Source organism: Salinivirga sp. (genome assembly GCF_055145285.1).
The window spans coordinates 57,672-115,342 of record NZ_JBSRDC010000027.1 but is presented as its reverse complement, the minus strand read 5'-3'; the positions used below and the strand labels follow the sequence as shown (position 1 = coordinate 115,342).

48 protein-coding genes and 1 tRNA gene (2 of these 49 cut by a window edge) are annotated in these 57,671 nt (G+C 38.7%); 31 read left to right on the top strand and 18 right to left on the bottom strand.

All coding sequences use genetic code 11. The annotated features are described in order from the left end of the window. The 3 genes from ACTB0Y_RS05980 to ACTB0Y_RS05970 form a co-directional block, all read right to left on the bottom strand. Positions 1 to 57, bottom strand: partial view of a protein-disulfide reductase DsbD family protein gene (locus ACTB0Y_RS05980; RefSeq protein ID WP_463205899.1) — the 5' end (the start) only. Its footprint begins 1,953 nt before the window's first position; the window shows 57 of its 2,010 coding nt (coding positions 1-57); it begins with the start codon at positions 55 to 57; the stop codon falls past the left edge of the window. 72 nt (positions 58 to 129) lie between these two features. Next, a complete protein-coding gene (locus tag ACTB0Y_RS05975) occupies positions 130 to 1,680 on the bottom strand; it encodes an Rne/Rng family ribonuclease (protein WP_463205898.1) in 1,551 nt (516 codons plus the stop codon). Between the two features lie 197 nt (positions 1,681 to 1,877). Next, positions 1,878 to 2,168, bottom strand: coding sequence for an HU family DNA-binding protein (locus tag ACTB0Y_RS05970; RefSeq protein WP_057954201.1), 291 nt, complete (start codon positions 2,166 to 2,168; stop codon positions 1,878 to 1,880). 309 nt (positions 2,169 to 2,477) lie between these two features. Between ACTB0Y_RS05970 and mutY the strand changes: the two genes are divergently transcribed. The 6 genes from mutY to ACTB0Y_RS05940 all read left to right on the top strand — a co-directional run bounded on the left by mutY (position 2,478) and on the right by ACTB0Y_RS05940 (position 7,309). Further along, positions 2,478 to 3,533 carry an A/G-specific adenine glycosylase gene (gene mutY, locus ACTB0Y_RS05965; protein ID WP_463205897.1) on the top strand — a complete coding sequence of 352 codons (1,056 nt, stop codon included), beginning with the start codon at positions 2,478 to 2,480 and terminating at the stop codon, positions 3,531 to 3,533. A 38-nt stretch (positions 3,534 to 3,571) separates the two neighbouring features. Next, a complete protein-coding gene (locus ACTB0Y_RS05960; protein WP_463205896.1) occupies positions 3,572 to 4,009 on the top strand; it encodes a single-stranded DNA-binding protein in 438 nt (145 codons plus the stop codon). 104 nt (positions 4,010 to 4,113) lie between these two features. After that, positions 4,114 to 5,379: a gliding motility-associated protein GldE gene (gene gldE, locus ACTB0Y_RS05955; RefSeq protein ID WP_463205895.1), complete on the top strand. Its 1,266-nt coding sequence runs from the start codon at positions 4,114 to 4,116 to the stop codon at positions 5,377 to 5,379. Continuing rightward, the gene (gldD, locus tag ACTB0Y_RS05950) at positions 5,357 to 5,938 is read left to right on the top strand and encodes a gliding motility lipoprotein GldD (RefSeq protein WP_463205894.1); all 582 of its coding nucleotides are present in this window, start codon (positions 5,357 to 5,359) and stop codon (positions 5,936 to 5,938) included. Before gldE ends, gldD begins: the two co-directional genes overlap by 23 nt. Then, positions 5,938 to 6,591, top strand: a complete 654-nt coding sequence (locus tag ACTB0Y_RS05945) for a 4'-phosphopantetheinyl transferase family protein (protein WP_463205893.1) — start codon at positions 5,938 to 5,940, stop codon at positions 6,589 to 6,591. The genes gldD and ACTB0Y_RS05945 overlap by 1 nt, the downstream gene beginning before the upstream one ends. Then, complete coding sequence (locus ACTB0Y_RS05940) at positions 6,578 to 7,309, top strand: phosphoglycerol geranylgeranyltransferase (RefSeq protein WP_463205892.1); 732 nt, start codon at positions 6,578 to 6,580, stop codon at positions 7,307 to 7,309. Before ACTB0Y_RS05945 ends, ACTB0Y_RS05940 begins: the two co-directional genes overlap by 14 nt. A gap of 103 nt (positions 7,310 to 7,412) precedes the next feature. Here ACTB0Y_RS05940 and ACTB0Y_RS05935 read toward each other — a convergent pair whose 3' ends face one another. Together ACTB0Y_RS05935 and ychF are read right to left on the bottom strand one after the other, a co-directional pair. Then, positions 7,413 to 9,026, bottom strand: coding sequence for an alkaline phosphatase family protein (locus ACTB0Y_RS05935; protein ID WP_463205891.1), 1,614 nt, complete (start codon positions 9,024 to 9,026; stop codon positions 7,413 to 7,415). Between the two features lie 9 nt (positions 9,027 to 9,035). Continuing rightward, on the bottom strand, positions 9,036 to 10,136 hold the full coding sequence (ychF, locus tag ACTB0Y_RS05930) for a redox-regulated ATPase YchF (RefSeq protein WP_463205890.1): 1,101 nt from the start codon (positions 10,134 to 10,136) through the stop codon (positions 9,036 to 9,038). A 594-nt stretch (positions 10,137 to 10,730) separates the two neighbouring features. On the opposite strand from ychF, the gene ACTB0Y_RS05925 reads away from it, so the two are divergent. The 6 genes from ACTB0Y_RS05925 (at position 10,731) to ACTB0Y_RS05900 (ending at position 17,002) form a co-directional block, all read left to right on the top strand. Continuing rightward, the gene (locus tag ACTB0Y_RS05925; protein WP_463205889.1) at positions 10,731 to 11,303 is read left to right on the top strand and encodes a DUF998 domain-containing protein; all 573 of its coding nucleotides are present in this window, start codon (positions 10,731 to 10,733) and stop codon (positions 11,301 to 11,303) included. A gap of 250 nt (positions 11,304 to 11,553) precedes the next feature. Beyond that, positions 11,554 to 11,817: a potassium channel family protein gene (locus tag ACTB0Y_RS05920; protein WP_463205909.1), complete on the top strand. Its 264-nt coding sequence runs from the start codon at positions 11,554 to 11,556 to the stop codon at positions 11,815 to 11,817. Positions 11,818 to 11,926: 109 nt separating this feature from the next. After that, entirely contained in the window at positions 11,927 to 12,688 is a 762-nt protein-coding gene (locus tag ACTB0Y_RS05915; RefSeq protein ID WP_463205888.1) for an enoyl-CoA hydratase/isomerase family protein, read from the top strand. 3 nt (positions 12,689 to 12,691) lie between these two features. After that, complete coding sequence (locus tag ACTB0Y_RS05910; RefSeq protein ID WP_463205887.1) at positions 12,692 to 14,554, top strand: SDR family NAD(P)-dependent oxidoreductase; 1,863 nt, start codon at positions 12,692 to 12,694, stop codon at positions 14,552 to 14,554. Positions 14,555 to 14,558: 4 nt separating this feature from the next. After that, positions 14,559 to 16,415, top strand: coding sequence for a 3-oxoacyl-ACP synthase III family protein (locus tag ACTB0Y_RS05905; protein WP_463205886.1), 1,857 nt, complete (start codon positions 14,559 to 14,561; stop codon positions 16,413 to 16,415). Positions 16,416 to 16,435: 20 nt separating this feature from the next. Then, positions 16,436 to 17,002: a hypothetical protein gene (locus tag ACTB0Y_RS05900; RefSeq protein WP_463205885.1), complete on the top strand. Its 567-nt coding sequence runs from the start codon at positions 16,436 to 16,438 to the stop codon at positions 17,000 to 17,002. Here ACTB0Y_RS05900 and ACTB0Y_RS05895 read toward each other — a convergent pair. Continuing rightward, positions 16,999 to 17,643 (bottom strand): metal-dependent transcriptional regulator, encoded by a 645-nt coding sequence (locus ACTB0Y_RS05895; protein WP_463205884.1) that lies wholly within the window; start codon positions 17,641 to 17,643, stop codon positions 16,999 to 17,001. The two genes, ACTB0Y_RS05900 and ACTB0Y_RS05895, sit on opposite strands and share 4 nt — an antisense overlap. 3 nt (positions 17,644 to 17,646) lie before the next feature. After that, on the bottom strand, positions 17,647 to 20,430 hold the full coding sequence (locus ACTB0Y_RS05890; protein WP_463205883.1) for a transporter substrate-binding domain-containing protein: 2,784 nt from the start codon (positions 20,428 to 20,430) through the stop codon (positions 17,647 to 17,649). A 247-nt stretch (positions 20,431 to 20,677) separates the two neighbouring features. On the opposite strand from ACTB0Y_RS05890, the gene ACTB0Y_RS05885 reads away from it, so the two are divergent. From ACTB0Y_RS05885 to ACTB0Y_RS05875, 3 genes are all read left to right on the top strand, one after another. Further along, on the top strand, positions 20,678 to 22,258 hold the full coding sequence (locus tag ACTB0Y_RS05885) for a T9SS type A sorting domain-containing protein (protein ID WP_463205882.1): 1,581 nt from the start codon (positions 20,678 to 20,680) through the stop codon (positions 22,256 to 22,258). 81 nt (positions 22,259 to 22,339) lie between these two features. Further along, positions 22,340 to 22,897, top strand: coding sequence for a 1-acyl-sn-glycerol-3-phosphate acyltransferase (locus ACTB0Y_RS05880; protein WP_463205881.1), 558 nt, complete (start codon positions 22,340 to 22,342; stop codon positions 22,895 to 22,897). Between the two features lie 5 nt (positions 22,898 to 22,902). Continuing rightward, entirely contained in the window at positions 22,903 to 23,682 is a 780-nt protein-coding gene (locus ACTB0Y_RS05875; protein ID WP_463205880.1) for an amidohydrolase, read from the top strand. Here the strand turns inward: ACTB0Y_RS05875 and ACTB0Y_RS05870 are convergent. Beyond that, positions 23,672 to 25,033 carry a 4Fe-4S dicluster domain-containing protein gene (locus ACTB0Y_RS05870; RefSeq protein WP_463205879.1) on the bottom strand — a complete coding sequence of 454 codons (1,362 nt, stop codon included), beginning with the start codon at positions 25,031 to 25,033 and terminating at the stop codon, positions 23,672 to 23,674. The genes ACTB0Y_RS05875 and ACTB0Y_RS05870 overlap by 11 nt on opposite strands. Positions 25,034 to 25,210: 177 nt before the next feature. Between ACTB0Y_RS05870 and ACTB0Y_RS05865 the strand changes: the two genes are divergently transcribed. After that, complete coding sequence (locus ACTB0Y_RS05865) at positions 25,211 to 25,975, top strand: DUF6962 family protein (RefSeq protein ID WP_463205878.1); 765 nt, start codon at positions 25,211 to 25,213, stop codon at positions 25,973 to 25,975. Between the two features lies 1 nt (position 25,976). On the opposite strand, the gene ACTB0Y_RS05860 is transcribed toward ACTB0Y_RS05865, so the two are convergent. From ACTB0Y_RS05860 to ACTB0Y_RS05835, 6 genes are all read right to left on the bottom strand, one after another. After that, on the bottom strand, positions 25,977 to 26,540 hold the full coding sequence (locus tag ACTB0Y_RS05860; protein ID WP_463205877.1) for a hypothetical protein: 564 nt from the start codon (positions 26,538 to 26,540) through the stop codon (positions 25,977 to 25,979). Positions 26,541 to 26,799: 259 nt separating this feature from the next. Continuing rightward, complete coding sequence (locus tag ACTB0Y_RS05855; protein ID WP_463205876.1) at positions 26,800 to 27,972, bottom strand: SpoIID/LytB domain-containing protein; 1,173 nt, start codon at positions 27,970 to 27,972, stop codon at positions 26,800 to 26,802. Further along, the gene (gene lpxB / locus ACTB0Y_RS05850; protein ID WP_463205875.1) at positions 27,969 to 29,108 is read right to left on the bottom strand and encodes a lipid-A-disaccharide synthase; all 1,140 of its coding nucleotides are present in this window, start codon (positions 29,106 to 29,108) and stop codon (positions 27,969 to 27,971) included. Before lpxB ends, ACTB0Y_RS05855 begins: the two co-directional genes overlap by 4 nt. 26 nt (positions 29,109 to 29,134) lie before the next feature. Next, positions 29,135 to 29,437 (bottom strand): hypothetical protein, encoded by a 303-nt coding sequence (locus ACTB0Y_RS05845; protein WP_463205874.1) that lies wholly within the window; start codon positions 29,435 to 29,437, stop codon positions 29,135 to 29,137. Continuing rightward, positions 29,421 to 30,215: a 5'/3'-nucleotidase SurE gene (gene surE / locus ACTB0Y_RS05840; RefSeq protein ID WP_463205873.1), complete on the bottom strand. Its 795-nt coding sequence runs from the start codon at positions 30,213 to 30,215 to the stop codon at positions 29,421 to 29,423. Before surE ends, ACTB0Y_RS05845 begins: the two co-directional genes overlap by 17 nt. A 371-nt stretch (positions 30,216 to 30,586) precedes the next feature. Beyond that, positions 30,587 to 33,406, bottom strand: a complete 2,820-nt coding sequence (locus ACTB0Y_RS05835) for a PD-(D/E)XK nuclease family protein (RefSeq protein ID WP_463205872.1) — start codon at positions 33,404 to 33,406, stop codon at positions 30,587 to 30,589. A gap of 405 nt (positions 33,407 to 33,811) precedes the next feature. Between ACTB0Y_RS05835 and ACTB0Y_RS05830 the strand changes: the two genes are divergently transcribed. The 3 genes from ACTB0Y_RS05830 (at position 33,812) to odhB (ending at position 38,535) form a co-directional block, all read left to right on the top strand. Next, a complete protein-coding gene (locus ACTB0Y_RS05830) occupies positions 33,812 to 34,318 on the top strand; it encodes an RNA polymerase sigma factor (protein WP_463205871.1) in 507 nt (168 codons plus the stop codon). 120 nt (positions 34,319 to 34,438) lie between these two features. Further along, on the top strand, positions 34,439 to 37,255 hold the full coding sequence (locus ACTB0Y_RS05825; RefSeq protein WP_463205870.1) for a 2-oxoglutarate dehydrogenase E1 component: 2,817 nt from the start codon (positions 34,439 to 34,441) through the stop codon (positions 37,253 to 37,255). Then, positions 37,252 to 38,535 (top strand): 2-oxoglutarate dehydrogenase complex dihydrolipoyllysine-residue succinyltransferase, encoded by a 1,284-nt coding sequence (gene odhB, locus ACTB0Y_RS05820; protein WP_463205869.1) that lies wholly within the window; start codon positions 37,252 to 37,254, stop codon positions 38,533 to 38,535. Before ACTB0Y_RS05825 ends, odhB begins: the two co-directional genes overlap by 4 nt. 162 nt (positions 38,536 to 38,697) lie before the next feature. Here odhB and ACTB0Y_RS05815 read toward each other — a convergent pair whose 3' ends face one another. Further along, the gene (locus ACTB0Y_RS05815; protein WP_463205868.1) at positions 38,698 to 41,331 is read right to left on the bottom strand and encodes a PAS domain S-box protein; all 2,634 of its coding nucleotides are present in this window, start codon (positions 41,329 to 41,331) and stop codon (positions 38,698 to 38,700) included. Positions 41,332 to 41,562: 231 nt separating this feature from the next. Here ACTB0Y_RS05815 and ACTB0Y_RS05810 point away from each other — a divergent pair, with 231 nt between their 5' ends. From ACTB0Y_RS05810 to ACTB0Y_RS05795, 4 genes are all read left to right on the top strand, one after another. After that, positions 41,563 to 42,006, top strand: a complete 444-nt coding sequence (locus tag ACTB0Y_RS05810; protein ID WP_463205867.1) for a GNAT family N-acetyltransferase — start codon at positions 41,563 to 41,565, stop codon at positions 42,004 to 42,006. A gap of 93 nt (positions 42,007 to 42,099) precedes the next feature. Next, positions 42,100 to 43,203 (top strand): alanine racemase, encoded by a 1,104-nt coding sequence (locus ACTB0Y_RS05805; RefSeq protein ID WP_463205866.1) that lies wholly within the window; start codon positions 42,100 to 42,102, stop codon positions 43,201 to 43,203. A gap of 275 nt (positions 43,204 to 43,478) precedes the next feature. Beyond that, entirely contained in the window at positions 43,479 to 44,483 is a 1,005-nt protein-coding gene (locus tag ACTB0Y_RS05800; protein ID WP_463205865.1) for a transglutaminase domain-containing protein, read from the top strand. Positions 44,484 to 44,501: 18 nt separating this feature from the next. Then, positions 44,502 to 45,581 carry a hypothetical protein gene (locus tag ACTB0Y_RS05795; protein WP_463205864.1) on the top strand — a complete coding sequence of 360 codons (1,080 nt, stop codon included), beginning with the start codon at positions 44,502 to 44,504 and terminating at the stop codon, positions 45,579 to 45,581. A gap of 185 nt (positions 45,582 to 45,766) precedes the next feature. Here the strand turns inward: ACTB0Y_RS05795 and ACTB0Y_RS05790 are convergent, their stop codons facing one another. Together ACTB0Y_RS05790 and ACTB0Y_RS05785 are read right to left on the bottom strand one after the other, a co-directional pair. Beyond that, the gene (locus tag ACTB0Y_RS05790) at positions 45,767 to 47,104 is read right to left on the bottom strand and encodes a hypothetical protein (protein ID WP_463205863.1); all 1,338 of its coding nucleotides are present in this window, start codon (positions 47,102 to 47,104) and stop codon (positions 45,767 to 45,769) included. A gap of 11 nt (positions 47,105 to 47,115) precedes the next feature. After that, positions 47,116 to 47,613 (bottom strand): T9SS type A sorting domain-containing protein, encoded by a 498-nt coding sequence (locus ACTB0Y_RS05785; RefSeq protein WP_463205862.1) that lies wholly within the window; start codon positions 47,611 to 47,613, stop codon positions 47,116 to 47,118. Positions 47,614 to 47,800: 187 nt separating this feature from the next. Between ACTB0Y_RS05785 and ACTB0Y_RS05780 the strand changes: the two genes are divergently transcribed. Next, positions 47,801 to 48,394: a hypothetical protein gene (locus ACTB0Y_RS05780; protein WP_463205861.1), complete on the top strand. Its 594-nt coding sequence runs from the start codon at positions 47,801 to 47,803 to the stop codon at positions 48,392 to 48,394. Beyond that, complete coding sequence (locus ACTB0Y_RS05775) at positions 48,381 to 49,067, top strand: DUF2490 domain-containing protein (RefSeq protein WP_463205860.1); 687 nt, start codon at positions 48,381 to 48,383, stop codon at positions 49,065 to 49,067. The genes ACTB0Y_RS05780 and ACTB0Y_RS05775 overlap by 14 nt, the downstream gene beginning before the upstream one ends. 30 nt (positions 49,068 to 49,097) lie before the next feature. Here the strand turns inward: ACTB0Y_RS05775 and ACTB0Y_RS05770 are convergent. Then, positions 49,098 to 49,171, bottom strand: a tRNA-Met gene (locus ACTB0Y_RS05770). Positions 49,172 to 49,321: 150 nt separating this feature from the next. Here ACTB0Y_RS05770 and ACTB0Y_RS05765 point away from each other — a divergent pair. The 6 genes from ACTB0Y_RS05765 to ACTB0Y_RS05740 all read left to right on the top strand — a co-directional run. Continuing rightward, positions 49,322 to 49,720, top strand: a complete 399-nt coding sequence (locus ACTB0Y_RS05765; RefSeq protein ID WP_463205859.1) for an START-like domain-containing protein — start codon at positions 49,322 to 49,324, stop codon at positions 49,718 to 49,720. 268 nt (positions 49,721 to 49,988) lie between these two features. Further along, entirely contained in the window at positions 49,989 to 51,461 is a 1,473-nt protein-coding gene (locus tag ACTB0Y_RS05760) for an LptF/LptG family permease (protein ID WP_463205858.1), read from the top strand. A 22-nt stretch (positions 51,462 to 51,483) separates the two neighbouring features. Then, positions 51,484 to 52,701 carry a glycosyltransferase family 4 protein gene (locus ACTB0Y_RS05755; RefSeq protein ID WP_463205857.1) on the top strand — a complete coding sequence of 406 codons (1,218 nt, stop codon included), beginning with the start codon at positions 51,484 to 51,486 and terminating at the stop codon, positions 52,699 to 52,701. Next, entirely contained in the window at positions 52,698 to 53,867 is a 1,170-nt protein-coding gene (locus tag ACTB0Y_RS05750) for a glycosyltransferase family 2 protein (RefSeq protein WP_463205856.1), read from the top strand. Before ACTB0Y_RS05755 ends, ACTB0Y_RS05750 begins: the two co-directional genes overlap by 4 nt. A 30-nt stretch (positions 53,868 to 53,897) precedes the next feature. Continuing rightward, positions 53,898 to 55,175, top strand: coding sequence for a bifunctional 3,4-dihydroxy-2-butanone-4-phosphate synthase/GTP cyclohydrolase II (locus ACTB0Y_RS05745; protein WP_463205855.1), 1,278 nt, complete (start codon positions 53,898 to 53,900; stop codon positions 55,173 to 55,175). 241 nt (positions 55,176 to 55,416) lie between these two features. Next, positions 55,417 to 57,671, top strand: partial view of a GAF domain-containing protein gene (locus ACTB0Y_RS05740; RefSeq protein WP_463205854.1) — the 5' portion only. Its footprint extends 124 nt past the window's final position; only the first 2,255 of its 2,379 coding nucleotides appear in the window; the start codon lies at positions 55,417 to 55,419; the stop codon falls past the right edge of the window.

The window sequence follows — 57,671 nt, the reverse complement described above, 5'->3', positions numbered from 1 at the left end:
TGTTGTGGGGAGTAGAAATAATGCAAGGAGTAATAGTTTACCAATTTTTCGTCGCATAGCTAAACATTTTCAAATTTACATGGGTGAATATAATGATAAAACGAAAGTGTTCTATCAAAAACCATGCAATTAAAGATTCAGCATATTGCCCTTGCTATCGAAAAAATTGTATTCCAGAAAAGTATAAGATTGGTCAGCTTTAATGGTAACTTTTTTATTGTATTTCAACCTCCATTTCAATCTTTTGCTGATAATACCTTTGGTAAGGTACGATTGTAAAAATGGATGCACCCTGAGTTCAATGCGACCTTTAGGTTTTTTAAGCTTTCCGTAGCGGATTTTATCTTGTATTTCATCTACAATGAGTACCGGTGGTTGAACTTCACCAGTCCCTTTACATGTCGGGCAGGTTTCAATGGTACTAATATTCGTTTCCGGCCTTACTCTTTGCCGGGTAATTTGCATCAACCCGAATTTGCTTAGCGGAAGAATATGATGTTTTGCCCGGTCTTTTGCCATCTCCTGCTTCATGAAATCAAGCAGTTTTTGCTTGTTTTCATTTTTTTGCATGTCTATAAAGTCAACTACTACAATGCCACCCATATCTCTAAGCCTGAGTTGGCGTGCAATTTCTTCGGCTGCCACCATGTTTACATCTATGGCATTTTCTTCCTGGTTGGAGGCATCTTTATTCCGGTTTCCTGAGTTTACATCTATTGAATGTAGTGCTTCAGTATGCTCTATAACCAGGTAAGCACCCTTTTTCATAGGCACGGTGCGTCCAAAATAGGTTTTAATCTGTTTGGTTACACTGTATTCTTCAAATATGTTGGTTTTACCTGAATAAAGCTTAACAATTTTTTGTTGGTCAGGTGATATGTCTCCGATATAGTTTTTTATCTCATTATACACATTCGCATCATTGACGTAAACATGATTAAATGAGTCGTTGAGAATATCACGCAGGATGGCTGTTGTGCGGCTAACCTCGCCAAGTACCATCTTTGGCGGCCTGGCTTTTCGAAGCTTGAAAATTGATTTTTCCCATTTTTCCACCAATTCTCTAAGCTCTGCATCTAATTCGGCTACACGCTGGTTTTCTGCCATGGTGCGCACAATTACTCCATAGTTCTTGGGCCTAATGGAAGTAAGCAGGTTCTTAAGACGGTCTTTTTCCTCTTTATTGTCGATTTTCTGAGAAATAGATACCTTGTCAGAAAACGGCATAAGAACCAGGTTCCGACCTGCAATTGATATTTCGCTGGTCAGCCTGGGCCCTTTCGTTGATATGGGCTCTTTGGCAATTTGAACTACTATTTGCTGCCCGCCTTTCAAAACATCACCAATTTTACCATTTTTGTCTATGTCTTTTTCCCGTTTGAATCGACTTAACGGTGGTAATGGCTTTGATTGCAACGCAATTTGTAAATATTTGGCCAAAGATCTGAATTGGGGACCCAAATCCAGATAATGAAGAAACGCATCGCGTTTATGTCCGACATCCACAAAGGCTGCATTGAGACCGGGCATTATTTTTTTTACCCGGGCAAGATAAAGATCACCAACCGAAAACCGGTTATTGGCAGATTCTTTACTTAATTCAACCAGTTTTTTGTCTTCTAAAAGCGCAATGGAAATTTCACTTTGCGATACATCTACAACTAACTCCTTAGTACTCACAAGACCTTTGTTTAAAGAAATTTGGTGGAAACTAAGAACCTAAAGAACAATTGTCCTTTAGGTTCCGGTAGTCTAAAAATATTGGAATAAATTATTTCTTCTTCTTGTGCCTGTTTTTTCTAAGACGTTTTTTACGCTTGTGCGTTGACATCTTATGTCTTTTTTTCTTTTTTCCGCTTGGCATAACTCCTAATTTTTTATTTTACCTTCACATTTTCTTTCACCTTCGTCACAAAGCTTTTCGATGGTTTAAACGACGGAATATAATGTTCCGGAATAATAATCGTCGTCTGTTTCGAAATGTTGCGCGCAGTTTTTTGAGCACGTTTCTTAACGATGAAACTACCAAAGCCTCTTAGGTAAACATTATTACCTTTTTCTAAGGAACTTTTAACGGTTTCCATCATCGCTTCTACCGTCTTTTGAACGGTTACTTTTTCAATCCCGGTGTTTTTTGAGATTTCGTTTACAATATCTGCTTTCGTCATTGCTAAAACGTTTTTATTATCAATTAATTACTAATTCAATTTTAAACGGACTGCAAATATATACTTTTCATTTCGAAATAAGAAAGATACCCATTTATTTTTATGTTTTTTTTATCAATTTTATTTTTCCTGACCAATTATATGTTTGTTTAATAGGTTGTTACGAAAACAGTTTTGCACTCAATGATGAATTAGATATTGGTTACAACTTTTTATTAATCAGGTTTTTATACAAATGATAACTGCTTGTTTTGTATCAGACAGAGACTGACTGATTATCGAAAACCAATGTAAATATGCTATTTTTGCATGATGAGAAATTTCAGCCATTCACTATTAATATGGTATAATGATAATAGACGACCTTTACCCTGGCGGAGTACTACCGATCCTTATAAAATCTGGCTGTCTGAGATTATTTTACAGCAAACCCGCGTTGAACAAGGGATGAGTTATTACCATAATTTTATAAATCGATATCCTGATGTGTTTAAGCTTGCTGCTGCTCATAAGGATGAGGTTCTTAAATTGTGGCAGGGGTTGGGATATTATACCCGGGCGAGAAATTTACATAAAGCTGCCAGGGTTATTGTAGAATCATGCAATGGAGTGTTTCCGGAAAATTACGAAAACTTGATTAAGTTGCCGGGTGTTGGCCCTTATACTGCTGCTGCCATTGCTTCTATTGCTTTTAATGAGCCTGTTGCGGCCATAGATGGAAATGTAAAACGTGTTGTGAGCCGCCTAAACGCTATCAATATGCCAATAGATCGGCCCGATGTAATACGTACCTTAAAAAATATAGCGGAAAACTTAATGGATGTAAATGCTCCCGGAGAATTCAACCAGGCCATGATGGAGCTTGGAGCAAAAGTATGCATACCCCGGAATCCTGCTTGTAACCTATGTCCGGTGGCGGTTTTTTGCGAAGCGTTAAGAACCAATAAGCAAAAAGAACTGCCTGTTAAAAAAGTTAAGGTAAAAAAGCGGACACGCTATTTTTATTATTTTATTTTTTTGAAAAGTAAATACACGCATATATACCAACGAGGGCCTAATGATATATGGGAAGGCCTTTATGAGTTTCCAATGATAGAGTTGACAAATCAGGTTACAGGCGACGAAATCTTAAATATGGCAATTGAGCGATGGTATTTAAACCCAGAAGCTATAAATGAGGTAACTATATCTCCGGTTGAAAAGCATGTTTTAACACATCAGAACATTTATGCCACATTTGTCAAAGTTACTTTATCTGAGGAGCCGGGTAAACTAAACCTCAATATTAACAAAAGCACACTAAAAGACTATCCAGTTTCAAGATTAACTGAAATTTATTTGAATAAGGATAAAAAATTACTATAACTTTGTATGAATTTTATGTATAACAAAAACTAAGTATTATGTCAGTAAACAAAGTAATTCTTGTAGGGAATGTAGGAAAAGACCCTGAAGTAAAACATTTAGAAAATGACCTCTCGCTTGCACGTTTTCCCATGGCTACATCGGAACGGTTTAAAAACCGACAGGGTGAGCGCACCGAAAGAACCGAATGGCACAACGTAGTTGTGTGGCGCGGATTGGCCAAAGTTGTAGAAGATTATGTGAAGAAGGGTTCGCAATTATATATTGAAGGTAGAATTCAGACACGCAAGTATCAGGATCGTGATGGAAATGACCGTTATGTAACAGAAATCGTAGCTGATAATATGCAGATGCTGGACCGTAAGGGCTCATCAGACAACAGTAATCAGGGTGCAGCAGCATCAAGTGCAGCACAGGAACCTGCTCCATCAACAGACTATAACAGTCAGCCTGATGAGGAAGACCTGCCATTTTAATCAATAAGATTATATTGAATTTTAAATTAAAACCGATTTAGGAGTTGGAAACAGAACCGTATTCGACGATTTTAGTAAATAGTTTTAAAATAGACTTTTTTCCAATGACCACCGAAACCGTTATTGGTTTGGTGATCCTGGTGATATTAATTGCAGCTTCAGCCCTGATTTCAGGGTCTGAAGTTGCTTTTTTTTCCCTTAAGCCCAATAATATCAGGAAACTACGGAAGAGTGAGGGCCGCATTCCCAAGGTGGTTATAAAACTTATAGGACAGCCGAAAAAGTTGTTGGGAACTATACTGGTATCCAATAACTTCGTTAATGTGGGAATAGTTATTTTATCATCTTATCTTACCTTATCACTGGTCGATTTTTCGATGGCTCCGGTGTGGGGGTTCGTTATTCAGGTAGTATTAATAACGTTTCTTCTATTGCTTTTTGGCGAAATAATACCGAAAGTTTATGCCACCCACAATTATCTGGGTTTTGCCAAATTTATGTCATTGCCACTCTTTTTCCTGAGCAAAGTTTTTTCTCCAATAAGCCAGTTCCTTATTTATTCTACTTCTGTTGTGGATAAAAAGGTTAAGAAAAAGCAGGATATCTCCATGGATGACTTAAGCAATGCATTGGAGCTCACACAGGAAGATCTTGACGAAGAAAAAGATATGTTGCAAGGGATTGTAGATTTCACCAGTACCGAAGTGCGTGAAATAATGAAACCCAGGGTAGATGTTGTAGCCGTAGACATTAAATCCAATTACCAATCCATGTTGAACCAGATAATGGATTCAGGATACTCCAGGATTCCCGTTTATCAGCGCACATTCGACGATGTTAAAGGGGTGTTATATATTAAAGACTTATTACCACATTTAGATAAATCGTCCAGTTTTAGCTGGCAAAGCCTGGTACGACCACCTTATTTTGTTCCTGAAAACAAAAAGATTAACGACCTGCTTGGTGAGCTGCAGGAAAAAAAGATTCATTTGGCTGTGGTTGTGGATGAGTATGGCGGGACAAGTGGTATTGTAACGCTCGAAGATATTTTGGAAGAAATAGTGGGTGATATTTCAGATGAATTTGATGAGCAGCGCAGCGATTTTGTGAGAGTAAACGATAAAACCTATCTTTTTGAAGGGAAAACATCTTTGAATGATTTTTGTAAAATTATCGACTATCAGGGAGCTGTATTCCAGGAATCTAATGCAGATACCCTTGCAGGATTTATATTAGAACAATCTGAAGAAATTCCTCATGTATACGAAAAATTCGAATATGAACGTTTTACTTTGCAGATTGAAGCAGCCGATCATCGTAGAATTAAGAAAGTAAAAGTTACGTTACATGAGCAAAAAGATGAACAATAGTTCCATTGTATTTATCCTTCTGAGTGCAGTATTTTTCATGATGGGATGTGGTGGCGATTATATCCCTAAACCTAATGGTTATATCCGGTTTGATTTGCCCGAGCATGAATATAAGACATTAAAGGATTCGTGTCCTTATAGCTTCGAAATTGGAACGTATTCTGTCATAGAACAAGTAAATGCACAAGAGCCTTGTTGGAAAAATGTTTTTATCAAACCTACCCGGGGTAGAATTCACCTGAGTTATAAAGCAGTTAATAATAATCTGAAAATGCTACTCGAAGATGCACATTCTATGGTATATGGACATACCGTGAAAGCCGATGCAATTGAAGAACAGGTTTTTCTGAAACCCGGCAGGCGTGTTTACGGTGTGCTTTATGAGATTAAGGGCGATGCAGCTTCTAATATTCAATTTGTTGCTACCGACTCGGTAAATCATTATCTTCGTGGAGCACTTTATTTCAGGGCTGCCCCAAATAAAGATTCACTGGCCCCTCTGGTAAAGTTTGCGCGGAAAGATATTGAGCATTTAATAGAAACTTTGCACTGGGAATAATGCCTTTTGACAAACAAATATGGCTGAATTCAAACACGGCAATTCAACTTTGGGAATTGTCAGAAGCACCTGTTGATTTACTGCCGTGGTTAACGCTAACACCAGACGAGAAAATACAATTGGAGAATATTACCAATGAAAAACGGCAAACGGAGTTCTTAGCTACAAGAATATTATTACGAAAAATTTTTCCAGAAGAATCAATCAGTTACAATAGCGTTGGTGCTCCATATTTAAGTAATCCGGAGCTGTTTATCTCTGTGGCACATTCCCGCAAATATGTGTGTTTAATGCACAGTAAGTATCCTTGCGGTGTCGACATAGAGACGATCGAATCCAAAGCGTTGCGCATCGCAAAGCGATTTCTCGGGGAGTCAGAAATTCAATTTATCTCAGATGAGTATCCAGCCCGCGATGCTACATTGCTGTGGTCATCAAAAGAAAGTTTGTACAAACTTTTGAAAAAACAAGGAATTGAGTTTTCTAAACAGTTGTTAATTCATGGGTTTAGCAATGATGGACAGCGACGAATAGAGGCTTCTATTATTACAGAACACGCCTACACTAACCATGAATTAGTGTATGAGTTAATGGGCGATCAGGTTTTAACCTGGGTGGTCGATAAAAAAAATGAATGTTATGCACACGGGTAGTTTAACTGTGAAAGATAAAAAACTGGCAATACTTATCGATCCTGACAAGGTTGATGAGCAAAGTATCGATCACCTTTTTAGTGCTTCCGGCATTGATAAAGTGAATTATATTTTAGTAGGCGGAAGTTTATTATTTAACAATCTCAATTACACACTGGATTTAATTCGTAAACAAACCCAGTTGCCTATCATTATTTTTCCGGGAAATGCTTTCCAGATAAGCCCCAAAGCCGATGCTTTTATGATGCTGAACCTTATTTCAGGTCGTAATCCCGACTTTTTAATTGGCCACCATGTGATGGCAGCTCCCAAACTTAAGCAATACAATATTCCGGTACGCTCAACCGGGTATATGATTTTCGATTGTGGCAAAATTACATCTGTTCAGTATATGAGCAACACCACACCACTGCCTGACCATAAGCCGGATTTGGCTGTAGCTACAGCATTGGCCGGTGAGATGATTGGTATGCAGCAACTTTATCTTGAGGCCGGGAGCGGAGCAGACCACCCAATTCCGGAACAGATTATTAAAGCTGTAACCAATGCAGTGAAAATTCCGGTGATTGTTGGTGGCGGTGTGCGTACACCCGAGCAAGCGCATGATGTATGGTCTTCAGGTGCAAATTTACTTGTTGTGGGTAATGGTGTGGAGCGTAACCCTGAATTTGTATCTGATTTAGTGAAGGTTAGAGATGACCTTTTAAGCAAAAAATAAAACTGTTCGTTATTTTCTTACCTTGTCATTGTTGTTTATGGTCTTTCATAAGCAGGTATGGGTTTTACATCCGGGCATTATCCGGTATTAATCGAAGCATTCATTAGCGTCCGAGAAGCTCTTCTATAACATTACCGCTGCTTCCGTTAGGAGGTGCAATTTCTAAAAATTCAGAGAGCGTAGCGGCAATATCGCTTGTTTCAATTTCCCGGTAAAGCGTCAGCCGCGGCATTTTCCAGCCATACCAGATAAGGGGCACGTGCACATCATAGTTGTAACCTGAATTTTGTAAGACTTTCTTGTCGGTTTGTTCTATCCATCCGGGTTCAAGATTAATGATGATATCACCTGATCGCTGCCGGTGGTAACTATTTTGCATTTGATAATTTACCCCTTCCATGAAACTGCTTTTTTGCATTACAGAAGCTGGTATAGCATCGGAAATGCCTGAAAATTGTATCAGGAAACCTGCAATTCTTTCCTGCATTTCAGGTAGGTTTTCTTTAGCATCTTCTATAAGCTGGTGGTTTAGATAAATTTGTTTGGCGCTATAATTTTGTATCCAATTACCTTTGCCATAAATAACATTGAGGTAGGCTTTGAGTACAGCCATCATTTTTTTATGATCGAATTCTCCGGACGGAATGCCGTTCTGTTCTAAGTATTCGGGCGTATAACCCGTGCCACGATCTGCGGTTAGCAGGAAAAGCACTTTTTCATTGCCTATTTCTGCATCCAAAAAAGATAAAAAGTGCGCTATGTCGCGGTCGAGCCGCTGATAAGTGTCGGCTATTTCGTCTGACATGGGGCCATTTTTTTGGTTGATGTATCCTGGTGCGTTAAATCCAACCACAAGCACATCAGTATAATTGTCTTTGCCCAACGAATCGTTTACAATGGCTGAAATAGCAAAATCTTTGGTTAGTTTATTGCCAAAGGGCGTGCGCTTCAAAACACGGTAATTATTGGTAAGCCTTTTAAGGTTTACTAAATTATGCATAAATTTTTTAATGGTGAATTTGCCTGAGTCTTCAACTTCTTTTTGCGGTTGTAAAGGCATCCATTTTCGGTCGAGGTATACATCAGATAGTTTTTTGTCGTTAAACTGGTTTACCCATTTTGGAAGACTGTCGCGGTAAAAAGTAGAGGTGATCCAGTTTCCATTGCCATGGTCGAACCAATAAGCATCATCAGCGGTATGCCCACCTGCCAAAGCCGCCACATTTCCATCCAAAGCAATGGAAATGATTTTAGAACGGCCGTTGTTCGACAAGCTAAGCTCGTCTGAAAAGAAAGACGTGCGTAGATTTCGGGGTGAGAAATACAGGTCTTTGCCATGTGCATTGAGCGCTTTTACTTTTGGATCGACGCCAGCTTCAATAATTTTATTGTTTACCCTTGAAACCCATTTGTCTGATACGAGACCGTGACTGGAAGGTTCTGCTCCCGACATGATTGTTACATACCCGGGTAGCTGCTGTGTGAGCATGTAGTTGTGATGAGCATTTTTACAAACCGTTCCTTCGTTGACTAACTTTTTAAAACCATCCTCGGTAAAGTAGTTGTCAAACTTATACAGGTAATCGAACCGCATTTGGTCTACCACGGCAACTACAATCAGCCTGGGTTTATCGCCCGGTACCCTGGGCATATCCTGCGAAATAAGAATATTTGTGGTAAAAGCCAGAACGAGTAATGAAAAAATCGGTTTGCGCATAGAAAATATTTAAAGGTTGAAACGGAAATGTATGATATCGCCATCCTGTACTACATATTCTTTCCCTTCAATGGCAATTTTGCCGGCTTCTCTGCAGGCTTGTTCAGAACGTAAACTCACGTAATCATCGTATTTAATTACCTCTGCTTTTATAAAACCTTTTTCAAAGTCGGTATGAATAACACCGGCTGCTTGTGGTGCTTTTGTATTTTTCTTAAAAGTCCAGGCGCGGTCTTCATCTTTACCGGTTGTAAAAAATGTTTCCAGATTTAATAAACGGTAAGCGGCTTTTATTAGCTTGTTCACGCCGGGTTCACTGAGGCCCATATCTTCCAGAAACATCTGTCTTTCCTCGTAGCTCTCGAGTTCTGCAATATCGGCTTCTGTTGCAGCAGCAATCATAATTACTTCCGCCGCTTCGTCTTTAATAGCTTTTTTTACTGCATCAACATACTGGTTACCCGTTTGCAATTCACTGTCTTTTACATTGCAGACGTACAAAACAGGTTTGGTTGTTAGCAGGTGAAGGTCTTTTACGAGCTCTTTCTCTGTTTTATCGAGTGTTACCACACGTCCGGCCTGCCCTGATTCAAGTGTCTCTTTGTAACGATTAAGAATCTCCAGGGTTTTGGCGGCTGTCTTATCTGCACCGGCTTTGGCTTTTTTCGCTACTTTCTCAATCCGCGATTCTATGGTTTCCAAATCTTTCAGTTGCAATTCTATGTCGATGGTTTCTTTATCCCTAACCGGATCAATCGACCCATCGACGTGCGTTACATTGTCGTCATCGAAGCAGCGGAGAATATGAATAATGGCATCAGTTTCACGTATGTTGGCCAGAAATTTATTGCCCAGGCCTTCACCCTTGCTTGCGCCTTTTACCAGACCGGCAATGTCTACAAATTCAATGGTTGCCGGTACCACACGTTCCGGTTTATCAATTTTCTCCAACTCTATCAATCGTTCATCCGGCACGTTAATTATTCCCAAATTGGGCTCAATGGTGCAAAACGGGTAATTGGCCGATTGTGCACGGGCATTTGATAAACAGTTAAAAAGGGTGGATTTGCCAACGTTGGGTAATCCTACTATTCCACATTGAAGTGCCATGGATTAATGATTTAAAAAGTTCGGCGCAAAAGTAATATTTATTACTGAAAATAGTAATTGAAAAGAGAATCATTACTCAATAACTATGCCCTGAAAATGGAATAGAAGTTTTTTCTTTTGCATTTCTAAAGTTAGGCTTTGATTCCGGCAATCAAAGCTATGAGCTGGCTTATGATGTAACGGATGGTTCATTAACCATTTCGAAAGATGGTGGAACCTTTGACATTTCCTTTGATTTTGTTACATCCAAAATTGACTCAGCGAGGAATGAGTTAGCCCAGGATGTGCCACTGTACGGGAATTATAACGGGTCACTTACTTCTGAAGCGTTTTAATAAATTTTAGTTTGCCTGCTTCTGATACCTGAAGCTTTTTATAGGTGTGGGTTACTAATGCTTTATGCGGCCCCTTTGCTTGTTGGAAATAATTTAGAAAGAGCTGTGCAAGCAGAATTAGTTTTGTTTGGGCAAAATATAATTAATTGTTTAATTCATTTATAGTCTGTATATTGTAAGTATTTCACAATAATAACTTTTATAAATCACATCCTCGTAGCAACGTATCATTTAAAGGTTTTATCTTAAATAATCCATTATGAAGTATTTACTCATTAAGCAAGCCATTTTTTTACCTGTTATTTATTTTGCCAGTATAATCATTGCTTCTTTTTTTGCTAATGATTATTGTCACATAGGGCAACATGCCAGCGAACTAGGAATAAATGCCAATAAAACAGCTGTAATTATTTTTCAGATTGGGATTATAGCTACTAGTATTTCGCTTTTTTTACTATCGATTGGCTTAGTTGTAAATTTCAAAAAACAGTTTTCAATTTTTACCGTTCTTGTATTTCTTTTTGCTGTCACCTTCATCTTTGGTGCCATATTTCCTATTGGATCACCATGGCATGGATTTTATGGTTTAGGCTTATTTATAATGATTGCTCCTTTTGTTTTTCTTTACGAACTGAACCACATGATAGATAAAAAAATCGTACATGTGGGCTCAATTATTGCCGGAGCCTTAATGTTTCTCTACTTATGGGCAATGGTGGCGAGGTTGGACCCAATGGAATATCGTGGTTTAACTCAGAGGTTATTTGGTCTGGTAGTATTCGGATGGTTCTCGCTTGTTGCATTTCAGCTTAATGCACACCTAAAGAAATAGCCTGCAAACAGGCAGATTGCTGATCTGGCTTATTACTCAGGCAAATCAGTAAAACAATATTTTATGTGTTTTAATTAGGGCTAAATCGAAGTGTGGTTATTAGGAACAACTACTTTGATTGGATGTTTTTTGTTCACATAGAACAGTTTATGCGTTTTCAATAAGGTAGATAAAACTATAGTTGATATATTACCTTTTCTAACTAAAATAGTCTAAGTATATAGTGCAAAAAAGAAAATGATGCGCTTTTATCCGATCAATTTACTGGGCTATTGTTACGCTCACTACAGTGGGATATGGGGATATTTCACCGGGTACAAATATGGGGCAGTTTGTCGCCAGTTTAATCATGATATTAGGTTATTCCATCATTGCGGTTCCTACTGGCATAGTAAGTGCCGAAATGGCAAGAATGAACAGGCAGCATGGGACAAAATGCTCGAGTTGTGGGAACGAAGAACATGATGTTGATGCAGTTTTTTGTAAAAATTGCGGGGAGAAGCTCAACCCCTAAATTAAAACCGAAAATTACCCTTTTTTGCTCTATAAGGCTGGAGCGAAATTTTTAAATGTAAAATGAATTTTTGAAATTGGTTTACAAGTCGTATTTTTGAAACAAAAATATGGCTGAGTACCGAACATTCGACATGGAGTTGCGGGAGGGAGGAACTATTTTATGGTTCAATAGGCCTGAGTCGCGCAATGTGATATCTTCTGAGGTAATTGAAGAACTCTTAAGTTATTTTACCGAACCTGCCAATGACAACCAATTTGTAATATTGGCAGGCCGCGGAGAATGCTTCGTGGCAGGAGCCGATTTGAAAGAAATGGTGGATGTTACAGAAGCTCGAGCCCTGGAAATAAGCCAATCCTTACACCAGTTACTTTTTTACATCGGTAAATATCAGGCTCCGGTTGTAGCAGCTGTACATGGTTATGCTATTGGTGGTGGCTTTGAGTTGGCGCTGGCAGCCGATATGATTTTTGCCACTACTGATGCATGGTTTAGTTTGCCAGAATTAAATTATTCCATGATTCCAGGGGGAGGAGCTACACAGCGCTTAACCCAACAGCTTGGCCGGGCAGACGCATTTTATCAGATTTTTTCGGGCACAAAGCTTTCTGCCAGCACGTGTTTCAACAGGGGGCTGGTGCAAAAAGTATTTGATGCCAACCATTTTATTGATGAGGTTGTTAATGATTTGACAAGTGTGTTAGGGAAATACGGTAAGGAAGCCTCGGTAGCACTAAAACGAGCCATCAGGCTTGCAGGTACTGATGAGGGTTATGTGGCAGAATCTGAAGGTTTTGCCAGGTTGCTCACCCGAAGAGCACGCCCTTTGATTAAAGATTTTTTTGAAGCAAACAAAAAGAAAGATAAGTGATTCATGGCAGATAATTATGTTTTTACAGGAATAGGATACGCTCATGGTAAATATAAGGTAACCAACAAGGAGATTGAGGAGGCAATAAGAGCTGGCTGGATTGGTGATTTTAATCCGGAACGTATTCTTCAGTTACCCGATTATAAAGCGTTTGTTGAGCAAAATGGTGAAACTTCACCGTTAGAATATTTTGCCTGGCAAAAGATGGGCTTTCATAACCGTTATCATGTAGTGCCCTTTCCTCCGGTTGAGGAGGCATTTAAGCGGGCAGAGTCCACGCTTGAACTAGGTGTGCGTGCCGTAGAAGATGCTTTACAGAAAAGTGGGGTTCATCCGGAGCATATCGACCTTTGGTTGGCCGGAACTGCTACACCATTCGAACAGGCCCCTGGTATTGGGGCTACTATCAAGGCCCATTTTACTCATTGGGATAATGCCCGGCCCGCGGCAACGGTTAATTCTGCCTGCGTGGGATTTAATATTAATGTAGAGCGCGCATTGGATTATTTTAACAGGCACCCGGAAGCACAAAACATCGTAATTGTGCATACTGAAGTGATGTCGGGCTTGTTGATGCATGAACCATCGTTTGTGCCCTACGTAACTTTTGCCGATGCTGCGGCAGCCGTTGTACTTACAAGAACAGAGGGCAAAGAAAAGGTAGGTGTTACTCATGTGCGCAATGGAGAAGACTTACACATGATAGATTTTCTCGGAGCCAACAAACAGGGGGATCTCTACATGGGGCCTACTCGTGTAAAGGAAAGGGCTACACAGAATATTGTCAATATATCAAATCAATTGCTGGAGGCTAACCATTGGACGGTTGATGGTATCGATATGCTTATTCCCCATCAAACGGGGCATGCCATTGTGCAACCTGCAGCAGCAGAGTTAAAAGTGCCACCTGCAAAACTTTACCAGGTTGTTCAGCTGGAGTATGGTAATCTTAGCGGGGCGAGTGTCCCATTTGGTCTGGGCTTACTTACCGATGAAAATAAACTGCAACCGGGAATGAAACTGGTTACTTCGGTTTGCGGATTAGGAGGGGAGTTTGGCGGTTTTTCCTATATCGTACCAAAACCCCGGAAGAAACCCAAAACATATCGTCCGCTAACCGGAAAGTTGGCACTTGTCACAGGTGCAACAGGCGGGTTAGGCCAACAAGTCACAAAACAGCTTGCCAACGAAGGTTGCGATCTTATTTTGCAATATAACAGTAACCTGAACAAGGCTGAAGAGTTAGGACAGTGGCTGGACAAAAAAGATATTAATTATCGCATCATCAGGTGCAACTTTGCTGACACGAAAGAAGTTGAAACCTTTGCCAGCCAAATCAATAATGAGTATAAAACCATCAATTATCTAATACACACTTCTGCTATTACGGGTAGTCTGAGTCGGGCAACAGAGGTAACTGCAGATGAGATGGCTACAAGTTTACAAGTGAACCTGCTCAGCATAAAAACTATTACAGATACTTTGGTTGCAAAGGTTGAAGATACCGTGCTGATAGTGGGTTCGGTAGCCGAAGATGCGCTTTTTAGTGGTTCATCTACCTATGTGGCCTCAAAAAGAGCTTTACACAGTTATACCGCCGGTGTGGCAAGAGCTTTTCATAGACAGGGTGTAAAAACCATTTATTATATGCTTGGGTTGTTAAACAGCGGTATGGTGGATAAACTTAATCCTAAACAGCAGCTGTCAGCCATGATGAGCATTAATCAGCCACGGTTATTGCCGGCAGAGGAGGTGGCCGACAGGATTGTGCGTTCGCTTTACAGACCAAAAGTTGCTAATGTGCAACATTCCTGGGAAGGTGATTTAATTGTGCGTCGTGATGGTTATTACTGGATAAAAAAATAGAACTATGGAGGAATTCAATTATATATTGAGCGGATTTGGACATGCCGCCGGAAAATACGAGGTTACAAATCGGATGCTTGAAGAAGCAGCAGAAAACGATATGCTTGATGGTTTTAATCCGGAATTAATAAAACACAGCAAAAATTATCAGGCTTATCTCAAAACACATCCCGATGTTACCCCTTTTGAATATTTCGTGGGTTATAAAATGGGTTTTCAAAAGCGGCACCATGTAACGCCCTGGCCTCCCATTAAGCAAAACCAGGATGTGGCAGAAAATTCTCTCGATCTTTTGGTTGAGGCTGTTCAAAAAACTTTAGATAACGCAAACCTTGATGCTGAGGATATTGATGGCTGGGTTGTAAGTACGGTGTCGCCGCAGGAACAAGCACCGGGCATAGCAGCAACTTTAAAATGCTATTTTACTAAAGATGATAATATTACACCAGCAATGACGCTTACATCGGGCTGTGCCGGTTTCAATATTGCTTTGCGCCGTTCGCTTGACTTTTTTCGATCACGTCCTGATGTAAATAATATTTTGATTGCCAACACCGAGACCATGTCTCATTTTCTCAATCGAAAGCGGGATTTTGTATACCATGCGACATTTGGCGATGCCGCTGCAGCAGCCATTATTTCCAGGGTGACAAAAAAGGGAAAACATGAGGGCGTTGGAGCTATTGTGAATCATCATGATTTGCGCATGATTGATTTTGTAGGTGTAGATAAAGACTGGAACCTCTATATGGATGGTGCTGCTGTAAAACGGCGTGCAGTGCCTAACCTCATAGACTCTTCCAATGAAGTGCTTAAACGCGATGATTGGAAACTTGAGGATGTTGACCTTGTGGTGCCACACCAAACGGGTAATGCAATTTTACACACGGTAGCCGATGAGATAAGCTTGCCGAGAGAAAAAATGTTCCAGGAGGCTCAGAAAGAATATGGTAACGTTTCAGGAACCACAATTCCCATTGCTTTATCGATGCTTCAGGAACAAGGCCGCTTAAAACCAGGAATGAAATTATTATGCCCCACAGCAGGTGTTGGCGGTGAATATGGAGCCTGGACCTATGTTGTGCCCAAAAGTATGAAGGCTGCAGGTAATAAAGCAAAGAAACCTCATGCGCTTCTTAAAAATAAAAAATTACTGGTACTATTTGGCGACAATACATTGGGCGTTTTACTTGCAGAAAAATTAAAAAACACCGAAGTTGAAGCACATTTTCATGTAAACAATGAAAATGAATATAAGAAGCAACTTGAAGACTGCTTAAAAGATGCTGAGAAAATAAATTTGCTTCATCACGAAATAAACGCTTCCGAAGAAGCAACTGAATTTCTTCAGAAGTTTGAGCAACAGCAATGGGACTACGTGCTGAATATTGGGATGGCATCAGAAACAATATACGGATTTACGGAACTCCCAGAGGCAACCAGTAGTATTCAGGAAGTTTTTGATCGCCTAAGCCGTGAGTTGTTGCCTAAGACCAGTCAAACTATGGTCGCATTAGGCCACCCCCTGGAAAAAGCGCCACTTACCGAGCCAAGTCCTATAGCGGCGGCAGCATCCGGCTGGCACGGACTATCTGGTAGTATGGCTGGGGAGGCGATTTCGAAAGGTGTACGTACAGTATGGTTTATTCCGGCTGTTTATGAAGAATTAACCCGGTATATGTCTAAAAGAGGACGTATTGCAGCTATGAAAGGCATGCATCAAGAGTACCCCTGGGCAGACCTTGATCAGCTTGCCGAGCGAGTTATACGTTCCCTGTATTTACTCAAAGTACCTCATACTTACGACAAATACCAGGGACCGATGATTTTAAGAACAGATGCATGTGCATTTCGGAAGTAATAGTTTAAAACCTTATATTAATGAATTCGAGCATTTGCCAATGGTGTTTTATAATAGTTCTAATAGTTGCAAATATTGGAGGAATAACTGCTCAAAGGATATTTGTTTATGAAACACCTTTTGCCAGCGGAATAGTAGAAGCTGTATACCAAAAAGACTCAACAGACTACCAGATTAAAATTTATGTGATGGATCACGGCGCCAGGCTTAGTGCTGATATTCTGGGAAAGCATAAAGGGAAACCAATTAATAAGCGAATACTTTATGCCAATGGTTTTAGGTATACTTTTGATCATAAAAAGAAGCTGGTAACCAAGGTTCCTCAGGAAAGGGACTCTGCACTTTATGCACTTGATTATTATACTAAAACAGGAACAGATGATATTTTGGCATATCAATGTAATGTATATAAAAGTAAGCAACTTAAACTTTGGTTTTATGAGCAATTGCTTATGAAATTAGCTGTGGAAGGTAAAGTGATATATTACGTGAAGTTTATTAATGAAAATGCAGCGCTTCCCACCAATATTTTCAATATCCCTTCAGATTATGAGCTCAGGGAAATAAACTATAACTTTGATAATTAACCAATAGCAACAATTATGTTTTGAGCAAGTTTTAGGCTAATGTGCCGTGATTCGTTATCTACAATAAACTGAACAGCCTCTAATTCTGTATCTATTTCATTTATTCGGATGCTTTTCCCAATAAGTGTTGCCAATTCGCTCCACAAGCTGCTTTGATAATTTTCAGGGAAGGGTTTTATTGCAATTGGTTTAACAATCATGTCTTCCTTGCATTTGCTCAATAAGGTTGTTTTATAGGGGTTTGAATCTGTAAGTGGATGCCCGAAAAGGCTAATTTCGGGTGCAGGCGTGTGTAACTTCATCTTATCTATAATTAAGTCGGAGAGACCCGGCTCTGCTTTAACAGCTTCGCTTTTAGCTCTGAAGGGCAATAATTTGAATTGTGTAAAAAAATATTTTTCGATTATTCCAATTCTATAGAAAAGTGTTTCGGCTATTTTTTTACCTGCAATTGTAAGTTCATAGGGCTTGTATGGTTCATATAAAATATATCCTTCATCGCGCAGTGCTCTTGATATTTCAGTAATGGCAGCTTTAGAAACACCCAGTTTTTTCGCCGCGAATGTTGTGCGCAGGCGCTCTTCGCGCTGTGTATACTCGAACAGGGTTGTTAAAAAGATTCTGGCATTATGCGATAGCATGTTTTATAGTAACTTATTGATTTTTCTAAGTAGCTTTTTGGGACGAATAGGTTTTGTGAGGTATTCATCGCAACCTGCTTGCAAGCTAAGGTCTTTTTCATCACTCATGGCATAAGCAGTTTGGGCTATTATGGGCAGATCTTTCCTGATTTGCTTTATTTGTTTTGTTGCTTCATAACCATCTAGGTTTGGCATTTTTATATCCATAAGCACCAAATCTATTTTTGGATTTGATTCTACTTCTTCAACGGCTCTTAAACCGTCTTCTGCCCAAATAATTTTTGCTCCTGTCTTTTTAAGTGCTTCTTTGATAAAGAAAAAATTGTTTTGTTCATCTTCAGCTACCAGAATTTGAATGTCTGACCAGTCGTAAGTTTCTGCTAACTCTGTACTGGGAACCGGTTGGCTTGTGCTGTGGTCTTTCAGCGGAAAGCTGAAGAAAAATTCGGAGCCCTTTAGTTCATCTGTTGTAAAAGCTATTTTACCCCCCAGAATGTCAACAAGCTTTTTTGAGATGGACAAACCCAGCCCGGAGCCTCCAAATTGTTCGATGGATTTTCCGCTGTTGTAGTTTTCGAAAATATGCTTTTTATCTTCCTCTGAAATACCCAGTCCGGTATCTTTTACAAAAAACACGATTTCATTTTCAGTGAAACGATAACCAAACTTTACTTCTCCCTTACTGGTGTACTTCAGCGCGTTTTTTATTAAATTGCTCAGCACTTGTTTTATGCGGAAGTCGTCGTGGTTAAAGTACAGTGCTTCATCTTCGTTTCCAGGAATATAATATTCAAGTGAGACAGCATGCTTATGCACGGCATCACGATTTTCTTCAATAGATGCATGCAGGTCTATAAGCACCTGGTTGATGTTGAACTTGTTTTTATTGATTTGAATCTGGTTGGCTTCAATTTTTGATAAATCCATGATGTCGTCTACCAGTGCGAGTAGAGAGGCTCCGCTTTTGTTTATCAGTTCGGTAAATTCTTCTCTTTGATCATCCGTAAGGTCGGGATCGGTCAATAGATCGGAAAAACCTATTATTGAGTTCAATGGTGTTCTGATTTCATGCGAAAGGTTGGTTAAAAATATGGTTTTCAGCTTATCGCTGTCTTCTGCTTTTGTTTTTGCTTTTTGCAGCTGGCGTTGAATATCTGCCTGCTGTGTTATATCGCGACTTATGCCCACAATACCTAAAAGTTCACCGTTTTGATCGACAATAGGTACTTTAAGTGTGTCATAAAGCACTCTGTTGCCATCATTGTCTGTTTCCCATACGCTGAGTTCTAAACGTTCTTTGGTGTTAAGTATTTGCTGGTCAGTTCGTTTAAAATCTTTGGCCTTTTTTTTATCGAAAAGTGTAGCGTCTGATTTTCCTATGAAGTCTTTTTCTGATTTAAAACCATTGAACTTTTTGAAAGCATTGTTTGCGCCAACATATTTTAAGGTGCGGTCTTTATAAAAGATAAGATCAGGTATAGAATTTATCAGGCTGGTTAGTAAGGCTTTTTCTTTTTTCAGTTCTTCATCCTTTTGTTCTCGCTCTGTTATGTCAATACCAACAAGGAAATTGATGGTCTCCTTGTTCGTTGCTTTTTTTATTTTTCGTTTGCTTATATCAAAAGTGCGCATCCGGGAGTTGGTGTCTACCAACTTTATCTGATAGTTCTGATTTTTTTGTTCGCCACCCTTGTGTTCAAGTAATGAGATCAGGTTTTTGTCGGGTAAGGCATTTGTGTCAAGCTTCTTATTGAGTATTTCGTCCTTTGGTTGTCCAATAAGTTGTGCGAAGGCATTATTAACCAGCTTTACTTTTTTATTTTCATCCTGAGCTATTATCAGGTGCGGCAAGGTATCCACCATGCCCTCTACAAGAAGTTGGTAATCGTATAACGTTCGTTCAGCATTATGCCTTATATCAATTTCTTTACTCTTCATCTGTTTTAAATCAAGATATTTTCTTCTTTGATTTATCAACAGAAACAGGAGCACGGCAATAATTAAAGCTAGCACGTAATAAGGCCAGTAGACTATCGGCTTTTTTTCTGTAATTTGATTAGGGTGTACCTCCCCGAACCATTTCTGATAAATACGGTTATATGTGCCTGTTTCTCTTAAAATATTCAGCCCTTCGTTAAATTGAACAAGCAGGCTGTCGTTAGTTTTGGAGAAAGCAAATGAATATTGCAGGTTTTTAAAGTTTATTGGAGGAACTTTAATCATTTTGTAGTTGTTGCGCTCAATTAAATACTTTCCGCTTAAACTACTTATGATAGCAGCATCGGCATCTCCGTTAATGACATCCTGCAGGCATTGGTTTTGGGATCTTCTGAGTACGAGGTGACCTGCAAATTTTTTGTTATTGCCCATCATCTCATAAAGTAACTCATTTTGTAGGGACACCTTATAGGGCATAATGTCTTCAGGGTTCTTAATGGATGACTGGTAAGGAATATAAATACCAAAAGATACCATATTGTATGGTATGGATAGGTTATAGGCGGCTTTGTTCTCTTGCGATTGAAAACAAAAACTGATAAAGTCAATTTGACCACTATCCAGCATTTGATACAGGGTCTCTTTGTCTCCTTTAACGAATTTTAAATCGTAACTAAACAGATCAGATAGTTGGTGTAGGATATCAATATTAAAACCAATGATTCGCTCGTTAGACGTAAACTCATAAGGCGGATAGTTTGTCCTTATCCCTACTTTAAGTTTTTGTTTTTCTGCCTGTGCAAAACTTAACGTTGCAAAAAACACTATAAATAATAAAAATCTATGCATCTATTATTGTTTAGCCTCAGTCTTTTAAAATTAGTAACTTTAAGCTGCTTTAAAATTAATTGAAACATTAAAGATTATGTATTCAATATTACAAAAAACCAGGTTGTAATTGATATACAGCTTTGTTGTTTATTTCAAATTAGTCAACAAGATATAAAAATAACACATATATGCCAAAGTGCCTACTGCGAAAAGTATTTTTCTTTAAATTTGATAAAAAATGTAACGATAACGAACGGCTAATACTATGATTAAATTATTTTTTTATGCCATAAAGTACTTCAGGAGTTTGGTCTTTTTGTTGATGCTTGTCAGCTCAGCCTCCAGTGCTCAGGACAATTCTATATTGAAAAATATTGACAGGCCCTCAGATGCTTTTGTTGTTGATGAATACCAAATTGACCTGCCCAAACAAAGACGAGAAATAATGCAAAATGAACCTGCCTGGCAATTTGCTGTACCTGTAGAAACAAATTATCCTTTTACTCTGCAGGCAGAAGGTGATAAAAAAGGCGGTAATGCACACTATCTATTAAAAATAAAAGCCAATGATGCTTTTGCGCTGAACTTTACACTTCAGGGTTTGCTGAAAGGGCAGGTGAGGAGTGTGTTTGTGAAAAACGTACAGTCAGGTATCGTATATGGGCCCTATGACCCTGTTCAGAATGAATTTGACCTAACAGCCTTTCCTGTTTTTATGGCTCCCGAGATAGTGATTGAGATTATTGCCGATAAAAAGTTAAAGTCTGACATGGTCAAGTTGCATAGGCTTGGTATCACTTATGATGAGGAATCTTTTCCCAGCTCAGGTGAATGCAATGTAGATATCAATTGTGAAGAAGGTATGCCGTGGCAAGAGGTGAAAAATGCTGTAGCGCGTATTGTCTACGATAATGGATGGCTTTGCTCCGGCACATTGGTTAACAACACACGTAATGATTTTACTCCATATTTTCTAACAGCCAACCACTGCATCGACGATGATTATTCAGCGGCTAATATGGTTTTTTATTTCAAATACGAAAGCTTGTATTGCGATGGTCCGGAAGAAGATTATCCGAATCCGAATGCATATACCATCAGCGGAGCAACATTAAAAGCCAGTAAATATGACGTTGAAGGGAAACTGGATTTTTCGCTTTTAGAAATTTCCGAACCTGTTCCTGAAAGCTATGAACCGTTTTTTGTTGGTTGGAATGCTTCATCCGATGCTCCGGGAACTACTGTTGGTATACATCATCCCAAAGGAGATGTGAAAAAAATCTGCATTGATTACGATTCGCCCGTGACATCGCACTTTGCTGAATATGATCGATATACATTTTGGCGCATTCTTAGATGGGATGTGGGTGTAACAGAGGGAGGCTCAAGTGGCAGCGGGTTGTTTAATAGTAATTTTAAACTTGTGGGAACGCTTACTGGCGGCGAGGCTACGTGCGACAATCCGGTTAATGACTATTATTTGAAGTTTAGCGAAGCTTTCGATCGATATAGTGACTCCACAGCACAGCTTAAATATTGGCTCGATCCGGAGAACAAAGATGCTGCATATTGGTATGGGTGGCCTATGGAGAATCAGACAGATGAGGATGAATACTATATTGGCCCCAACCCGGCAGATCGGAATCTTACGGTTTATAATCAAAACTTATCGGGCAATGTTTCGGTGAAAATCTGGGATTTAGGTGGAAATCTAATGTGGCAGAAGGCTTATAGCAATGTAGACAGGCTAATTGTTATAAACATACCTGACAATCTTGTTGGTTTGCATGTGCTTCAAATTAAGACTGAGCAAAAGAATATAAAGAAAAAACTTGTAATACAATAGTACCACCTCAAACCAAATAAAACCGTAGGGTAGGGTGCGTTTTATGTAATTTTTTTGTACTAATCTTCCGCAGGTCATATTATGCATAAAGTAGCAAAAATTTTATTAAGAATTTTAGGCTGGAAACTTGAAGGTCGGGTGCCCGATGCCCAAAAGTATATCATTGCTGTGGCGCCACATACCTCCAATTGGGATTTTGTTATTGGCCGCCTTGTAGCTACTAATATGCGACAAAATGTGCATTTTTTAATTAAAAAAGAACTGTTCTTTTTTCCTTATAGCCTGTTGCTCAAAGTATTGAAGGCAATTCCAGTCAACAGAAACTCACCAAGATCTATGATTGAGCAAGTGTTGAAAAAAATGAAGGGCCAGGATAAGTTTGTATTAGTTGTTACTCCTGAAGGTACACGTAAACGCACAAGAAGATGGAAAAAGGGTTTTTATTTTATGGCCAGTAAAGTCAAAATTCCAATTTTACCCGCAGCCATCGATTATGAAAAAAAGAAGGTGGTGCTGGGAGAAATAATAGAACCAACGAAAGACCCGCAAACTGATTTCGAAAATCTTATTAGATTTTATAAATTCGTAGATCCTGAACCGCGGCATGGCGATAAGTTTGCCTACCCACAAAATATGTAAAAGTTATGAATAATTTGCGTGTTACATTAATGCAATGGAACCTGATATGGGAAGATCCGGCAGCAAACAGACTTCGTTTTAGCGAGCAATTTGAGTTCCTGAAAGACACCACAGATATAGTAGTTTTGCCCGAAATGTTTACTACAGGCTTTTCTATGTCACCTGAAAAAGTTGCTGGAGTTTGGCCCGATGACACCCTTGCATGGATGAGAAAGGAGGCCGCACGGTTTAATTTTGTCATTTGTGGAAGCATAATGATCAAAGATCAGGGCCGCTTTTATAACCGTTTTGTATGGGTTGACCCTACAGGAGCAGAAAAAATTTACGATAAACGTCATCTTTTTCAGATGGGCGGTGAAGATATGATTTATGCATCTGGTAACCAGCAGGTTGTAATTGATTATGAAGGCTGGCGCATTGCACCATTCGTTTGCTACGATTTGCGTTTCCCGGTTTGGAGTCGTAATAAAAACAGTTACGATTTAGGTATTTATGTGGCCAATTGGCCTTCGGCGAGATATAAAGTTTGGGAGAAATTACTTGTGGCAAGAGCCATCGAGAACCAGTGTTATATTGCCGGCGTTAACCGGGTAGGTACAGATGGCCGGGAACTTACCTACAGTGGTAATTCTTCTATGATAAATCCAAGAGGTGAAATTGACCTGGCACTTACTCCTGGTATTGAAGAGTATAAAACAGTTGAAATCTCATTGGCTGACCTTAATGCTTTTCGTGAGAAATTTCCGGTAATGACAGATGCCGACGATTTCGAGCTTAAACTTTAATCGACGGTATCCAGGAGGGCATGGACTTCGAAGAAGGACGTTTACCGTAAAATAAATCGTCAAGAACCACGGCTATTCTTCTGAATATTTTTGAATGGCGTATTCCATAGCGTATGCTGTTATGTAAAAAATTATCGGCATGTGCATATGGGCACACGGCCATGCAACGGCCGCAATCTGTGCCGGCTGTTTGCCAGTAGGTAAAGCAACTTTCTGCGTTTATTTTCCAACGCAGAACCCCATCCTGCATTTTACGGGCGTGGAATGGAATTGATTGGCCGGGACATACTATAGCGCATTTTTTACAATACGTGCAAAATTCATTCATGCTGTAGGCCAAAGATGAAATGCTATCTGTTTCAAGCGGTGCGTTGGTAGTTACCACAGCAATGCGCACTCGCGGACCTTGTTTTGGGGTCATCAGCAGTCCCATGCGGCCTATTTGGCCTAAGCCGGCATCGCGTGCCACAAGCGGACAAACAACTTCATAATTACCATCGATATGTGCCTGGGCTTCGTAACCCAATTCTCTCAAAAAAGCGGCAAGTTGTACTGCTGGCACACCTGATTTCAGGTATTTTTCAGCTGATTCCATCACGGCAGAACCTTTTGGTGCTGCCGTGATAAAAGCTTCATCCATTTCCACAGTGAAGGCAATACCGTTTTTGTATCGAGGTGTTACCGGCTGGTTGTATGTTTTACCGCGTCCTTTGGTATGGTAATAATGGTAATTTTGCATTTGTGTAATACCTACATCAGCCATGCCCTGCTTTTTTATCCACTTTTTTATAAAATGGGTTAGCTCTCTTGGTGGTAGTTTTTGCTGGTTCTTATTTTTCGATCCTTTTATGAAGGTGCTTAGCTTGCTAATGGTTTGAAAAGATGCTTCTGCTGCTGCAAAGCTTACCGGATGATAGAAAACTGACTTTGGATTTAATAACCCGGGTTTTTTTCTCCATGTTGTATCAGGAGTAAGGTGTTCTGGATGGGCCGTGTAATAGACTTCGAAATTTTTACTCCCGGGCACTAATTCTCGCCTGGAGAACATTGTTGCACGTTCGTCATGTTGCTGTAAGGGTGTCTTTGGTGCAAATTTTTTCTGCTTTGGGTTATAAAGAAATGCAGGGATTAACAGTGCCGTTGCAAACAATAATGTCAATGGATAATAGGAGTTTGCTACTGCAGGAAAAAGGGTTGGTAGTAAATAGGGCACGGGTAATATTAGAGCGAAAATTATACTCCAAAAAACAGCTCTGCAGGAGCGCTCGTATGCCAAAACTAAACCGCCAGCAACAGCAATTGTAAAGATAAGGATGGCAAGGATTAGGTTTATTAAGGTTGTTGGTGACATATATTTGCTATCGGTTGTAACTGCTTAAGTAATCTTGTATGAACAAAGATAACTTTTTAGCTTTTTAAACAAAATAGCCGGTCAACCATTAGTTGAAGTAAAAGGAGTTATAAGGCTTTTCAAAATAATAGTTTTGAATTGTCCTATAAAAGTTATAATATGCAATAAAATCAAGCTATGGCCTTACATCAACCAGCAATTGAGCTTTGGGGATTACAAATAAATGAGCCGGTAACCGTTGGAACAGATCTGTTAGTAGCAGGTGTCTGTTTGTACGCATTTATCCAATTATTACGCTTACCTTATCATAGCAGGTTAAAATCCTATCTTTTGTGGTATTTTATCCTCATGTCGATTGCCACCGCAATTGGTGGTTTGATTGGTCACGCCTTTTTATGGTATTTTTCAGCCAGTTGGGAGAATCCTGATTGGGTAACCCAAATTATTGATCAAATAGCATTTCTGAAGTCTCATGAACCAGCTTATGCCTGGAAACTACCCGGATGGATCTTTAGTATGCTTTCTGTAATGTTTGTGGAGCGGGCGGCCATTGAACAGGTACGGCCTGTGGTAAAAAAAGGTGTGGGTAGTGCTTTTAAAATTGTAAACCTCGTCGAGCTATTCACATTTATGGCTATAACACTAGCAACACTTAATTTTCGATATGTCGAAATTCACTCGGGTTACGGTCTTATGTTTGTTGTACTTAGTTTACAGGGATATGCTTATATCAGAACGAAAAATGAAGGTAGTAAACTTTTCGTAATCGGTGTTGCAGTAGCTGCAGTAGCTGCGCTCTTTTATATGTATGAAATTGGCATCAGTAAATGGTTCAACCATTTCGATATCAGTCACACCTTAATGGCTGTGAGTGCTTATATTTTTTACCGGGGATCTGTTAAAATGTTAAAGAAAAACCACGATAGACTTCTATTCCGTTAGTTTAATAGTATTCGTATTCGTAGTTAATTATCTGTTCAGGTTTTTTAATATCCATGTTCCAATAGATATCTTGTTTTAGTAAGCCGTTGGGATAATATTTGTAAATTGTTTTTTCTACAATTTCTCCATTATCGTTTTTGCGAATCATAGATATTTTTTGACCTTTTTCATTGTACGTGTGAGATACTTTATTTCTCAAATCACCTTTGGGGCCATAATTCTTAATGGTTAAGGAATCGTTTTTATGACTTTTAATTATGTGTTTATTCGAGCCTGCTTCCGTAGTAGGGTCGATATTTTCGGAGAAGCAAATATTTCCACTTTTATCGTACCGAATTACTTTGACTATTTCTCCTTGTTTATTGAAGAAATAAGATTGAATTAACCGGCCTTGATCATCAGGGTCATAAAAAGCCAGGTCGTGAGCGTACTGCATCATTTTTTTAACATGATACTTTTTGTATAAGTTATCCGTTTTATTCTGCTCTTTTTGCTGTGATTTTTGATTGTCAGATTGGCAAGCGGCAAAGAATAATACCACAACTAAAGCTAATGTGAATCGCATATCCCTGTTTTTGAGGCTAAAGTAAGTTAAAATGGGAAGCTGTGCAAAATTAATTCGTTAAACAAATATCATCTTTAATTTGTGCAATTATTTTATTCATCAAACAGCGAGGTGGTAGTAAAGGGTTGTTTTACAGGTTGCTGTGATGGTGGCTTTGGTTTCCTTCTATATAATTTATTGTAAATGATAAACAGGCTGTAGTTTTATAAGGCTGATAAACGAATTTATCAAATGAATGAGTTGAGTACAGGTTGTTTGGTTATTGACTGAGCAATCGCGTTAAGTAAGTGGTAGAGTCAATATTCATGAGATTTACATTGTAATAATAAAAGTCTATAATTTCTTCATAAGTTTTTCCCATGCGAGCCATTTTCATAGCTCCCTCCTGCGATAGTCCTACTCCATGTCCATATCCGCGCCCTTTAATTATCAGCTTGTCTTTTTCGGGAGTGATAGAAAAGAATGTTGACTTAAGTTTGAACTCATTGCGCACGTGCTTCAGCGGCACCAACTGGCCGGCAACTGTCATGTTGCGCTGGCGTGTTGGTTGATTAAACCTGAAAAGCACATTGGGATAATAATTTTCCGGTAGTTTGATGCCTATACGATCCATAAACTGAACCCAATCTGCCAAAGCAATTGTGTCGCTCCAGAGGGAGTTGTGCTGATCGGCCCAGTAAGGATCTTTTTTACCTCTTAGGTAGGGCATAGCTGCACTCCACACATCTTCAGAGTTTACGGTAAAACCACCACTGTTTGAGTGAAATGCGGCAGTAATAAGTTGTCGGTTTTCGTCTGTGATAACCAGTCCTTTGGTTGCTTCAACGGCGGTGCGTATAGCCTTATTTTCTGTTTGCACGCCCTTGTATACCTGGCAATGTACATCGTCGCACAGGTTGAAGTTTTCGTTTTCGTGGCGGTCGATATGGTTTAAGGCATATGTGCGGCTGATTATTGACTGAGACTTATAATATTCTTCGCGTGCCCTTGTTCCGCTTTCAGCCTCTACTACAGAAGCCACATATTTTTCAAAAGCAATTTGGTTGATAATGGTGAGTTTATCTTCCGGATGGATTGATATTTCCAAATGGCCCTCGTAGCGGTGCTTTTTAAGAGCGGGGAAGGCAGGTTCGAGGCTGTACATGCTATTGCTCCGTTTGGGGGTAATAGCTATACGATGTGACAATCCCATGTGTTTTTCAATGCCCCAAATACTTATTTGATTTCCTACCAGTGTGATGTAAATGACATCATTACCTTTGATTTTTTCTTTATATCCCTGATCGTTTTCCAGGTAATAGGCTCCATGTAAAGGTTTAAAAACAAGGGTTTTCACATCGAATTTATGATAAAGCCCGATACGTATATCCTGGCTGGATGCATATTGAAATGAAAATATAATAAGTCCGAAAAATATTAACCTTTGGATCATCTCAGATCTTCTTTTAATCGTTTAACCATTGACTCGGCAGCTCTCGCTGATGCTCCGGTATTCCCCATTTTACTGTATAACTCCTGATAATGCTTTAACACTTTATCTCTTTTTTCTCCATTGGGGAGAATGGCTGTCAGTTCTTTTTTAAGTTTAGGAAAGGTAAAGTCTTGTTGCAGCAGTTCTTTAATAATCTCTTTCTGCATGATCAAATTTACCAAAGTTGCCCATTTTACTTTTAATACAATTCTCGCTACGGCATGGGCCAAAATACCACCACCTATTTTATATACCGCTACCTGTGGAGTGCCTATTAAAGCGGTCTCCAGGGCTGCTGTTCCGGATGCTACAATGCAGGCATCGGCATGTTTAACCATCTGATAAGTATCGTTATGAATGAGGTTGTTATTTTCATCATTTTCCATAAATTGTTCATAATAATCTTCGTTGATTCCCGGTGCTGCCGAGATAAGAAACTGGTATTGTGGAAAATGTGATTTTAGGCGTAGCATCATGGGTAGCAAGTTTTTTATTTCTTGTCTTCTGCTACCTGGCAATAATCCTATTATTGGCTTATGGGGTAAATTGTGTCTGTGAAGAAAATCATCTAAAAGTTCTCCGCGGTTGAGCTGTGCTTCTATGGCGTCGAGTAACGGGTTTCCAACATATTCAATGGGGTAATTAAACTCCTTGTAAAAATCGACTTCGAATGGGAGAATGCTGTATAAATGGTCTATATATTTTTTTATGGCCTTTATCCGGTAGGTTTTCCAGGCCCAGATTTTGGGTGCAATGTAATAGAATGTTCTAAACCCTTTGTTTTTAGCAAATTTTGCTATTCTTAAATTAAATCCGGGATAATCGATAAATATCACAACGTCGGGCTTATATTCCACGATATCTTGTTTGCAAAGCTTAAGGTTCTTTCGGATTTTTCCAAGGCTTTTGATAACGCTCATATAGCCCATTACGGCTGTGTCTTTGTAGTGCCGTACCAGATCGGCTCCATTTTCCTGCATCAAGTCGCCACCCCAGGCTCTGATTTGTGCTTCCGGATCATTGGCTCGTATACCTTTAATAAGGTTAGCTCCGTGTAAATCTCCAGATGCTTCGCCCGCTATTATGTAATACTTCATACTTATGCAGTTATTTTGGGTTATAGTTATCCAAGTCTCAGGTATGCTACCATTATGGTGATAATCATTACAGCAGTAAGCACGCCTTTTGCAGACCGGTTGCGGTGTGTCCAGATAAAGATAAAAAACAGTAACAGGTTTGGCAAAGCGCTTAAACTAACTACAGACGAAAACATTTCTGTTAGTTTTAAAGCGCTCAGGAATTTCTGGAAGGTCCCGAATTCAGCTTGATTAATCAAATAAAAACCGAAAAAAGATAATACTGTAAGTATCACAGCACCTATCAGGCCGAACCATATATTATCAAATTTTTTAGTTTTCCTTATCATGGTCAAAGTTTAGTTTTGTGATATGCTCAAGGGCATGGTAAGCAGTAAAGTCTGCTTTAATGGGTACTACAGCTACGTAATTGTTGGCCAGTGCCCATTCGTCAGTGTCTGTGGCTTCGGGTTCAAAATTATTAAATGACCCTGTTAGCCAGTAATAATCTTTATTGTGGGGATCGGTTCGTTTTTCGAATTTTTCTTTCCAGGTGCCATGGGTTTGTCTGCATACTCTTAAGCCCCTAATTTCGTCTGGTTTTGCTTTGGGTACATTTACATTAAGCGTTGTGTAGGCCGATAATTTATTTTCGAGTACGTAACGAAAAACGCGGTCTGCGTAGTAAGCGGCCGCTTCAAAATCAGCATCAGCTGAGTGGTCGAGGAGCGAAAATCCTATAGAAGTAACCCCGTTCAGGCATGCTTCTATGGCGGCTCCCATGGTGCCGGAATAAATGACCGAAATAGATGCGTTGGACCCGTGATTAATACCGCTGACCATGATATCCGGTTTTCTTGGAACAACCTGGTTCAGTCCTAATTTTACACAATCTACCGGAGTTCCGTTGCATTTGTAAAGTGTAATGCCTTCACCTTCACGTACTTTTTGTAACCTTAAAGGTTCTTTAATGGTAATGGCATGCGACATGCCTGATTGTGCACTTTCAGGGGCTACAGCAATGACTTCACCATATTTTGAAACTACTTCAATTAAAGTTTGCATGCCACGGGCATAGTACCCGTCGTCGTTTGAAACAAATATTAAAGGTCTGTTTTTATCTTTCAAGGTGAATTTAGTTTTTCGTTTAATTGGCAAATATAAATAAAGTTTCGGGTTTGTAGCAGGATAAACAAAGGCTTCTTATGAGTATTAGGACTTCTTTTTATGAATGCTCATGTCTTTTCAACCAATCTTTGTAGTTCTATGTTTATTACGTAAAGCAACTTATTATGGCTAAATTGAGCAAGAAGAACAAAAATGCAATATTAGTCATACTCGCAATAGCTATCATGGCAGGGGAATGGCGGTTCGTGTATTGCCTTTAGCCGCAGTGGGTGCTGTTTTTTTACTAAGTATTTTAATTAATGATCTTATCTCTAAAATGTAGTGTGCAGTATAGTTACAATTATTTAAAAACGCATATTTTATTTTTTTAATTACCTGTGGCAAATGGCTTTAAAATAGCAGTTTTTGCACATATTACTGTCTTCTGTTTGCCTGAATGGCACACTAACATCAAATAATTCCGTCAGGGTTTGTTGTAAGTGCTCTGTGAATTGGTGTTTTAAGTCGGCGTATTTTTCTGTTTTCTGCCTTGAAAAGGAAATAGCATGTATGGGGCGGTTTTCCTGTATGTAAAGCAAAGATGGAATAAGCTCTTTGTTTTTGGCAAAAGCATAAGTTTCAATAATTGTAGTGTATAAATAGGCCTGAAATGGTGCATCAGGTCTTTTGGGTAAATCGGGTGCAAAAAGGTCTTCAAACCTTGGTTTTTGCGTGGGAGCCCTTCCTGTTTTGTAATCGATTACATGTATTTCGTTTTCTTTTTGCTGGAGCCTGTCTATTTTTCCGGCTAAAACCACATTTTGTTCCTGATTAAAATGAAACTGTGTTTCATATTCGTTTTCGAGTCCGTGTAAAATAAACCCCTCGTTTTGAATATCATTCTTAATCAGCCTTTTTACATATTTTAATACGACTTGCTCAATGAGGTGCACCATACCATTCGATAGTTTCTGCAAGTCAATATCCCCAAATTTATGCTGCATGGATGTGTTAATTTGTTTCAAAATAGCATCATCGTTCAAAAAGGGGGCGAGATTAGCTTTAAACAGAGGTTTATTAGTTCCGGATAGCGGTTTATAGAGCAATTCCATGGTGTCGTGGAATATTTGTCCGAATACACGCTGGTCAATGCCGGTATCGAGTGTTTCAGGTTCCCTGATTTTTGCGATATATTGCAAATAAAATTTCAGTGGGCAATTGATATAAGTGTTCAATTGAATGGGATATATCTTTCTTTTGCCTGTCAGGTATTGGTTAAGAAGCGATTGTACTTTTTGGTCTTTTTCAATTACAATGGATTTTTCATTTCCGGGGGCAATTATATGCTGAAGGCGCTCTTCTGCAATTGAGCCTGGAAATTCGAATGCCAGCTGCTGAATAAATCTCGACTTTTCACCATAATCATTGTCAGCCTCATTGGAATTGTATATGAGTGTAAGCCTCGATGTTCTTTGTATGGCTCTGTAAAAGTAATATGCGAAGATAGCATCCTGGTTTTCAAAAGTGAGCAGTCCATATGCTTTTCGTAAGTTGTAAGGAATAAAACTGGGAGCTACCGATGAGGAAGGGAGAAAACCTTCATTAACAGCACAAATGATAAGGTTTTCAAAGTCTAAGGTTCTTGCCTCAATAAGTCCCATTATTTGGGTTCCTTTTAATGGTTCGCCCTCCAGCGTGAGGTTGATGCTGTTCAGTATTTTGTCTATGAGTCGAATAATTAATTTTTCGGGCAGGGAAAGGTAGTTTTGTTCTACTTGTTGCGATAGTTGATTTAAGGCGCTGTAAATGGTCACTGCTGCGCCAGTATTGATGTATTCTTTTTCGCTTTGTTCATCATCGTTGTATTCTGCAATGGCTTTTAATATTGCTTTTAAATAACCGATGAGCTTAATATCTCCTTCGGGAAATAATAGGGAACCAATAGAATCAGTTTTTAGCGACTCCGAATTACAAAACATCCTGTTGTTGTTAATCAGTTCGTCACGGACTTCCTTTAGCTCAGGTGTGTTGAGGATATCCTGTTGCAAAACTTCCAGTACCCATGAGGTTTTAAAGTATGTTTTTCCTTCATTGTGTATTCTTTGAGTTTTTACCTGCATGAGGTTTTTTATCAGACCGAGTAAGCTTGTGTTTTGCAATGGAAGGCCCATGGTAACATTTAACTTTCCGGCTGATGAAGTTATAGTTTGCAAAAGTGGGGTTAGTAAGCTTTCGTTGCCCAAAATAATGCCGTTTTTTAGAGGGTCCTCTGTAGTGCTGAATTCCCTTGCAGATAGCTCTGTGGTTTTTTGGGCCATTTCAATCTCTCCGGGCACGCCAATAAGCTGCAGGTGACTTTTTTTGTTGAGGTTGTCAAAGTTTTCTGTGTTTTTGAGTGCCGAAGGATAACGTTTGAGGTTTTGACGCATGAAGTAGCCTGCTTCGTGAGCGGGTTTATTAATGTACCATTGGTCGTAATCCCAGTAAAACAAACCATTGCTTGTACGTGCTGCATCAAATATTTTTTGCTCAGTTTTACTTAGTGCATTGAATCCTATAAAGACCGGAATTTTATCATTAAAATTCAGTTTGTCGCGGTCAGCTTTATCAGCTACTTCTCTGTATAGCATTCCTTCATAGCCTAATCCTTGGTTGTGCAAACCGTTTTTGTATGATTTGTAAATTTGATGCAGATGTTTCCAGAATGCCAGAAATTGACCGCGTACTTTTTCCTGATTTTCAATACCGCTACCTTTGTAGAGGTTTTGCCAGAATTGTTTTATTAATTCAAGTTGATCGTCCTCAATATCTCCAAAAAGTTGTTCTATCTCTTTAAGGTCGTGTACATATTGGAATAGGTGACCTGCATCGACCATGTATTTGTCAATGTCGTCAAAGTCAGCCAAAAGCATCTCTCCAAAATACCAGAAATTGTCTACGGTTTCTGTTTTACTGACAATTTTAGTGTAGGTCAGGTATAAATTGGTTATTGCCGGTATTGTTTCTATAATTTTTAGTTTGCTTTCTTTTTCTATAAATTCATTAATAGTCAGTATTTCAGGAGTAAATAGTGGTTTTTCTATTAATTGAGATACAATGTGTTTCAGAAATGTCCTTGGTCTTTTACCCGGTGTGATGATTAATAGATCCTGAAATTGACCATTATTTCTTTCGAGTAAATTTTCAGCAACAAGCTCGAGGAATTTTTTCATGATATAATTATTAAACAATAAAAGTAATTAGAACATAAAATCTAACCAATTTTACAATTGAGAATAATTTTCTTTTTAATTTATATGTATTGATTATCAGTCTTTAATGGATTTAATTTAATTTTGATGTCTACAGAAAATATTGTTTTGTGCCTTTGATTTACCAATAATATCAGGACTTTTGAGAACTTTTGTTTAACGTAGAAATATATTTTAAGATAAAAACATCCTTAAATTTTAATCTACGCAAAATAAAAATATACATAAAATGCAATATGTTAGTATAATAGCCTATTCTAATTTAGAATAATTCTAAATATTAAGACTTTTTTAACATATTTTTATTTGGATTTTGTTCAATAATGTATTAGATTTGTTAAACAAATTAATCAAAAAACGACACCTATGACTGCAATCGAATTCAACAATCAATTAACCGGTTTAAGAGATAATCTACATCGGTTTGCTTACAGGCTAACTACGAATGCCGAAGAAGCAGAAGATCTTCTGCAGGAAACTATGCTTAAAGCATTAAGCAATAAAGATAAATTTCAGGATAAAACCAATCTGAAATCCTGGACATTTACAATAATGAAGAATACATTCATTAATAACTACAGAAGAGCAACCCGGTCACAAACAATCTTAGATACAACAAAGGAGTTGCACTTTCTGAATGTACCACAGGATTCAGGATTTATATCCCCGGATGCCAGCTTCTCGGTTCAAGAGATTCGTAAGGCCATTAATAATCTGGAGATAGAATACCGCAAACCATTTACAATGCATACCGAGGGTTTCAAGTATAAGGAAATTGCTGAGGAGCTCGGATTGCCTATCGGGTCAGTGAAAAGCAGAATTTTCATTGCCCGTAAGAAATTAATGGGTGCATTGCAGGATTACAGCCGATAATTTATTGCCTATCTATTTATAAAAGCTGTCTCTTTTGGGGCAGCTTTTCTTTTTGTCTTCGAAAACAAACATTGGAAACGCTCATTTGTTACTAAAAAAAAGTTAAACTTCATATCACTTATGGATAAACTCTCGTTTCTGGGTAATGCAGATGTGAATGCAATAGAAAAATTATATCAGCAATATACTGAAGACCCGAATGCTGTAGAACCAACGTGGCGACATTTTTTTGAGGGGTTCGATTTTTCCCGTAAACAATATGGCGAAACAAAGATAACCAACAGGGAATTTAACGTCGTTAATCTTATACATGCCTACCGGCAAAGGGGACATTTGTTTACAAAAACAAACCCCGTGAGGCAACGACGACAGTACAGGCCTACGCTTGACATTGAGAATTTTGATCTGGAAGAGGCCGACCTGAAAACGGTATTTCAGTCTGGAAACCTCTTAGGTATCGGCCCGGCAAAGTTGGAAGATATTATTGCTCACCTGAATGAAACGTATCGCAATAATATTGGGGTGGAGTACAAGTATATCCGACATCCCGAAGTTGTTGACTGGCTTGAGAAAAGGATGGAAGGCACACGCAATCAGCCCCGCTTTAGTGTCGAAAGAAAAAAACATATCTATAAGCTTTTGGTGCAAGCAGTTGGCTTTGAGAAATATTTACACAAAAAATTTATAGGTCAAAAAAGTTTTTCTCTGGAAGGGACAGAGGCTATAATTCCAGCACTTGACTCCATTATTGAGAATGGAGCAGAAAAAGGTATCAGGGAATTCATAATTGGTATGTCGCACCGAGGCCGGTTGAATGTACTCGCAAATATTCTAAAAAAACCATACGCCAACATTTTCAGAGAGTTTGTAGGGAAATCATACGAAAAAGGAGTCAGTTTGGGCGATGTGAAATATCACCTGGGTTATGGCAATAGTGTTACTACAGATCAGGGCAAAGAAGTACGACTTAACCTGGCGCCCAATCCTTCACACTTAGAGGCTGTTGGTGGAGTTGTCGAAGGGATTGCAAGAGCCAAAATCGACCAGAAATACAATGGTAACTACAACGAAGTGGCTCCCATTCTTATTCATGGCGATGCTGCTATTGCCGCTCAGGGTGTAGTCTATGAAATTATTCAAATGTCTCAATTGCCCGGCTATAAAACCGGGGGAACAATTCATCTTGTGATAAACAATCAGGTTGGATTTACTACTAACTACCTTGATGGTCGTTCGAGCACTTATTCAACCGATGTGGCCAAAGTTACCAGAAGTCCTGTTTTTCATGTCAATGGCGACGATGTGGAGGCCCTGGTCAATACCATTAATCTCGCAATAGAATTTCGTCAGAAATGGCATACCGACATTTTTATAGATATCTTATCATATCGAAAATACGGACATAACGAAGGCGATGAACCACGTTTTACACAGCCAAAACTTTACAACATAATTGCAAAGCATCCGGATATAAGGCAGATTTATGAGGAGCAGCTCGTGAAGGAGCAAGTTGCAGGTAAGGATGAATTGCAAAAGGTCAACAATGATTTCAGTAAAAAGCTGGACAAATCTTTTGATGAGGCCAGAAAAAAAGAATCACTTGATATAAAACTTTTCCTCGAAGAAGACTGGAAGGGCTATCCTTATCCGGACGATAAATTAATAAAAGAGCAAATAGATACATCATTTGATAAAAAGGAATTTCTGAAATTGGCAGAGAAACTTACGAATTTGCCTGAAAAGCTTAAGTTTTTCAAAAAAGCCGTAAAAATTGTCAACGACCGTAAAGAAATGGTCGAAAACGACAAATTAGATTGGGCAATGGGTGAGTTAATGGCCTATGCCACCTTGCTTAAGGAGAACTACCGCGTGCGAATTAGCGGGCAGGATAGTGTGCGCGGCACATTTGCACATCGTCATGCTGTGTTTATGGATGTAAATGGTGAAAAGCACTACACACCGCATCGCAAAATGACATCGAATCCCGAGGATTTTCAAATTTATAACAGTCTACTATCAGAATATGGCGTAATGGGATTTGAATATGGCTATGCCCTGGCCTCGCCCCATACTTTAACCATTTGGGAAGCACAGTTTGGTGATTTCTCAAATGTTGCCCAGGTTATAATAGACCAGTTTATTAGTTCAGGAGAAGAAAAATGGGGACTTAAAAACGGTTTAACACTGATGCTTCCTCATGGATACGAAGGTCAGGGACCGGAGCATTCGAGTGCCCGGCTTGAGCGCTTCCTTAGTATGGCAGCATCTGATAATATGCAAATTGTAAATCCCACTACTCCGGCAAATTATTTTCACTTATTGAGAAGGCAAATGCTCCGTAAATTTCGTTTACCGCTGGTAATTTTCACACCTAAAAGTTTGTTGCGGCATTCGGCATGTATATCGTCTGTAGATGAAATGACTAAGGGGCATTTTCAAGAAGTGATAGATGATAACCATAACCAACCCGACAAGGTTTCGAGAGTGGTTTTTTGTAGCGGAAAAATTTATTACGATTTGCTTGCCCGCAAACAGGAACTCGATGCAGATGATATCGCATTGGTAAGAGTTGAGCAGCTTCATCCTTTTCCCGAACAAAAGGTTGAGAAAATTATTAAGAAATATCCCAATACTTTATTGTGGCTCTGGGTTCAGGAAGAACCCGAAAATATGGGCGCGTGGAAATATATACGTGACCAAATTCCACACATCCCACTTCAGGTAGTGGCCAGATTACGAAGTGGAAGTCCTGCAACAGGCCTTTCTGCCATTCATAAAACAGAGCAGGAAGAAATTATTAATAAAGTATTTAAGCCCTGCACCTGTGAACTCAATAATGAGTATTGTGGTTTACAGTGTGTTACCGGAAAAGCGCGAGAAGAAATTAAAAAACAGCGCGATTATATTCTTGAACTGAGAAAACATAATGTACTATGATCGTTGATATAAAAATTCCAACACCCGGAGAATCTATTACCGAAGTAGAAATAGCTTCATGGCTCGTTGAAGATGGTGCCATCGTAGAAAAAGACCAGGAAATTGCCGAAATCGAATCGGATAAGGCCACATTAATGCTGGCAGCCGAAGAAGGTGGTGAAATATCGATAAAGGCACCCGAAGGAGAAACTGTAAAGGTAGGGAGTGTAGCTTGTACTATCGATACAAGCAAGGCAGGCGAAGCATCAGAAAGTAAAAGCGATTCCGGTAAGCAAGAAGAGGGCGACAAGGCAGAAGAGAAAACCCAGGAAGAGCCTAAATCTAATGAGGTTGAGAAGAACAGAGAAGAGCCTGCAAAGCAAAAAGTTAAAGTATCGGGTGAGGAGCACGGTACTGTAAAAACTACACCTGTGGCAGATAAAATAATGCAGGCGCACGAAGTTTCAATAGACGACATTTTGAATGGTATTGCCAGGTTAGACAAGAAAACAACCGAGCGCGGACTGCAGGGCCTTAAGGAATCTGATTCGGCAGAAACTGGTTCGGGTGGAGACAGAACTACCGAGCGAAAAAAAATGTCATCGTTGCGTAAGAAAATCAGTGAACGCCTGGTGAAAGTTAAAAACGAAACAGCCATGCTGACAACTTTCAACGAGATTGACATGTCGGCAGTTATGGAGATGCGTAAAAAATATCAAAAGAAATTTACAGAAAAACACGGTGTCAAGCTGGGTTTTATGTCATTTTTTACAAAAGCTGTTGCTGTGGCCCTGAAATCTTTTCCCGAGGTAAATGCAATGATTGACGGTGATGAAATTGTTTATTTCAAATATGCGGATGTTGGCATAGCAGTGCAAACTCCTAAAGGCTTAATGGTGCCTGTGATTCGCGACACAGGCGATAAGTCTCTCGCTACTGTTGAAACTGAGATTGCCAAAATGGCTAACAAAGCAAAGGATGGTAAAATAACCATCGATGATTTACAGGGAGGAACATTTTCTATTACCAATGGAGGTATTTTTGGGTCTATGTTGTCTACACCCATCATAAATCCCCCACAGGCGGGTATTCTGGGTATGCATAACATACAGGATAGGCCGGTTGCCATCAATGGCCAGGTTGTAGTGCGACCCATGATGTATATTGCACTATCTTACGACCATAGAATAATAGACGGAATGAGTTCGGTTAGTTTTCTTAAAACCATTAAGGAATTAATTGAGAATCCCGTAATGTTGCTAAGCGATGGCAATGCCAATGAGCGGTTGCTCGAACTATAGCGCTTAGGGATTGTGCCGAAATAACTTGACGTTTTAAACTTGTTCTTTTGCCCTTTAACTTCCTTGAAAATTCATTAAATAGCCCGCTATTCGCAGTATTTTCAAGTTGCTAAAGAACAAAATAACTTCGTTATAACGGCCTACTTATTTCATTACAATCCCTTAGCTTAATGGATGTCGAAAAATAAAAGTACTGCCTTGTTCCGGGGCCGACTTAAGAGATATATCACCATTTAGGTTCCTGGCAATTTCACGGGCAATAGTAAGGCCAAGGCCGGTGCCTCCAAAGCGTCTTTTCATGGCTTGTTCAACTTGCCTGAAGGGTTCAAATATAATATCATGATATGCTTCAGGAATTCCAATACCTGTATCTTTTACAATAATTGCCACACTTGTTTTTTCTAATCTTGCTGTTAGCGTGACCGTGCCGCTAATTGTGAATTTCAGTGCGTTATGTGTGATGTTTTTTATTACTTGTTTGTATCTTATCGGGTCAGTTTTAAACTTGGGTATTTCACCTTCGTATTGCATATCAAATCCAATACCTTTATCCTGGGCTTCTGACACAAAATAATCGTACACACTTTCGATTATTTCATTTAAATCAGTTGTTTTTTTGCTGAATTTTGATTCTCCACTTTCAATTTTTGATAAATCGATAATATCCATTACTACGGCTTCAAGTTGTAATGTGCTGTCCGAAACAATTTGCAGGTAGCTGTTTCGTTTTTCGTCGCCGAGGCTTGAATTCATTGCAAGCTGTGCAAATCCCACAATTCCATTCATTGGTGTTCTTATCTCATGACTGATATTGGCCAGAAAAGCACTTTTCAGACGCTCGCTTTCTTCTGCTTTTTCTTTTGCAACTTCAAGCTCACTGCCATGTTTTTGTAGTTTTTTATTGATGCTTTTTAATTGGCTATTGGCAGATTTAATTTCCATTTCAGCCTCTAATTTTTCTGTTATATCACGTATTATTGCAAATGAACCGTTGAAGTTTTTTTCAGCATCATAAATTGGAGAGGCGTTTATTTCAAGATTTTTTTTGTGTTTTTTTCTGGTAATAACCTCAACGTAATAGGTGCTCGATTGCCCTGTTTTTCGTTGTGCTTCTTCCTGTTGGATTATCTCAAGCGATGAGGCTGTACTTACATCTTTCAGCGTTTTTGTTCCAACCTGGTACGGTTCAACTTCAAAGATTTTCTCGGCAGCCGGGTTCATGAATGTTATCTCGCCTTCCTTGCTCGTAATGGCCAACCCATCGTTCATGTTTTCCACCAGGTATCGATATTTGGCTTCGCTTTTTTTGAGTTTTTGCTCTGCCAGCTTTTTGTCGGTTACGTCTCTGATTATGCCAATATTACTCTCCAGGGTTGGGTTATAATCGGATTGAATTTCATAAAATTTTTCCATTACCTGAATTGTTCTGGGAACAATACGATTACCTTTAAGTATATGAAATAATTCAGCTAATAACTCTTTGGCCAGGCGCCTGGGTAGTTTGTTGTTTATGAGCTCAATGGCTGATTTGTTTTTCAGCGATTCCTCTTTTATATTGAGTAAGTCATTGAATTTGTTATTTGTATCTAATACTCTTCCTTCTTTGTTTATATAAATAATGCCCACCCCGGCAGTTTCAAATACATCGCGATATCTGATTTCACTTTCTTTTAATTTTCTACTGGTTGTTAACTGCTCTGAAATATCTTCAGCAACTTTTATAAAACCCTCAAGGTCACCATATTCGTTAATATGAGGCGTGATTATTGCTTTTTCCCAATATAGTTCACCATTTTTTCTTTTATTATGCATTAGCCCTTGCCAGGTTTTACCGCTTTTTATGGTTTCCCATAGTTGCTGATAGAATGCTTGTGTATGTTCACTTGATTGTAAAATTCGTGGATTTCTCGATTTCACCTCTTTAAAATCGTAACCGGTTATTTTGCTAAAAGCAGTGTTTACAAACTGGATTTCACCTTCAGGATTTGTGAATGTTATGGATACAGGGGCTTTATTGAGTATTACGGAATGCAAAAAGGATTTGGCTTCGGCTTTTTTCTGATTTGTAATATCAGTTATGTAAAGTACCTTAAATGTTTCTTCGGTTGCTGCCAGGTGTTTTGTTTCGACTTTGAGATACTTTCTTTGTTTATCATTCTGCTTAACCTGATATATTAAGTTGGTATTTTGTGCGTTTATATCAATTTCTTTATCTGATTCTTGATTTTCTTTTGTCGATATCTGTGTAAATTTCTTTTCCGGGTTGAGCGCTTTGTAAAAGTGATCAATTGTTTTGTCTTTTAGTTCAGTAAGTTTGACGGCTGCATACTCAAGGGCAATATTGTTTGCATCAATGATTTTATCATCAGAGTTAGTAACGATAATACCTTCTTCGCAATGATTCAAAATTTGGGTAAGATCTATTTTCGGAGCGTTCTTTTCTTCTGGTCTCCCGGCTAAGGCTATGCCTTGAATTATCGAATTCTGATTGTCGAATTTTCCATTAAACTGTATCCTGATTAGGGCTTTATCATTAACGTTTAATGCAAGATTAACATTAACATCGGTTCGTATGGATTTTTTTATTTCCTGAAGTTGCCTGTAAAATTCTTTAGACGATGCTGTTAATAATAGTCGCCTAAATTCTGATATAGATAATTTAGATGATATTTTAAGACCGGTTCGATTTTCGAAATTGTCATCAAGGAATATCTTGTTTTTTTTCAAATCAATTTGCCATTCAAAAGCATTACCGAGAGAAAGTATTTCTCTATTATTATTTTTCCTTATTGGCATGCAGCAAGTGATTCTTTAATGATTCCTTAAAAAAATGATATCAATGCAAATTAGCCCATTTTTTGCAACTCTTAAATAGGTATTAATACCCAAAAATTTTAATAAACAATAAATTGTAATTAAGAGAATTAATTGTGATCTATGCCGCGTATTTTGCCCAATAGCGAAATATAATTTTGAAATATTAAAAAAAAGTATTATAATCACGCTAAATTTAAACCATATTAATTTATGTTAGACATTGTAAAAATTACAAAAGAGGACGAATTTAAAAAGACTAGCAGAGAAGAGTTTTTAGATTTTATGTTTACTCACCTGGATCGTTTTGGAGATCCTAAGGAAGACATAAACAAATCAATCGATTACGCATTTTCTGATGCAGAATCAGAGGGCGGCTTTTTGTTGGCAGCATTTTATGAAGATAAACTTGTTGGCGGCCTCATCATGAATGAAACAGGCATGTCAGGATATATTCCCGAGAATATTCTCGTATACGTTGCAGTAGATGCTACATATCGGGGTAAAGGCTTTGGTGGAGAGATTATTAAAGAATCTTTCAAACAGGCCAATGGCAATGTGAAACTTCATGTTGAATACGATAACCCGGCGAAAAGGCTCTATGAGCGACTTGGATTTTCCAACAAGTACGCCGAAATGCGTTACGACAACAAATAATTCATTTCTCAAAGAAACAATAAAAGGCTGTTGTTGCATCAATTTATGCGATAGCAGCCTTTCATCGTAGGTACAATTAAAACTCTGTAATTTATGGCACACCTAAATATTAAAATAAGCGAAATAAAAAATAATATCCGTACCATTACCCGGTATCTGGAACAGTATAATGTGCAGTGGAGTCTTGTAACTAAGGTCTTTTCTGGCGACAGAGAATTTTTGAGCAGATTGCTTACTCCTGAAATCGTAAAGAATCTACATTCTGTGGGCGATTCTCGTCTTACAAGCCTGAAAAACCTTAAGGCGGTTTATCCTGATATTCAAACCATTTACATTAAGCCCCCTGCGCGGGTTTATGCAGATGAAGTAGTGGAATATGCTGATATTTCTCTGAATTCATCCTACAACACCATTGTAGCTTTAAATGAAGCTGCAAAGAAACAAGAAAAAACACATAAAATTATATTGATGGTTGAAATGGGTGAGTTGCGCGAAGGTATTGACCGCGACAACCTGGTGAATTTCTATAAGCGGGTGTTTGAAATGTCTAATATTGAGGTTATTGGACTAGGTTCGAACCTTGGTTGCATGTATGGCGTTGAACCTAGTTACGACAAGCTGTTACAATTATCGTTGTATAAAAAACTTATTGAATATAAATTCAACAAAAAAATCGAACTTATTTCGGGCGGAAGCTCCATTACATTGCCATTGCTTGAAAAAGGCAATGTGCCACCGGAGGTCAACCATTTTAGAATTGGAGAGGCTGCATTTTTTGGAACAAGTCCTTATGACAATGAGCAGTTTTTGGAACTGTCGACTGAAACATTTAACTTTTATGCCAACCTTATTGAGTTAGAAGAAAAAGGAATTGTACCTGATGGAATAATAAATGAGGCGAACATTGGCCATACAGCAGGCTTTAAGGAAGTAGATCTGGATAAAAAAACCTACAAGGGAATTGTTGACTTTGGTATGTTAGACGTTGATTATCATGATTTAACACCAACAGATCCTGAAATAGAATTTGTGGGAACTACTTCGGATATGACCGTTTACGATTTGGGTGAAAATGTAAACGACAAAGGCGAAAAAAAATACTCTATTAACAATGCCATTTGTTTTAAACCTTCTTATATGGCTGCAGCCCGTTTGCTTCATTCGAAGTTTATTGATCTAACTTTTGAAGACGAGTAATTTATACCATAAGAAAGTACTTCCAGACATTGCATAGATAGGAACAACAATTGGGTTTAGAAGAGCGTTAATTTGAAGTAATCATAAGTTATCCGAAATGAACCGAGCCATGATTTGTTAGAAGGCCAACAAGATATCGCCGATTTGCAGATCCCACAATGCAGTGCTAACGGGGAATTAACGGTAGCGAATGATCTAAATTTAACTTATCATGGTGAGGTACATTCCAATTTACATTGAGACGAGTCTAACCATTGAAAATTAAAAATAAACAGATGGATAGGTTTAAAATTTTCTTTATACTACTGCTTATTTCCACATTTGTAAGTGCCCAGAATTACGAAGGGATAGATAATTATGTGCGAAGTCTTGATTTCGGAAGAAATGTTGATTTACATAAAATGGCAGATGAGATTACAGCCAAAAGCAACACCGAAAAAGAAAAGCTACGTGCTATTTTTGTATGGATAGCCCACAATATTGAGTACGATGTAAAATCTTTCCGGTCGGGAAAGATACCCAATTCCACTGCAATCGGAGTTGTACAAAAAGGCCGGGCAGTGTGTGAAGGATACAGTAATTTGTTTGAGAGTCTTACTGCAAATGTAGGTATTAAAGCGCTGATTGTTTCGGGTTTTAGTAAAGGTTATGGGTATCAGAATCGCAAGAAACTTGAAAATGCCGATCATGCATGGAATATAGTTCTGGCCAATAATGAATGGCATTTGATAGATGCTACGTGGGGTGCAGGACATTTAAACATGCGGGGTAGATATGTTCCTGCTATGCAGGAAAAATATTTTCTGGCAGATCCGGCATTTTTTATTACAGAGCATTTGCCTGAAGACCCGGCTATGCAGTTGCTGCCATGCCCCATTAAACCCGATGAGTTTCTCAAAGACTCAAGCGAGGTGTTAAAAATTGCCCGCAGTAAAGAAAAGTGCTACAATTATAAAGATACCCTGGCAGCATTTATTAAACTGGATTCAGTGCAGCAAAAGATTGCCTCAGCAGAAAGAATGTATCGGTACTTTAGCAAGAATGTTTATAAGCCGGCAATACTAATGAATCAGGCTGCTTATGCTTATTCAAAGCCACTCAATGATGAATCACTCGACCTGCAAACAAAACTTCAGCTTGCACATAAAAGCCTTAAATATTACCGTAGAGCAGAGGAGATGTTAAGCGGAGCACTGAATGCCAATGAAAGAGTTTTACGAAAAATGGTAAGGAAAAATATTGCCAATGTGGAAAAGTTTATAGACTTTTATAAAAAGTAGAATCGACAAAAACTGCGTATGCGTTACTTATCTTTATTATTATTGCTCTTTTCAACAATAATTGCCAGGTCCGATGGGCTGGCCTTGATTGAGGATGATCAAAACCGGCTTTTTGTTTTCGACAACGGAGTTTTTAAGCAGGTAGAACACAATAAAGTGCTGCAAAAACATATAGGTGATGGCTTTATGGCCTATATTGATTTTATGAATGATATGAAAGTATACTATGATGGTAAGTTAACGGAAGTGGCTGAAAGCATAGAATCATTTGTTGCAACTGATAATCTTATTGCCTGGAAAATTTCTGGATATCTTTATGTTTGGCAGGATGGTATCACTAAACAAATCTCCCGGGATGTACGCATGATGAAAGTTAAAGGAGAACTTATTTTTTATGAAGATGTTTTTGATAATGCCCTGAAGATTTATTATAAACATAAAGTATATCTTTTTGCACAAAATTATTACTCGCTCCAAACTAAAGCACTTGGTATGGGCAGAGGAAGCCTTGCTGTTTTAGATGGTAATGAGGAGCTTTTTGTGTTTTCCAAAGGACATATGCATGTAATGAAATTCACCCAGGAGCGTATATTATTCAGTGCGGGAGAGAGTGGTATTTTGGTGAAAAGTTATGATACAGGAGCTTTGGAATTTATTTCTGGTGAAAATATCCAAACGCTTGAATACTATCCGCCTACCTGGTTTAAAACAAAATATAACTGGCAGGTTTGGGTCGATCAATCGGGGAACTTTTATTATTGGAATGGAAAACAAAAAGAGTTATTGACCTATCAAAAGCCTAAAGTAATAAAATACAGTCCGGAAGCTCTGTTGTTTGAGAACGGTAATCAGTTGTATACGCTGCGTAATGGCACCGAAACTTATGTGTGTGACTATATTCCTGACGTTTATAAATTTTATAACCGTTTTTTTGTTTTTTATAACCGGCAAAACCAGGTTGAGCTTGTAGAAAATGGTAATGCTAAGGTGATTAGTACAATGCCCGGTGTTAGTTTTGATCTTTACTTTGATGTTATTGTACTAAAGGAAGGAAGAAACAGACGTGTCTATTACCAGGGGAAAACCTATACTTTGTAAAAAAAGAATTGTGGTTACAGCTTTCAATTTAGTTTTCTTACCAAACATTAGATGGGATTTATCATCCGTTTAGTTGCTTAATAATTCAAGTTAAAACAAATGCAAAAAACAAAGGGCCTCGTTTGAAACGAGACCCTTTAAAATGCAATTTACTTTTTTTGATTATCAAAAGTTCTTACTGCCTTTTATTCCTGTTTTTCAAGCATCTTTTTTATGGCTTTCACCTGCTTTTCTAATTCATCAATTCTTGCTTCTTGTTTTTTTATAATGGCGTTTTGTTCATTAACCGTTTGTTTTTTATTCAGGTAGGGATCAACGAAGCTGCTTCCCGGCAGTATTTTTATACCTGTGGTATCAGGAAACTCGGGTGGTTCTCCCGTGATTACATTGAAACCTCCCAATGCCTTGAATTCGTAAGGGCTGGTGTGCATCATTTGTATACCTTGCGAGGATAGATTCAGGTATTGAGTACCCTGACCTTCTTTTCCTGGACTCAATTCTTCTACTGCAAAGCCACTCCGGTTTGGATAATCCGGACCGGAATTCGGAACATAAAATCTTGTACTGTCCGGGGATAGCCTGAAGAGATCATAAGAGCCTCTTTTACCACTGGTGAGTCCACCAACCGCAAAACCACCCTTTTGGGCTTTCCCTATTGATTCCTGCACATATATTCTGGTACTGTCGGGCGAAACTGTAAACAAATTGTAAGGTATACTTTTACCACTGGTTAGCCCACCTACGGCAAATCCACCCTTTTGAGCTTTTCCTGTCTCTTCTTTTACATAAATGCGCACACTGTCTGGTGCCACCTTAAAATAATTGGTAACCGTTTTATCTTTTCCTCCGGTAAGTCCGCCAACTGCAAAACCACCTTTAAGCCCTTTCGATGACTCGTCAATGTGTATCTCAACCCCATCTTCGTACACAGAAAAGACAGGCATTCCCTGACTGTTGCGTACTTCGAAAATTGGATCGGTTTCGCCATAGGATTCATCACCTTTTATCAGGAGTTTTGGCGTTCCCGGTACCGTGCCAATGGCCAGCTTATCTTCCATAAGCGTTAGGGCCCCTGTTGAGACCCAGCTGCTGCCATTAAAAGTTAAGATTTGTCCTTGAACACCTTCAGGCATTGAACTATTGGCAGCATGCAAAGCATAAGGTACCGCTAATAAAGGTGAAACCCCTATTGTGGTATAATTTGCTCCTGCATCAAATGAAACCGCTGTAGAAAGCAAGTATGCTCCGCTACCCCAGTTTATTGTACTGTAATCTCCTGCTATTGGATCTCCTGCTCCAACCTGGATTGAAAACTGGCCGAAGTCGTTGGTGATTATCTCATGTATTTCTGTGTATACAGGCAGCTCGTTCATATCTAAAATTGATAATTCAAGCATGGCTGTTGCGTTTGTCATGAGTGTGCCATCCTGGTCTCTTATCACGCCCTGATAATTGAATGTGTTTGGTTGCGCATAAATACTCAGGGTAAAAGCAACCAAAATCACTGTCAGTAAGTTTTTCATGTCGATTTGTTTTATTGTTTTATGACTTTAATTTGGTTCAAAATTTTCTCTTTGTTTTGTAAATGCAAATAATATATGCCCGGTTTCAAATCCTGAACGTTTATAGTTGTTCTGGCATCGCCATTTAAATGAAAGGTTCTTTGAATTTGTCCCAGGTTGTTATATACCAGAATTTGATATTCTGATAAACTTGTTTCTTCTACTATAATGTGTAATAAGTTGGAAAAAGGGTTAGGGAATACTTGCAGATGATTTTCTGTAATTATTTTATTTATAGCATTTCCATTATTGATGGCACCTGACTGGAATCCCTGTTCAATGTATAGTCCTTGTGCATCGGAATAGAACGTTCCGGATACGACTTCACCTAAAGTCCATGACATCTGAAATGCTAAATTCTGATTAATGTAACTATCCCCTGCAGTACTAACTACGTCTTTTGTGATAGACTGTGAGAAAATATTTACAGTACTGAATAAAACCAGTGTGGTGAGTAAAAGTGTTCTCATTTTTATGTGTTTTAATTGATATAGATTTGTATTATTTTTTCTGTTATATAACTTAGAGGATAAACAGATTGTAGCTATGATTGTTTAAAATGCACTGGAACTGTTATTTAAGTGTAAAAATATTGGGTCAGCAACAGTTATTATTTAATTTCAGCGATTATTTAAAGATAATCAAAATTATAAACGGATGAAAATAGAATTCTTACTAGCACTCTTGTTTTTGTCGATAGTGACAAATCAACTCTCTGGTCAGGATGTGAAGCAAGAACGGGAAGTGTACGTCGACAAATCAGTTTTCCCGGAAGCAGCTTTATCTCAGCTGAACCAGGTTTCAGAAGCAAAACAACTGCGTTACATTAGAGAAACAGATGGAACAAATGTTTCATATGAGGCTAAATTCATTTGGAACAAACAAAAACTCAGTGTTGAGTTTTCACCTGACGGCACCCTCGAAGATATTGAAGTAATTATGCAAAAAAGAGATATCCCTCAAGAGTTGATGGGTAAAATAGACAAGCAGTTTAAAAAGCTATTTAAAAAATATAAAATTACAAGGGTTCAAAAGCAATATAAACCAAAGACCGACAACAATGCAAGTGTGCTTCATTTTTATCTGCAAGGAATGCTGGAGAAATTTGATATTAACTACGAAGTTAAAGTACGTGTAGTGGAGAAAAATGGGCAAGAAATTGGAGCTTATGAGATTTTAATAAGCGATGAAGCTCAAATCTTACAAAAAAGAAAATTTGAAAAAGTAACAGATGACAATGTGGTATATTAAACGGTTTGTATTTTTTTTACTTCTTGTAATAAATGTGAGTATGCTCTGGGCAGGCAATGATCCGGATTTTTATTGGGAACCCAAATTATCTTCTTCCTATGATATTTCTACCAGGTATACACTCCAGGCGGGTCTGAAAATTCGTCAGGATTTAAAATGGGGTGCTTCCGGTTATTCAGGAATTAGAAAAGCCGAGGGGCAATTTTTTATTACCAGAAAAACCTTTACAGGTAATAAATTGAGTTTAGGTTATGTGTATTCCGGGAACGATCAGTTTAAACCATCAGTAAGGATTGAAAATCGCGCTACACTGCAATATAGCTTTAAATCATTGTTGCTGGGAAGTAAATTTAGCCACCGCACAAGATTCGAAAACCGCCTGTACCCCGATGATTATGTCATACGGTTGAGATATAGATTGAGCTATAGCGCACCCATAAGCGGTGATCGGCTCGACGAAGGAGAAATGTATTGGATTGCCTCCAATGAAATACTTTGGAATTTAAACAATAAAAGCCAGGATGTAGAAGACCGATTGAGCGTAGGAGTGGGCTGGTTGCCTTCTAAAGATCAAAAACTGCAGCTTGCACTCGAATATCGAGGCTCTGATATCAATACCAGTAAAGTGGGGCATGCTGTTTTTATCGCCACTTCATTTTATTTCGGGATATAAAAAAAGCCTGAGACAACTCAGGCTTCTTTGTAGCGAGACCCGGACTTGAACCGGGGACCTCATGATTATGAATCATGCGCTCTAACCGGCTGAGCTATCTCGCCATTATTTTTAATGCGGGTGCAAATATATAGAACTAATTTCTTTTTACAAGAGACAGACCGAAAAAAATGCAAATAATTTTCATGCTGACCTGTATTAATTATCATATTTTTTTTATATTGCAATGAAATGAATATAAATATATTGCTGATATGTCAAAAGATAAATATACGTTGGAATATCCTTTTAATTCTTCCCCGAAAGTTTTGTTTAACAGGCTGAGTACAGCAAGTGGATTGTCAGAATGGTTTGCCGATGATGTGTATGTTAATGATAAAACATTTACATTCGTATGGGATGGTATGGAGCAGAAAGCACAAATGTTGGTACGCAAAACACCTGAAATAGTAAAGTTTAAGTGGCTCGAAGATAAAGATGACGAGCAAATAAATGATACAGACCCTTATTTTGAATTTAGAATTCGAAAAGACGACCTTACCGGTGAAACTGCCTTACTAATTACTGATTTTGCCGAAGACGAAGAAAAAGATGATGCCATTGAGCTTTGGGATACTCAAATTGATGCACTCAAACATAAATTAGGGCTTTAACGTTTTTGCCACCATGCAATGAATTCCAGGCTGAATTGTTGTGGCCAATTGGCCAGCAGCGAGCACTTTTTTTATAAATTATTTAACCCTCCGAACATCCAAGCAGTTTCTTATCACGCTCTTGTGCCATACTTCGATCCTCATAAGCTTATCGCAGATAAAACCCCGGAGTTTTAGATGATACACAGCGTGTTTAGAAAACTTTATCGTGGATCTTTCATCCCTAATTAAAAAGTGCTATTTTTGTTTGCTAATAAAGAATTCGCGGGTGAAAAAACTTAATCTGTTTATATTAAAGTCATTCATTGGCCCTTTCATTGCCACATTTTTTGTAGCTATTTTTGTATTGCTCATGCAATTTTTGTGGCGATATATTGATGACATAGTTGGCAAAGGGCTTGGATTCGATATTGTTGCTCAATTGTTGGGCCTTGCCAGTACCACTATGGTACCTACAGCTTTACCGCTTGCTATATTGCTTTCTTCTCTTATGACTTTTGGAAATTTGGCCGAACATAATGAGCTGGTAGCCATGAAAGCGGCCGGTATATCGCTGTTTCGAATAATGCAGCCCCTGATGTGGTTTGCGGTTCTTACAATGGTGGGTGCTTTCCTTTTTTCAAATTACGTACTGCCTGTCGCTAATCTTAAAGGACGAACTTTAATATACGACATAAAAAAACAACCGGCTGAAGTTATGATACCGGAAGGTAGCTTTTACAACGGAATCGACGGCCGGTCCATTAGAGTTGCTAAAAAGGATGATGATACTAATATGATGTATAATATCCTTATTTATGATCACAGCGAGAATAGAGGAAATAATTTCGTAACGCAAGCTGACTCTGGCACGCTTGTTTTTACAAAAAACAGAGATTATCTCATATTAACACTCTTTAATGGAACATCTTACGATGAAAAGAAACCCAAACGTGGACGCGATGCATTTGCTTATCCAATGGAACGCATAATCTTTCAGAGAGAACAATTATTATTCGACCTTACAGATCTTGATATGGAACGATCGGATGAGGATTTGTTCAAAAATAATTATCAAATGCTGAGTGTTGATCAGCTTACTTACACAATTGATTCACTCAATGTAGAAACAAGTGCCCGTAGGGATAAATTTACGCAAAACCTGCTCCAACGGAACTATTTTAAACGATTGAATAAAGACCAGGATGCACAATTAAAAACTAATTTTGCAGATTTAGAACGCCAACCCTTTGATACGCTTTACAATCAGTTTAATTCAAGAATGAAAACCATTCTTGTATCTTCTGCTCTAAGCTATGCGCGTTCTGCACAGACACAACTTCATAGTGCATCTATAACCATGAGCAACAAAAAGTCATGGCTCAATAAACACAAAATTGCCTGGCATAAGAAATTTACTTATTCCTTTGCTTGTTTGTTGCTATTCTTTGTTGGAGCGCCTTTAGGAGCCATCATACGAAAAGGAGGTATGGGTTTACCTACTGTAATCAGTATATTACTTTTCCTGTTGTATTACATTATTTCCATAACAGGTGAAAAATACGGTAAAGAAGGTGCTGCTGATCCTACCATTGGTATGTGGGTGGCTACAATAGTTTTTATACCCCTGGGTGTTTATTTAACCATTCAGGCTTCAAGAGACCGCGTTGTATTTAATATCGACAAGTATATTGTTCCAATTCAGAATGCAATAACCCGTTTTATGGCGTTCAGGCGTTATCGTAGAATGAAAAAGCGTTAAGGCAAAACCGAAAAATAATCGTATGCAGATACTAATGTTGGCCAATAAAATGCCCTATCCACCTAAAGACGGAGGTTCTATAGCCACACTCTCTATGGCTAAAGCTTTTGTGAGCTTGGGGCATCAGGTAACTATATTGGCAATGAATACTCATAAACATTTTTTTGAAGTTGAGGATTTACCAACCGATCTAAAATCGCAGATTGACTTTTATACCGTATATGTTGATACCTCCATAAAACCTCCAGAGGTTTTAACCAATTTAATATTCTCACGTTTGCCGTATAACGCAAAGCGGTTTATTTCTTCAGCATATAAACAAAAACTTGTAAAGCTGCTCCGTGAAAAACAATTCGATATTGTTCAGCTCGAAGGCTTATATCTTTATCCCTATATTGGGATTATACGCAAACATTTTTCAGGGCCTGTATCCTTCAGAGCACATAATGTAGAACATGAAATCTGGCGCAGAAGCATCACAAATCAAAAGCAGGGAATTAAAAGAATGTACATGAAAGTGCTAACCCATCGGTTGGAGCATTTCGAGGTGCGCTCACTCAATAAATTTGATTTGTTGATACCCATTACAGAAAGAGATGGACATGTTTTCGAATTTTTAGGAAATAACTCGCCCAGGTGCATTGCACCGGTAGGTATTGATCTTGAGAATTATAAATATCAGGATCCGGGTAACTATACAGCAGATTTGGCTTTTATAGGTTCTCTGGACTGGATGCCAAATATTGAAGGTATCAACTGGTTTTTAGAAAAAGTATGGCCAAAAATTCTTAAGCAAAACCCCAATGTAAAATTTCACATTGCCGGAAGAAATGCCCCCGCGAAATACGAACACAAGGTGCACCGCCAAAATGTAATTTTTCACGGAGAAGTTGATGATGCCCTCGAATATCTTAACCAATACGCCTTCATGGTAGTTCCGCTATTGTCAGGCAGTGGTATGCGTGTTAAAATTGTTGAGGGAATGGCCACCGGGAGAGTTGTTTTTACCACATCTATTGGGGCTGAGGGGCTTAATGCCGAAGATAAAAAGCAAATCTTTATTGATGATGATCCCTCAAAAATGGCTGAAACAATAGTTGAAACAATTACAAAACCTGAACAGGTGACCGAAATTTCAAAAAATGCAAGGTCATTTATTGAAAATGAATTTGATAATACTGAAATCGCACAAAAGCTAATCGACTTTTTCAAATCTCATTTAAACAGAGCAGAGGCATGATTTATCTTTTTTGGATACTGCTTTTTTTAGTGATGTATAGTTATGCAGTTTATCCTGTGCTGTTGTATTTATTTGGGTTTTTTTTTGGTAAAAATCGACATTTACCGGCTATCCCCGATTCTGAAAAGTTGCCGGAAATAACATTGCTCGTAACGGCCTTCAATGAAGCCGAATTAGTGGATGAGAAAATAAGCAACTCGAAAAGGCTCAAATACCCGAAAAATAAATTGAAATTGCTTTGGGTTACTGATGGTTCTAATGACTGCACCCCACAAAAAGTAGCTACTTACCCTGAGGTAATGTTAATGCACGAAGACACCCGAAGAGGTAAAATACATGCCATGAACAGGGCTGCACGGGCAGTTGAGTCCGATATTATTGTATTTTGCGATGCCAATACCTTTTTAACCGATCATACGCTGCTTAATATTGCCCGTCATTTTCAGGACCCACGCGTTGGGTGTGTAGCTGGTGAAAAGCAAATAATAAAAGGTCAAAAATCTGCTGCCGGGGCAGGAGAAGGAGCATATTGGAAATATGAGTCTTTGATTAAAAAACTTGATTACCGTTTTAATACAACCCTGGGAGCAGCCGGTGAGCTTTTTGCAGTGCGCAAAGAATTATATCAGCCAGTTGAGTCAGATACGGTACTCGACGATTTTATTATATCTTTAAGGGTTGCAGCGCAGGGCTATACAGTGGCCTATGAGCCAAAGGCAATAGCAAGGGAGTATCCATCATATAGCGTTTCAGAAGAGATGAAACGGAAAGTAAGAATTGCTGCCGGCGGATTTCAATCACTAAAACGACTCAGTTTTTTGTTAAATCCACTCAAATATCCACGATTGGCTTTTCAGTTCCTGTCGCATAAGGTCTTTCGTTGGTTGATTTGCCCGCTGGCTCTTGCCTTGTTGATACCTGTTCACATTACCATATTGGTTTATAACCCCGAAGCGCCGCTGTATTTAATGCTGGGCATAGCGCATCTTATGGTATATTTTACAGCCTTGCTTGGCTGGATTATGGAGAGCTACTACAAACTGCCTTCCTGGTTCTTTTTGCCATACTATTTTGTGAGTACAAATATTGCTCAAATACGCGGGTTGGCAAGGTACTTGAAGAAATCTCAATCAGTTAACTGGGAAAGAGCTAAAAGAGCTCATTAAAAATATTAATTTTGCAGCAAAATAAATTATATGAGTAACCAAAACAATACATACCATCTGAATACTATTCCTGAAGCTATTGAAGAGATTAAAAAAGGAAATATCCTGATCGTGGTTGATGATGAAGATAGAGAGAACGAAGGCGATTTTATTATAGCCGCCGAGCTAATAACAACCGAAAAAGTTAATTTTATGGCCAAGTACGGCCGTGGTCTGATCTGCGCACCCATACCCGAAGGCCGCTGCGAAGAGCTTGACCTGGAATTGATGGTTGGGAAAAATACGGCTTTACACGAGACACCCTTTACGGTATCTGTAGATTTGCTTGGTCATGGCTGCACCACAGGTATATCGGCAGCTGACCGCGCGAAAACCATTAAGGCGTTGGTCGAGGAAGAAACTACAGCGGAAGATCTGGGGCGGCCCGGACATATTTTCCCGCTTAAAGCAAAAGAAAAAGGTGTAATACGTCGCGCAGGCCATACTGAAGCTGCGGTAGATTTAACCCGGCTCGCTGGGCTGAAACCCGGAGGCGCACTGGTTGAAATTATGAACGATGACGGTACCATGGCACGCCTGCCTGAACTGCTGCAAATAGCTAAAAGATTTGACCTGAAAATTATTTCTATTAAAGACCTTATTGCCTACAAACTCCGCAAAGAGAGCTCTGTGATACAAGGAGTAGAGGTCGATATGCCTACAGAATTTGGTCATTTTAGGCTGATTCCATTTTTACAAAAAACCAATGGCGTAGAACATGTTGCTTTAATTAAAGGTGAATGGGACGAGAGCGATACTGTCCTGGCCAGGGTGCACAGCTCATGCGTTACAGGCGATATTTTTGGTTCCAAAAGATGCGATTGCGGAGAACAATTGCACAAAGCCATGAAAGCCGTTGAAGAAGAAGGTAGAGGAGCCATAGTATATTTAAGTCAGGAGGGCCGCGGTATAGGACTGATGAATAAAATTAAGGCTTACAAATTACAGGAAGAAGGTTATGATACTGTGGAAGCAAATGAAAAGCTTGGTTTTGATCCCGATGAACGTGATTACGGTATTGGAGCACAAATACTACGTGAACTTGGCGTGCGCAAATTAAAATTACTTACCAATAACCCTGTTAAGCGGGTTGGCCTTGAAGGCTATGGTATTGAAATAATAGAAAATGTACCCATTGAGATAGAACCTAACCCGCATAATATGTTTTATCTCAAAACCAAACGGGATAAAATGCATCATCACTTTAAGTTCTTTCAGTACGAGGTTGATGAACTTAAGCAACGAGACCTAAAGGAGCAAAAAAAGTAAAACATCGCGCGGATGAGTTGAAAAAACCTGAGAAATTTCGGCTGGCATAAAAAATTACTTAATTTTACCTAAATTGAGCGATTTTCGCTCACGATAAAGAAATTGTATGCCTTTCACCTCACTTATTCGGTGAAATCCGACAATTTCTAAATCGGGGTTAACCCTAAGTAAAGCGCTTTTTCACTACGTTCAAACCGCTCAACTTAGGCTTTATAAGGTTTATCATAAATATTCATGTTGTATGTCGAGATTAAGGGACTTTTTTAAGTTGGGTGGCAGCCTGAGACGGAAAATGCTTTTTTCTTTTTTTCTGACCTTTTTATTAATCCTTGGGGCAGTTTTATCCTACCTCACAATAAAAAGTGAGCAACTGGCATTGAATAATGCCCATGAACTAACACAATCATATGCCAATGGATATGCCAAAAATATCCAGAATCGGTTAAACATAGACATGGGTATGGCCCGTGCCCTTGGCCATGCATTACATGGATTTACCGATTTACCCGTTAAACAACGTATGTCGGTAGATAGTAACATGATGTATAATATTGCAAGCCGTAATGACGAGTTTTTGGCAGTATGGACAATTTGGGAGCGCCGGACTTTTGATACATCCTGGACACTACCATATGGAAGAGGAAGATTTACTATCTATAGAGAAAATGATCAATTAAAATACCGCGAAGAATTACTCGACCTTGAAGGTGATGACCTCGATGGCGCATATTATAAAATGAAAGTATCCAAAGAAGAAACGATTCTAAACCCATACTCTTTCACGTATTCCGGAAACGAAGAAGATGCCATACTTGAGACAAGCCTGTGCGTACCCATTCTTGAAAATGATGAATTTATTGGACTGGCCGGTATGGATATCAGCCTTGAAAATTATCAGAAAATAGTAAACCAAATTGAACCCATCGAAGGCAGCCAATTATTTTTGCTGGCCAATAATAATACTTTTGTAACCCATCCCGATGATAATATGCTGGGCGAATATTTTAATGAAGACTTCCCCACTTTAGCCGACACGTTCAATATTCAGCAACATGTGCGTGAAGGTGATTTTTTAAGCTTTGAGTTCGAAAATGGAAAGAGCCATTATTATGCTTTTGCCCCAATTTATATTGGAGAATCAACTACACCATGGTCACTCATGCTGCAAGTACCATTGGATACTATAATGCAAGAAGCCCGAAGGAGTGTTTATATTTCCCTCGTAGTTGGCTTGATAGGTCTGTTGCTCATGATGCTCATTGTCTGGCTTATTAGCCGTTCGGTAACAAGGCCAATAAAATTTACCACAAAGGTGCTGAGAAAATTGGCCAGGGGCAACCTTGATGACATTACAACCTTGAATGTAACTTCAAACGATGAACTCCAGGATATGTCCGATTCACTGAATACGCTGATGTCGGGTTTACAACATACAGCAGAGTTTGCCAGAAGCATTGGCAAAGGAAAGCTCGATACAGAATATAAGCTACTCTCTGACAACGATACTTTAGGACAAGCACTGCTTGATATGCAGGAAAGCTTGAAAAATGCCCGTATAGAACAGAAAAAACGAAATGAAGAGGAAGAAAAGCAAAATTGGATAACCGAGGGCCTTGCTAAATTTGGCGATATACTCAGAAAAAATAACGATAATCTCAAGCAGCTCTCGTTTAATATTATGAGAAACCTTGTAGATTATATTGGTGCATCGCAAGGTTGTGTTTATGTGAGAACAGATAATGAAGAAGAAGAAACGTATGAGCTTGCCTCAGCCATAGCGTTCGACAGGCGCAAGCTTCTAAAAGATGTTGTTAAACCGGGCGATGGGCTTATTGGCCGCGTTGTGCATGAAAAACTTACTATTTATATGACGGATGTGCCTGATGATTATGTTTACATAACATCCGGTCTGGGTGAGGCTAATCCAAAAAGTATTTTAATTGTCCCACTGATCTTAAATGACGAAGTTTATGGCGCATTGGAACTCATTTCATTTAAGAACTTCGAAAAATACCATATTCATTTTGTCGAGCAAATTGCAGAAAGCATTGCATCAACAATTTCCAGTGTGAAAGTAACTGAGCGTACCAACAGGTTACTCAAAGAATCGCAGCATCAAAGAGAAGAGCTATCATCGCAGGAAGAGGAGATGCGTCAAAATCTCGAAGAGCTAAAGGCTACACAGGAAGAAGCAGCAAGACGCGAAACAGAGATGAATGCCTTAATTGAAGCATTGGGATCTTCGGTTTTAATTACCGAGTTTGATATGGAAGGGAAAATACTGAATATTAACCAAAAATGTATCGACCTTTTGGGTATTCAGCCTGAAAAAATGCGCGGCAAACATCACAAAAGCCTTAGCCTCGATAACACCACTACTTCTTCGGCCTATAAAAAATTCTGGTCAGACCTGAATCGTGGAAAAACAAAAAAACGTATTTCAGAAGTAACAATTGCAGGCAAAACTAAATACATCGAAGAAACTTATATTCCGGT

What these genes read in the sequence shown, in the direction of transcription:
- ACTB0Y_RS05960 (WP_463205896.1), top strand. Translation starts at nt 3,572, where the DNA reads ATGTCAGTAAACAAAGTAATTCTTGTAGGGAATGTAGGAAAAGACCCT.
- ACTB0Y_RS05780 (WP_463205861.1), top strand. Translation starts at nt 47,801, where the DNA reads ATGAAAATAGAATTCTTACTAGCACTCTTGTTTTTGTCGATAGTGACA.
- ACTB0Y_RS05895 (WP_463205884.1), bottom strand. Translation starts at nt 17,643, where the DNA reads ATGCTATCGCATAATGCCAGAATCTTTTTAACAACCCTGTTCGAGTAT.
- ACTB0Y_RS05785 (WP_463205862.1), bottom strand. Translation starts at nt 47,613, where the DNA reads ATGAGAACACTTTTACTCACCACACTGGTTTTATTCAGTACTGTAAAT.
- ACTB0Y_RS05805 (WP_463205866.1), top strand. Translation starts at nt 42,100, where the DNA reads ATGGCACACCTAAATATTAAAATAAGCGAAATAAAAAATAATATCCGT.
- ACTB0Y_RS05925 (WP_463205889.1), top strand. Translation starts at nt 10,731, where the DNA reads ATGAAGTATTTACTCATTAAGCAAGCCATTTTTTTACCTGTTATTTAT.
- ACTB0Y_RS05945 (WP_463205893.1), top strand. Translation starts at nt 5,938, where the DNA reads ATGCCTTTTGACAAACAAATATGGCTGAATTCAAACACGGCAATTCAA.
- ACTB0Y_RS05870 (WP_463205879.1), bottom strand. Translation starts at nt 25,033, where the DNA reads ATGTCACCAACAACCTTAATAAACCTAATCCTTGCCATCCTTATCTTT.
- ACTB0Y_RS05900 (WP_463205885.1), top strand. Translation starts at nt 16,436, where the DNA reads ATGAATTCGAGCATTTGCCAATGGTGTTTTATAATAGTTCTAATAGTT.
- ACTB0Y_RS05815 (WP_463205868.1), bottom strand. Translation starts at nt 41,331, where the DNA reads ATGCCAATAAGGAAAAATAATAATAGAGAAATACTTTCTCTCGGTAAT.
- ACTB0Y_RS05800 (WP_463205865.1), top strand. Translation starts at nt 43,479, where the DNA reads ATGGATAGGTTTAAAATTTTCTTTATACTACTGCTTATTTCCACATTT.
- ACTB0Y_RS05845 (WP_463205874.1), bottom strand. Translation starts at nt 29,437, where the DNA reads ATGATAAGGAAAACTAAAAAATTTGATAATATATGGTTCGGCCTGATA.
- ACTB0Y_RS05810 (WP_463205867.1), top strand. Translation starts at nt 41,563, where the DNA reads ATGTTAGACATTGTAAAAATTACAAAAGAGGACGAATTTAAAAAGACT.
- ACTB0Y_RS05855 (WP_463205876.1), bottom strand. Translation starts at nt 27,972, where the DNA reads ATGATCCAAAGGTTAATATTTTTCGGACTTATTATATTTTCATTTCAA.
- ACTB0Y_RS05885 (WP_463205882.1), top strand. Translation starts at nt 20,678, where the DNA reads ATGATTAAATTATTTTTTTATGCCATAAAGTACTTCAGGAGTTTGGTC.
- ACTB0Y_RS05755 (WP_463205857.1), top strand. Translation starts at nt 51,484, where the DNA reads ATGCAGATACTAATGTTGGCCAATAAAATGCCCTATCCACCTAAAGAC.
- ACTB0Y_RS05765 (WP_463205859.1), top strand. Translation starts at nt 49,322, where the DNA reads ATGTCAAAAGATAAATATACGTTGGAATATCCTTTTAATTCTTCCCCG.
- ACTB0Y_RS05865 (WP_463205878.1), top strand. Translation starts at nt 25,211, where the DNA reads ATGGCCTTACATCAACCAGCAATTGAGCTTTGGGGATTACAAATAAAT.
- ACTB0Y_RS05790 (WP_463205863.1), bottom strand. Translation starts at nt 47,104, where the DNA reads ATGAAAAACTTACTGACAGTGATTTTGGTTGCTTTTACCCTGAGTATT.
- ACTB0Y_RS05890 (WP_463205883.1), bottom strand. Translation starts at nt 20,430, where the DNA reads ATGCATAGATTTTTATTATTTATAGTGTTTTTTGCAACGTTAAGTTTT.
- ACTB0Y_RS05750 (WP_463205856.1), top strand. Translation starts at nt 52,698, where the DNA reads ATGATTTATCTTTTTTGGATACTGCTTTTTTTAGTGATGTATAGTTAT.
- ACTB0Y_RS05795 (WP_463205864.1), top strand. Translation starts at nt 44,502, where the DNA reads ATGCGTTACTTATCTTTATTATTATTGCTCTTTTCAACAATAATTGCC.
- gldE (WP_463205895.1), top strand. Translation starts at nt 4,114, where the DNA reads ATGACCACCGAAACCGTTATTGGTTTGGTGATCCTGGTGATATTAATT.
- odhB (WP_463205869.1), top strand. Translation starts at nt 37,252, where the DNA reads ATGATCGTTGATATAAAAATTCCAACACCCGGAGAATCTATTACCGAA.
- ACTB0Y_RS05880 (WP_463205881.1), top strand. Translation starts at nt 22,340, where the DNA reads ATGCATAAAGTAGCAAAAATTTTATTAAGAATTTTAGGCTGGAAACTT.
- ACTB0Y_RS05745 (WP_463205855.1), top strand. Translation starts at nt 53,898, where the DNA reads ATGAGTAACCAAAACAATACATACCATCTGAATACTATTCCTGAAGCT.
- ychF (WP_463205890.1), bottom strand. Translation starts at nt 10,136, where the DNA reads ATGGCACTTCAATGTGGAATAGTAGGATTACCCAACGTTGGCAAATCC.
- ACTB0Y_RS05905 (WP_463205886.1), top strand. Translation starts at nt 14,559, where the DNA reads ATGGAGGAATTCAATTATATATTGAGCGGATTTGGACATGCCGCCGGA.
- gldD (WP_463205894.1), top strand. Translation starts at nt 5,357, where the DNA reads ATGAGCAAAAAGATGAACAATAGTTCCATTGTATTTATCCTTCTGAGT.
- ACTB0Y_RS05875 (WP_463205880.1), top strand. Translation starts at nt 22,903, where the DNA reads ATGAATAATTTGCGTGTTACATTAATGCAATGGAACCTGATATGGGAA.
- ACTB0Y_RS05970 (WP_057954201.1), bottom strand. Translation starts at nt 2,168, where the DNA reads ATGACGAAAGCAGATATTGTAAACGAAATCTCAAAAAACACCGGGATT.
- ACTB0Y_RS05935 (WP_463205891.1), bottom strand. Translation starts at nt 9,026, where the DNA reads ATGCGCAAACCGATTTTTTCATTACTCGTTCTGGCTTTTACCACAAAT.
- ACTB0Y_RS05860 (WP_463205877.1), bottom strand. Translation starts at nt 26,540, where the DNA reads ATGCGATTCACATTAGCTTTAGTTGTGGTATTATTCTTTGCCGCTTGC.
- lpxB (WP_463205875.1), bottom strand. Translation starts at nt 29,108, where the DNA reads ATGAAGTATTACATAATAGCGGGCGAAGCATCTGGAGATTTACACGGA.
- ACTB0Y_RS05915 (WP_463205888.1), top strand. Translation starts at nt 11,927, where the DNA reads ATGGCTGAGTACCGAACATTCGACATGGAGTTGCGGGAGGGAGGAACT.
- ACTB0Y_RS05830 (WP_463205871.1), top strand. Translation starts at nt 33,812, where the DNA reads ATGACTGCAATCGAATTCAACAATCAATTAACCGGTTTAAGAGATAAT.
- ACTB0Y_RS05775 (WP_463205860.1), top strand. Translation starts at nt 48,381, where the DNA reads ATGTGGTATATTAAACGGTTTGTATTTTTTTTACTTCTTGTAATAAAT.
- ACTB0Y_RS05940 (WP_463205892.1), top strand. Translation starts at nt 6,578, where the DNA reads ATGCACACGGGTAGTTTAACTGTGAAAGATAAAAAACTGGCAATACTT.
- ACTB0Y_RS05835 (WP_463205872.1), bottom strand. Translation starts at nt 33,406, where the DNA reads ATGAAAAAATTCCTCGAGCTTGTTGCTGAAAATTTACTCGAAAGAAAT.
- ACTB0Y_RS05910 (WP_463205887.1), top strand. Translation starts at nt 12,692, where the DNA reads ATGGCAGATAATTATGTTTTTACAGGAATAGGATACGCTCATGGTAAA.
- mutY (WP_463205897.1), top strand. Translation starts at nt 2,478, where the DNA reads ATGATGAGAAATTTCAGCCATTCACTATTAATATGGTATAATGATAAT.
- ACTB0Y_RS05825 (WP_463205870.1), top strand. Translation starts at nt 34,439, where the DNA reads ATGGATAAACTCTCGTTTCTGGGTAATGCAGATGTGAATGCAATAGAA.